The sequence below is a fragment of the Streptomyces sp. NPDC088794 genome (assembly GCF_044750545.1).
In the GTDB taxonomy this organism is placed as follows: Bacteria; Actinomycetota; Actinomycetes; order Streptomycetales; family Streptomycetaceae; genus Streptomyces.
This window is the reverse complement of the sequence record NZ_JBIVKB010000032.1, coordinates 1-41,539: the sequence shown is the minus strand read 5'-3', so window position 1 is coordinate 41,539 and position 41,539 is coordinate 1. Positions and strand designations below refer to the sequence as shown.

45 protein-coding genes, 2 tRNA genes and 5 pseudogenes are annotated in these 41,539 nt (G+C 68.3%); 41 read left to right on the top strand and 11 right to left on the bottom strand.

Annotated features, from left to right (window positions below; all coding sequences use genetic code 11):
• Window positions 1–803 precede the first annotated feature (803 nt).
• The 26 genes and pseudogenes from ACIP6U_RS47595 to ACIP6U_RS47470 all read left to right on the top strand — a co-directional run bounded on the left by ACIP6U_RS47595 (window position 804) and on the right by ACIP6U_RS47470 (window position 15,498).
• A complete protein-coding gene (locus tag ACIP6U_RS47595; protein WP_401729666.1) occupies window positions 804–1,172 on the top strand; it encodes a hypothetical protein in 369 nt (122 codons plus the stop codon).
• 85 nt (window positions 1,173–1,257) lie between these two features.
• Window positions 1,258–1,629: a hypothetical protein gene (locus ACIP6U_RS47590; protein ID WP_401729665.1), complete on the top strand. Its 372-nt coding sequence runs from the start codon at window positions 1,258–1,260 to the stop codon at window positions 1,627–1,629.
• A 120-nt stretch (window positions 1,630–1,749) separates the two neighbouring features.
• Window positions 1,750–2,217 (top strand): hypothetical protein, encoded by a 468-nt coding sequence (locus ACIP6U_RS47585; protein WP_401729663.1) that lies wholly within the window; start codon window positions 1,750–1,752, stop codon window positions 2,215–2,217.
• Between the two features lie 378 nt (window positions 2,218–2,595).
• The gene (locus ACIP6U_RS47580; protein ID WP_401729660.1) at window positions 2,596–3,801 is read left to right on the top strand and encodes a DUF932 domain-containing protein; all 1,206 of its coding nucleotides are present in this window, start codon (window positions 2,596–2,598) and stop codon (window positions 3,799–3,801) included.
• A gap of 272 nt (window positions 3,802–4,073) precedes the next feature.
• Window positions 4,074–4,559 (top strand): hypothetical protein, encoded by a 486-nt coding sequence (locus ACIP6U_RS47575; RefSeq protein ID WP_401729659.1) that lies wholly within the window; start codon window positions 4,074–4,076, stop codon window positions 4,557–4,559.
• Window positions 4,552–5,016 (top strand): hypothetical protein, encoded by a 465-nt coding sequence (locus tag ACIP6U_RS47570; protein ID WP_401729658.1) that lies wholly within the window; start codon window positions 4,552–4,554, stop codon window positions 5,014–5,016. The genes ACIP6U_RS47575 and ACIP6U_RS47570 overlap by 8 nt, the downstream gene beginning before the upstream one ends.
• A gap of 159 nt (window positions 5,017–5,175) precedes the next feature.
• Window positions 5,176–5,469, top strand: coding sequence for a hypothetical protein (locus tag ACIP6U_RS47565; protein ID WP_401729657.1), 294 nt, complete (start codon window positions 5,176–5,178; stop codon window positions 5,467–5,469).
• Entirely contained in the window at window positions 5,466–5,666 is a 201-nt protein-coding gene (locus tag ACIP6U_RS47560; RefSeq protein WP_401729656.1) for a hypothetical protein, read from the top strand. The genes ACIP6U_RS47565 and ACIP6U_RS47560 overlap by 4 nt, the downstream gene beginning before the upstream one ends.
• Before the next feature lie 10 nt (window positions 5,667–5,676).
• A complete protein-coding gene (locus ACIP6U_RS47555) occupies window positions 5,677–6,300 on the top strand; it encodes a hypothetical protein (protein ID WP_401729654.1) in 624 nt (207 codons plus the stop codon).
• Between the two features lie 217 nt (window positions 6,301–6,517).
• A tRNA-Ile gene (locus tag ACIP6U_RS47550) sits at window positions 6,518–6,591 on the top strand.
• Between the two features lie 32 nt (window positions 6,592–6,623).
• A complete protein-coding gene (locus ACIP6U_RS47545) occupies window positions 6,624–7,055 on the top strand; it encodes a hypothetical protein (RefSeq protein ID WP_401729653.1) in 432 nt (143 codons plus the stop codon).
• A 36-nt stretch (window positions 7,056–7,091) separates the two neighbouring features.
• Window positions 7,092–7,160 (top strand) — tRNA-OTHER (locus ACIP6U_RS47540).
• Window positions 7,161–7,332: 172 nt separating this feature from the next.
• Window positions 7,333–8,202: a hypothetical protein gene (locus tag ACIP6U_RS47535; protein ID WP_401729668.1), complete on the top strand. Its 870-nt coding sequence runs from the start codon at window positions 7,333–7,335 to the stop codon at window positions 8,200–8,202.
• Window positions 8,203–8,245: 43 nt separating this feature from the next.
• Entirely contained in the window at window positions 8,246–8,545 is a 300-nt protein-coding gene (locus ACIP6U_RS47530) for a hypothetical protein (protein WP_401729651.1), read from the top strand.
• A 206-nt stretch (window positions 8,546–8,751) separates the two neighbouring features.
• A complete protein-coding gene (locus ACIP6U_RS47525; protein WP_401729650.1) occupies window positions 8,752–9,096 on the top strand; it encodes a hypothetical protein in 345 nt (114 codons plus the stop codon).
• Between the two features lie 65 nt (window positions 9,097–9,161).
• Window positions 9,162–9,296: a hypothetical protein gene (locus ACIP6U_RS47520; RefSeq protein ID WP_401729649.1), complete on the top strand. Its 135-nt coding sequence runs from the start codon at window positions 9,162–9,164 to the stop codon at window positions 9,294–9,296.
• A gap of 357 nt (window positions 9,297–9,653) precedes the next feature.
• Window positions 9,654–11,126, top strand: coding sequence for a ParB/RepB/Spo0J family partition protein (locus tag ACIP6U_RS47515; protein WP_401729648.1), 1,473 nt, complete (start codon window positions 9,654–9,656; stop codon window positions 11,124–11,126).
• A gap of 81 nt (window positions 11,127–11,207) precedes the next feature.
• A complete protein-coding gene (locus ACIP6U_RS47510) occupies window positions 11,208–11,600 on the top strand; it encodes a hypothetical protein (protein WP_401729647.1) in 393 nt (130 codons plus the stop codon).
• 100 nt (window positions 11,601–11,700) lie between these two features.
• Window positions 11,701–12,036, top strand: a complete 336-nt coding sequence (locus ACIP6U_RS47505) for a hypothetical protein (protein WP_401729645.1) — start codon at window positions 11,701–11,703, stop codon at window positions 12,034–12,036.
• Between the two features lie 121 nt (window positions 12,037–12,157).
• Window positions 12,158–12,703 (top strand): hypothetical protein, encoded by a 546-nt coding sequence (locus tag ACIP6U_RS47500; protein ID WP_401729644.1) that lies wholly within the window; start codon window positions 12,158–12,160, stop codon window positions 12,701–12,703.
• On the top strand, window positions 12,637–13,254 hold the full coding sequence (locus ACIP6U_RS47495) for a cell envelope biogenesis protein OmpA (protein ID WP_401729642.1): 618 nt from the start codon (window positions 12,637–12,639) through the stop codon (window positions 13,252–13,254). Before ACIP6U_RS47500 ends, ACIP6U_RS47495 begins: the two co-directional genes overlap by 67 nt.
• A gap of 30 nt (window positions 13,255–13,284) precedes the next feature.
• On the top strand, window positions 13,285–14,091 hold the full coding sequence (locus tag ACIP6U_RS47490) for a hypothetical protein (RefSeq protein ID WP_401729641.1): 807 nt from the start codon (window positions 13,285–13,287) through the stop codon (window positions 14,089–14,091).
• A 44-nt stretch (window positions 14,092–14,135) separates the two neighbouring features.
• Window positions 14,136–14,651, top strand: a complete 516-nt coding sequence (locus ACIP6U_RS47485) for a single-stranded DNA-binding protein (protein ID WP_401729640.1) — start codon at window positions 14,136–14,138, stop codon at window positions 14,649–14,651.
• Window positions 14,652–14,729: 78 nt separating this feature from the next.
• Window positions 14,730–14,924 (top strand): hypothetical protein, encoded by a 195-nt coding sequence (locus ACIP6U_RS47480; protein WP_401729638.1) that lies wholly within the window; start codon window positions 14,730–14,732, stop codon window positions 14,922–14,924.
• 9 nt (window positions 14,925–14,933) lie between these two features.
• Window positions 14,934–15,143 (top strand): annotated as a pseudogene (locus tag ACIP6U_RS47475) (DNA-protecting protein DprA); the annotation flags it as partial.
• A gap of 1 nt (window position 15,144) precedes the next feature.
• A complete protein-coding gene (locus ACIP6U_RS47470) occupies window positions 15,145–15,498 on the top strand; it encodes a hypothetical protein (protein ID WP_401729636.1) in 354 nt (117 codons plus the stop codon).
• A 121-nt stretch (window positions 15,499–15,619) separates the two neighbouring features.
• On the opposite strand, the gene ACIP6U_RS47465 is transcribed toward ACIP6U_RS47470, so the two are convergent.
• Both ACIP6U_RS47465 and ACIP6U_RS47460 read right to left on the bottom strand, forming a co-directional pair.
• Window positions 15,620–15,859, bottom strand: coding sequence for a hypothetical protein (locus tag ACIP6U_RS47465; protein ID WP_401729635.1), 240 nt, complete (start codon window positions 15,857–15,859; stop codon window positions 15,620–15,622).
• Between the two features lie 73 nt (window positions 15,860–15,932).
• Window positions 15,933–16,580: a hypothetical protein gene (locus ACIP6U_RS47460; protein ID WP_401729633.1), complete on the bottom strand. Its 648-nt coding sequence runs from the start codon at window positions 16,578–16,580 to the stop codon at window positions 15,933–15,935.
• Window positions 16,581–17,457: 877 nt separating this feature from the next.
• On the opposite strand from ACIP6U_RS47460, the gene ACIP6U_RS47455 reads away from it, so the two are divergent.
• The 4 genes and pseudogenes from ACIP6U_RS47455 to ACIP6U_RS47440 all read left to right on the top strand — a co-directional run.
• Entirely contained in the window at window positions 17,458–17,796 is a 339-nt protein-coding gene (locus ACIP6U_RS47455; protein ID WP_401729630.1) for a hypothetical protein, read from the top strand.
• A 133-nt stretch (window positions 17,797–17,929) separates the two neighbouring features.
• Window positions 17,930–18,646 carry a hypothetical protein gene (locus tag ACIP6U_RS47450; protein ID WP_401729628.1) on the top strand — a complete coding sequence of 239 codons (717 nt, stop codon included), beginning with the start codon at window positions 17,930–17,932 and terminating at the stop codon, window positions 18,644–18,646.
• Between the two features lie 258 nt (window positions 18,647–18,904).
• A complete protein-coding gene (locus tag ACIP6U_RS47445; RefSeq protein ID WP_401729626.1) occupies window positions 18,905–19,819 on the top strand; it encodes a replication-relaxation family protein in 915 nt (304 codons plus the stop codon).
• Window positions 19,820–19,873: 54 nt separating this feature from the next.
• Window positions 19,874–20,103, top strand: a pseudogene (locus tag ACIP6U_RS47440) (ATP-binding protein); the annotation flags it as partial.
• On the opposite strand, the gene ACIP6U_RS47435 reads toward ACIP6U_RS47440, so the two are convergent.
• Window positions 20,052–20,618: a hypothetical protein gene (locus ACIP6U_RS47435; protein ID WP_401729624.1), complete on the bottom strand. Its 567-nt coding sequence runs from the start codon at window positions 20,616–20,618 to the stop codon at window positions 20,052–20,054. The pseudogene ACIP6U_RS47440 and the gene ACIP6U_RS47435 sit on opposite strands and share 52 nt — an antisense overlap.
• A 496-nt stretch (window positions 20,619–21,114) precedes the next feature.
• On the opposite strand from ACIP6U_RS47435, the gene ACIP6U_RS47430 reads away from it, so the two are divergent.
• The 3 genes from ACIP6U_RS47430 to ACIP6U_RS47420 are packed head-to-tail and all read left to right on the top strand — an operon-like array spanning window position 21,115 to window position 22,595.
• Window positions 21,115–21,339 (top strand): hypothetical protein, encoded by a 225-nt coding sequence (locus ACIP6U_RS47430; protein WP_401729622.1) that lies wholly within the window; start codon window positions 21,115–21,117, stop codon window positions 21,337–21,339.
• A complete protein-coding gene (locus ACIP6U_RS47425) occupies window positions 21,332–21,898 on the top strand; it encodes an RNA polymerase sigma factor (protein WP_401729620.1) in 567 nt (188 codons plus the stop codon). Before ACIP6U_RS47430 ends, ACIP6U_RS47425 begins: the two co-directional genes overlap by 8 nt.
• Entirely contained in the window at window positions 21,891–22,595 is a 705-nt protein-coding gene (locus tag ACIP6U_RS47420; RefSeq protein ID WP_401729618.1) for a hypothetical protein, read from the top strand. Before ACIP6U_RS47425 ends, ACIP6U_RS47420 begins: the two co-directional genes overlap by 8 nt.
• Window positions 22,596–22,953: 358 nt before the next feature.
• On the opposite strand, the gene ACIP6U_RS47415 is transcribed toward ACIP6U_RS47420, so the two are convergent.
• Window positions 22,954–23,331, bottom strand: coding sequence for a hypothetical protein (locus ACIP6U_RS47415; RefSeq protein ID WP_401729616.1), 378 nt, complete (start codon window positions 23,329–23,331; stop codon window positions 22,954–22,956).
• Here ACIP6U_RS47415 and ACIP6U_RS47410 point away from each other — a divergent pair.
• Window positions 23,327–23,404 (top strand): annotated as a pseudogene (locus ACIP6U_RS47410) (HAD family hydrolase); the annotation flags it as partial. The gene ACIP6U_RS47415 and the pseudogene ACIP6U_RS47410 overlap by 5 nt on opposite strands.
• Window positions 23,405–23,473: 69 nt before the next feature.
• On the opposite strand, the gene ACIP6U_RS47405 reads toward ACIP6U_RS47410, so the two are convergent.
• Window positions 23,474–25,762 (bottom strand): DUF262 domain-containing protein, encoded by a 2,289-nt coding sequence (locus ACIP6U_RS47405; protein WP_401729614.1) that lies wholly within the window; start codon window positions 25,760–25,762, stop codon window positions 23,474–23,476.
• Between the two features lie 590 nt (window positions 25,763–26,352).
• Window positions 26,353–26,631: a hypothetical protein gene (locus ACIP6U_RS47400; protein ID WP_401729612.1), complete on the bottom strand. Its 279-nt coding sequence runs from the start codon at window positions 26,629–26,631 to the stop codon at window positions 26,353–26,355.
• A 120-nt stretch (window positions 26,632–26,751) separates the two neighbouring features.
• Here ACIP6U_RS47400 and ACIP6U_RS47395 point away from each other — a divergent pair.
• The 4 genes and pseudogenes from ACIP6U_RS47395 to ACIP6U_RS47380 form a co-directional block, all read left to right on the top strand.
• Window positions 26,752–27,102: pseudogene (locus ACIP6U_RS47395) on the top strand (DinB family protein); the annotation flags it as partial.
• A gap of 269 nt (window positions 27,103–27,371) precedes the next feature.
• A complete protein-coding gene (locus ACIP6U_RS47390; protein ID WP_401729610.1) occupies window positions 27,372–27,740 on the top strand; it encodes a VOC family protein in 369 nt (122 codons plus the stop codon).
• A gap of 3 nt (window positions 27,741–27,743) precedes the next feature.
• Window positions 27,744–28,694 (top strand): DNA-3-methyladenine glycosylase family protein, encoded by a 951-nt coding sequence (locus ACIP6U_RS47385; RefSeq protein ID WP_401729608.1) that lies wholly within the window; start codon window positions 27,744–27,746, stop codon window positions 28,692–28,694.
• A gap of 65 nt (window positions 28,695–28,759) precedes the next feature.
• Window positions 28,760–29,011, top strand: a pseudogene (locus ACIP6U_RS47380) (DUF664 domain-containing protein); the annotation flags it as partial.
• Window positions 29,012–29,063: 52 nt separating this feature from the next.
• On the opposite strand, the gene istB reads toward ACIP6U_RS47380, so the two are convergent.
• The 4 genes from istB to ACIP6U_RS47360 form a co-directional block, all read right to left on the bottom strand.
• The gene (gene istB, locus ACIP6U_RS47375; protein ID WP_401729606.1) at window positions 29,064–29,852 is read right to left on the bottom strand and encodes an IS21-like element helper ATPase IstB; all 789 of its coding nucleotides are present in this window, start codon (window positions 29,850–29,852) and stop codon (window positions 29,064–29,066) included.
• On the bottom strand, window positions 29,849–31,504 hold the full coding sequence (gene istA / locus ACIP6U_RS47370; protein ID WP_401729604.1) for an IS21 family transposase: 1,656 nt from the start codon (window positions 31,502–31,504) through the stop codon (window positions 29,849–29,851). Before istA ends, istB begins: the two co-directional genes overlap by 4 nt.
• Window positions 31,505–31,633: 129 nt before the next feature.
• Window positions 31,634–32,323, bottom strand: coding sequence for a hypothetical protein (locus ACIP6U_RS47365; RefSeq protein ID WP_401729602.1), 690 nt, complete (start codon window positions 32,321–32,323; stop codon window positions 31,634–31,636).
• A gap of 181 nt (window positions 32,324–32,504) precedes the next feature.
• Entirely contained in the window at window positions 32,505–33,071 is a 567-nt protein-coding gene (locus ACIP6U_RS47360; protein ID WP_401729600.1) for an SPASM domain-containing protein, read from the bottom strand.
• A gap of 119 nt (window positions 33,072–33,190) precedes the next feature.
• Here ACIP6U_RS47360 and ACIP6U_RS47355 point away from each other — a divergent pair, with 119 nt between their 5' ends.
• Window positions 33,191–35,212: a hypothetical protein gene (locus tag ACIP6U_RS47355; protein WP_401729597.1), complete on the top strand. Its 2,022-nt coding sequence runs from the start codon at window positions 33,191–33,193 to the stop codon at window positions 35,210–35,212.
• A gap of 342 nt (window positions 35,213–35,554) precedes the next feature.
• Here ACIP6U_RS47355 and ACIP6U_RS47350 read toward each other — a convergent pair whose 3' ends face one another.
• Window positions 35,555–37,912 carry a hypothetical protein gene (locus ACIP6U_RS47350; protein WP_401729595.1) on the bottom strand — a complete coding sequence of 786 codons (2,358 nt, stop codon included), beginning with the start codon at window positions 37,910–37,912 and terminating at the stop codon, window positions 35,555–35,557.
• Window positions 37,913–38,594: 682 nt separating this feature from the next.
• Here ACIP6U_RS47350 and ACIP6U_RS47345 point away from each other — a divergent pair.
• Complete coding sequence (locus ACIP6U_RS47345) at window positions 38,595–38,909, top strand: hypothetical protein (RefSeq protein WP_401729593.1); 315 nt, start codon at window positions 38,595–38,597, stop codon at window positions 38,907–38,909.
• Window positions 38,910–38,945: 36 nt separating this feature from the next.
• A complete protein-coding gene (locus ACIP6U_RS47340) occupies window positions 38,946–41,063 on the top strand; it encodes a tetratricopeptide repeat protein (protein WP_401729591.1) in 2,118 nt (705 codons plus the stop codon).
• Window positions 41,064–41,539: the final 476 nt, after the last annotated feature.

The window sequence follows — 41,539 nt, the reverse complement described above, 5'->3', positions numbered from 1 at the left end:
CCGCTTCGCTCTGCCTCCGGCAGCCGAATACTCGCGAAGCTCGTTTCGCGCGTCCCCGCGCGGATTGCCCGCCTCCGGCGGGGAGTTGCGAATTGGCCTCCGGCCAATTCACAACTTGCGTTCCTCCGGAACGAAAAGCGGATGTAGGCATTTGCGTTCCTCCGGAACGTGAAAGGATGGTTAATTAGCGTGCCTCCGGCACGCAAAGAGGTCAATTTTGTTTATGGACTGACGGTGGCTCAGTTGAGAGTGCGTCATATTCGTTTCCCTGGGTGGTAGTTGAGGGAACCTCCGGTTCCTTTAGAAAGCGAAGATATTTGACTGTATTCCGTGAAATAAGTAAAGCACGGAATACCAGGATAATGGAATAGGTGCTCCTCCGGGGTGCCTGCCTCCGGCGGCTCGGCACGCAGGGACCGCTCATAGTCCGGACGCACCAGCGTCCGAGCGCGGAGGTTCCCGCCGACGCGCAACCAGAAACCCCCGCCCCGATCCCCGCGCCGCCGTGCCAGCCCACCGCCCAACCCCACCCTTCTCTCATCACTTGGGCAGGGAGCAGCGGCAGCAGAGGGGATGTCAGCGACCCGACCACACGCTACGACCTTCGCGACCAGGCAGGGCCGCCCAGAGCGCGCAGGCAGCTCCGCAACACTCAACGCAACGTCTACCGCAACACCTTGACGCAACATCCAGCGCAACCCGCAGTGCAACAGGGGTTCCGCTCAACCGCTTCACACACTATTATTTGAACTCCTGGGGGAGGCGACCCCCAGGAACCGCAAGGGACCAACGAAGGGGAAGACGTGGAAATTCAGATATCTGACGGAATAGTCCGCCGGGTGCGCGGCAGTGACGCGCCGATGAACGGCCTGGCAATTCAGGCTCGAACGGTCGCAAACTTCCTGCCCCTGGTCTGCCAAAGGGCGGGCGCGAGCATCGTGCACAACTCCGATGCGAATTACACGGGAATTCGTTTTGAGACCAAGGTGGGTCCCGTGGTGCTGGAAATGCCGACGGGTGACCGTCCGTACAGGCTGGTTCATGAGCTGTCGGAGCCGGACGAGTACGGGCGTACCGAAGTGGAGATGCGGCGTTTCCCGCAGATCTACAAGCCTCGCGGAGTCGCGCACATCACCGCTGAATTCCTCAGTTCTCGCGGGTTTCTGAAGTAGTCCGTCGGCCCCTGGGGGAATGGCCGAGGCTTTCGCCTTTTCCCCGGGGACGCACATCCGTGATCGGAAAAGAGGGGACCTGATCATGAAGCTCATTTCGTGTGCGACCGGCGAGGAAATCCAGACAGGCCGCAAGCTGCATGTGCAATCGGGTGCAGCCGCCGGACAGACATGGAAGTTCGAGAGGATTGCCCTGGACGCCAGCGGAGAGCACCACGTGCACGCGTCGCGCCCTGGTGGGAAGTTGGGCCGAATCCACCGTGGGTTCCACCCGAGCGTTTTCGGGTGTGAGATCTCGGTAGACATCACGTGGCGCAAGAGCGTTGGGCACGTGGCGTACCGGACGTGGTCGCAGGTCGCTGGTTACGTGCTGGCCGGGATCTTCGCGCTCGGCCCCTTGGCGCTCTATGAGCACTTCCACTGGTCGGAATGGATTGTGGAGTTCCTCGGCCTGTAAGTGCGCTGGTCGGGGGTGGGTTCACACACTCCCAATACACACTATTATTGGCGTTGTTCGGGAGGGCTGGTGGCTCCGGCCCTCCCGACTCGCAGAAGCCAACAGCGAAGGGGATCGCAAGTGACAGAGCAGGAGATCCGGCGGATGCTGCCGGAGGTACAGAGGTTCGTCGAAAGCATGGCAGCGGCTACCGATGCCGAGTACGAAGCTACGGAGGTGGCGAGGAACAAGTACACGGAGCGATACGGCGACAGCGAGGAGGCCCTCCGTCAGTCCCGCGCCTACTCCGGGGACGTGCTCAAGGCCTCTGCTAGGTGCCGCAGGGCGTACGCGGACGCGTGGGACAGCCTCAAGTCGTCGAGCGACCCTTTCGTGAAGTGGATCGCCGACCACTGCGGTTCGTACCGCAGTGAGGCCCGGGTAGTTCTGACCGCGCTTCCCTCCACCGTGGAGGACCTTGACAGGTTGGCGGAGGCGGAGGGCTGGTGTGAGGTCTGGGACGACCTCAGGGAGCAAGCCGTGGACGCGGGGGTCATGCCCGGAGCCGAGGGCGCCACCGAGGCAGGGAACCTTCCCGCGCTCGCGTAGCGACGCTGAGACGCCGCGCCCTGTCTCAGGTCGACAGGGCGCGGCACTGCGGCCGCGTTCAGTGCTCGCCGAACCGCTGCTGAGGCTTTCGGGCGTGCCGGCGGATGGAGTGCGCGGAGACGCTCGACAGCGGCCGGCCAAAGACGGGTGGGTTGGGCGTGCAGCAGCCGGAAGGCCAGTGTCCTGCGGATCCGTGACGCTCACCGCCCCCTTTCGTCTCGGAGTGAACGGAGTAGACGCCCCGAGGGCAGCCCAGGCATCAAGGTGAAGTGGCAGGTCAGAGGGGGGTTTACCTCCCCTCGATAAACACTATTATTGAAGTTGTTCGGGGGTGGTGGCACCACCCCCGACCCGCAGAAACCAACGCGAAGGGGAATCGTGAGTATCACCGACGTCAACACCGCGTTCGCCGCCGAGAAGGCCGCACAGATCGAGTCCGTCGGCGCGCCGGAGCGCGCGCTCCAAGCCCGGATCGACCGGGGCGAGGTCCGCATGATCGGCACCGACACCTACGAGGTCCTCACGGGCTGGGACCAGGGCGAGACGTTCACCGTCTCCCGCAACACCGAGGGACAGATTCAGCAGATCCTCGCGAACCACGGACTCGACGAGCAGGCGGACGGCACCGCCGCCCTGTACGCGTCCTCCCCCGCCTGGCACGGCCTCGGCCAGATCATCCCCGGCGGCACCACGGACATCGACGAGGTACTCCGTCTGTCCGGACTCGATTTCGAGGTCACCACCGTGCCCGCGCTGTACGAGTGGCAGGGCGAGACGCGCGAGCACGCCGACCAGCGGCACACCGTGCGCGCCGACACCGGCGCCGCTCTCGGCGCCGTCGGCTCCCGGTACACGCCGATTCAGAACCGGGCAGGGTTCGTGTTCCTCCAGGAACTGGTGAGCCGCTATGACGTGGTGTGGGAGTCCGCCGGACTCCTGCGCGGCGGGAAGCGCGTGTTCGTCTCCATCCGTCTCCCGGAAACGGTCACCGTGGACGCCGAGGGCATCAACGACATCGTGGTGCCGTACATCGCCGTCATGAACGACCATTCGGGCAACGGCCAGTTCCAGTGCGTTGTCACCCCGTGGCGTCCCGTCTGCGCCAACACCGAGCGGTTCGCCGTCCGCGACGCGGTCACCCGCTGGGCCGTCCGGCACACCGCAGGGGCCACCAGCCAGATCAAGGAAGTCCGCCGCACCCTGGGACTCTCCTCGCACTACTTCGAGCAGTTCGCCGCCGAGGAAACCGCACTGGTCCGCACGGACATCGCCATTGCCGACTTTCACCAGGTGATCGCGGATCTGTGGCCGCTGGAAGAGGACTCCTCCAAGCGCAAGCAGACCAACCACTCCGCCCGGCTGGACGCCCTCGACGAGGTGTTCGCCACCGAGACCGCACGCGTCGGACGGACCGCCTACGCGGCCGAGCGCGCCATCACGGGCTACCTCGACCACCTCACCCCCCGCCGCCCGCCGCAGTCCATGACCGAGGAAATCGCACGCGCCACGGCCGTACTCGAAGGCGCCGACGACGAGATCAAGAGCAAGGCACACCGGCGCCTGCTCCAGCTCCGCACCCGCTGAGCCGCATCACCGGCGCACTCAGCTGACAGACCCCCGTGCGGGTCGGGTACCTCCCCCGAGCCCGGCCCGCACGGGCCCAACCGTCCCCAGAGCGCGGAGCGCGCGTCCCAGCCCCGTAGAGAGCGCGGAGCGCGCCCGCCCCGGCCCCTGCCGCGTAGCGGCAGCGCAACGCGGCTGCGGAGCAGACCGCGCGCCACAAGACACCCGTTGTGCTCAGGGGCACAGTGCGGCCGACCTCCGGCGCCCACCGCCCCGCCTCGCAAGGAGTCCTCATGTCTGCACGCCAAGAGCTCACCTACCCCGGAGACGACGCCGTCACGGCTGCCATGAGCCGTACTCTGAGCGCCCTTACGGCCGTGGTCCAGGCACTCGGAGACGGCGAGCACACGCTGAATCTCGTAGCCCAGCGGACCGACAGCACGTTCGTCACGGGCCGAACCGATCTCTCGATCGGCATGGACCCGGTCCGTCTGGCCGTCCTGGACGAAGACGAGTTCTGCGCCCTGCGCATGCTGCTGGTGTTCGCCCTGGAGGGCAGCACGATGCGCAGCGCCGTCCTGGTCGCCACCACCGCCGCGGAACCCGCCCCCCGCGCGTGCGGCTGGTGCGTACAGGACGGGTGGCTCCACCCCATGGACACGGCCGCGCTCCAGAAGGCCGTCATTCCGTGCCCCGACGTCTCCGCTGTCAGGCGTGAGGTCTACCCCGCCCCCGTCCTTCAGTTCCCTCACTCCGACGATGAGGCCTCGCATGTCTGAGCCGAACCTTCCACAACCCGACAACGCCGCCAGCGCGTCCGCCATGGGCCGCGCCCTGCACGCACTGACCACGTTGCTGCCGACCCTCGGCGAGGGGAGCCACCGGCTCAGCATCTCGGCCGAGCGCACGGACGGCATCGAGCTGAGCGCCGAGCTGCACGTGTCCGTCGAGCCGGGCGCGTGGCGCGTGGATCATTCGCCCGAGGAGTACATGCGGTTCTTCGTGCTGCTCACGTTCTCTCTGGAGGGCACCACCGTGCGTGAGGCCGCCCTGATCGCCATGACCGCCGACGCGGGCACGCACGTGTGCGGGTGGGACGTGGAGGACGGGTGGCTTCACCCCATCGCCCCCGCCGAACTCCAGAAGGTCGCCGAGTCCTTCCCGGCCGACGACGCATCGCCCTACGTGATCGGGCACGCCCGCGCACTGCCGCTGCCTTACGGGATCAAGAAGTAGTCCCCAGACGCCGCCCACGCCCTTCCCCCGTCGAGACGTGGACGGCCGCCCGGCCAGCACGCCACTGGCCGACCGCCCTGACGCCCGCACCTCCCCTTCGCCGGGCGTCGGGGCGGCATACCTCCAGCTCACCCGGTCGACCCCGAGGAGTCTCAGTCCATGACCAGCCCGAGCCTGACCATCGAGACGCCCGCCGGCACGGTGAACGCCACCGCCGGCCCCCGCGATGCCGACGCCGTCGTGTTCGAACTGGGCGGGGCGATGCGCGGTCACGTGCACGTCACCGGAACCACCGACCCCCACCACTGGGACCAGTTCACCGCCGTCCGCGCCTGCCTCGGCCCAGTGAACGCCTTCAAGGCCACCGCCCCCGACGGGGCTCTCCCGCGGCTCGCCCGCAGCCGCACCGGCTACCACGGCATGGCGAACCACATCCGAGAGCTCCCCGCATGAGCGGCCAGCTGCGCCCCTGGCGCCCGGAGGACTTCGACAACCGGTGCGAGACCTGCGGCGCACCCGCAGGCCAGCTGTGCCGCCCGTGGTGCGACACCGGATACACCGCCGAGGACGCCCGCCACGACGCCGAGTCACGCGACCGGGGCGCGAGAAGCCCCAGGTCCAGCACCCCAACCAATCATCCGAAGGAGTGAAATAGCCGCCATGACACACGAGTTGACCACGCAGGAGCAGTTCGACGCGTTCGCCGCCGAGGTGGCGCGGGAGCTGGGCACGCACTGCCGCACGGCCGAACTCAGCGACTACGCGCGCGGCCTGGGACGACTCATCGTCGACGGCGACGGCCGCACCCTGCGCCTGTGCCAGCCCGACGACCGCCGCCCCGACCGCCTGAAGATCTACGCCGCACTGCCGGACGAGGCCAAGATGATCGCTCCGTCGATCGGGGTCACAACCCGCAGCGCCCACCACGTGGCCCGCGAGATCACCCGGCGGCTGCTTCCGCTGCACGCCGAGGCCGCGCAGCAGGCCGCCGAACTCTCAGCCCGGCAGGAGGCGGAGGAGAACGGCCGCCGCGCCGTCACGGAAGCCGTGGCCGGCGCACTTCCCGGGGCCCGGATCGTGGAGGAGCACCGGCGCACCCGGATCGTCTGGACGCACGACACCAGACCACCCGGCGAGCACGGCCCCGTCCAGGTCGACAGCGTCACCGTGCTCGTCGGCCCTTCCGGTGAGGGGGTGCGGGCCGAAGCGTCCGGGCGCCCCAGCTCCGTGGTCTCCATGCTGTCCGCGTTCGCCCAGGCGGCAGGGGAACCCGCCCAGGAGTAAGAAGCGCAGGTCAGGGGCGGGTTCCCTCTCCACGTAAAGACACTATTATTAGATATCAAGAGCGGTTGGCGCCCCGGTTCCCGCCCGGCCTCCGCAGGCACTCCCCCGGCAGACCTGGCAGTCGAGACGGCTCCCCCAGCCCGGTCCCCCAGAGCAGGGCCGCGCCCCGCCCCGCCCGGCCAGGCCGAGGGGCGCAGCCCCGATATCCGAATACCGAGGTGCTGTAGCTCAGTTGGTAGAGCGCGGATCTTATAAGTCCTGAGGTCGCGGGTTCGAGTCCCGCCAGCACTACTCCAACGCCGTTCCCCATGACTGGAGTTGTGATGACCGACACCGAGGTAACCCCCAAGCCCGAGACGCCCGCCGCCGTGGCGTCTGCCGTCCTGAGCGCCATCGAGGCGCAGCCCAACGTCTTCAACATGGACAACTGGGCGTATCTGCCCGAGGCCCTCCGACTGTCCCCCGAGGAGGCTCCGGCGTGCGGTTCCCAACTGTGCGCGGCCGGATGGACGGCGCACCTCACCGGCTGGACGCTCGTATCCCTGCCCAGCAAGGAGCAGACAGAGGTCACCGGCACGGACGACGACGGCGACGAGTACGAGACGCTCGCCAGCGTCTACGCGGAGCGAGGCGAGGAGCGCCGCCTGATCTGTGACGTTGCCGCCAAGGCTCTCGGCCTGAGGCCCAGCGAGACGTTCTGGTACGTCGACGCGCCCACCGCCTTGAAGCGGCTGCGCGAGATCGCCGGACGCTGACCCACCGCCACCCGGCCGCCGCACCGGCGGCCCCAAGCCTGCGTAGCTCAGCGGTAGAGCGGCCCCACTTGCGGGTGGTCAGGGGTTCAAATCCCCTCGCAGGCACGCACGCACCGCACCAACGCACATCGCACCCACCTGACCGCCCACGGGAGCACACGACGGCCGACACCGTCAGCTCACCCACGAGAAAGGCGCGCACGTGACGCACGCATCCCAGTCCCCCGAACGCCTGTCGCACGCGGCGGGCAACACGCCGCACACCGACCGCCACACCATGCGGCGCACCCTGCGCCGCGAAGTCGCCGGCACCATCGGCCTGCTCACCGACGAGCACGACTTCCGCGCCATGCGGCACTACCGCACCTTCGCCTTCGCCGACTTCGAGACCTACCTGGAAGCGTTCGGAGACCTTCTCAGCGGCCGCGCCTCCCAGGGCATACGAACCGCAGTTGCCCTCTTCGACCCGCAGGAGTACGCCGACTTCTGTACCGACACCGGCCTCGACCCCGACAGCCCGTCCAGCCGCGCCCGCTTCACCGCCGAATTCGCCGCCACGGGCCCGGCCATCCCGTACGACGGCCAGCCCCTGGCCGACCTGATCCCGACCCTGGTCGACGAAGCCGTCCGGCAAGCCACCTGGGAGTACGCCTCAGCGCTCCTGGCCCGGCTCGGAGCCTGCGCCTCCTGCGGCGAGGACATCGGCCGGACGGCCTTCGCATGGGCATCGGACCTGCTGGCCCGCATCCTCGACGCGGCCCGGCCGGGCAGGCTGCACCTCGCCTGCAGCGTCTCGGCTGCACAGGAAACCCTGGTCGCCGTCCTCCACGCGGATACGGACCTGGACGGCGCGTGCCAGCTCGACGAGGCCGAGGCCCTCGAATTAACCACCGTCCTGGCCCTCGGCCTGGCGACCGGGAGTCCCGGCGGGCTGGTCGTGCGGAGCTCCACCCCGAGCTCCCCAGACCAGGTCTACGGCTGGCGGCTGCGCACGGGCGCGTTCGAACCCCTCACCGAAGGCGAGGTCTTCGACGCCTACTGCACCGGCACCGATCCCGGCGACCTCGTCTCGCCGGAATCGGGCCTCGACTACATCGCGCCGCCGGACCTCGGACCGGACAGCACAGCATCGACCCACCCGCACTGACCACCCCGGTCACTCTCCGACCACGAACGCAACTGGAGTTGCGATGACCGACACCGTCACCATCCCGGCCGATGCCGCCCGCGCCTTCACCGACGCCTGGTGCGGCGACACCCTCACGGGCGACATCGCCGTCACGCTCGGATGCATCGAAGCCGACGCTCTCGCCGGCCTGCTCCGCGCCCTCGGCGACGAGCAGGCCGCCGACAGGTGGATCGACGCCCACGCCCAGGGCGACGAGCCCACCGACCGCCACTTCCAGGGGCCCATACCTGCGGACGTCTCGCTCACCGCCGACGGGATGCGCTGGAACCCCGCCCTGGCCGACGCCGAAACCCACCAGTAGGCGGACCCAAGCAGGTTGCCGCCCCCGGTCAGCCAGCTCAGGCCTGCCCGTCCTTCCCCACCCATCCGGTACCTCGTTTGCACAGGTCAGAGGCGGGTTCACACATCCCCAACTTACACTATTATTAGTGTTTGAAAGGGCGTCGCCCTGGCCGCACACCGGGGTGAAAGCCCCGCCCCTCCCCCCTTCCAGCCCCAGGAGTTGGCATGTTTCGAATGCTCCACCGCGCCCTGCGGTCGGCACGCCTGCGCGTTCCCGCCCGCCGTCTCGCGAGCGGGATCGCGGAACTGCCGCCCACCGCGCGCGAAGCCCTGGGCACAGAGGTCACGGCCGGGGAGGCCATCGCCTACAACCGCGCCCGCGTCGTCACCGCGACCGCCCTCGCCCTCTACCGCGACGAATACAAGCTGCCGATATCCGACGACGTCCTGGACGACGCAGTGCGCGCCCTCGACTTCCCTTACTCGGCCCCGAGTTGGGAGACCCGCGCGTCCATCCGCGCCGCCCTAGCCGTCCTGGAAGCCGACTTCACCATCATCGTCATCCGCTGACCAGTCGCCCGCCCTGGCCATGGACCGCCCCTCCAGGGCGGCCCGTACGGAAGAAGGCCCGGTGCTTGGACTTCGCGGACCCGATACCGATCGAAGCACTCCAGAAACTCGCGATCCTTGACCCGCCCGCGCACGAGGACGTCCTGCGCGTCCACCTGCCGACCTCCCGCGTCACCCGCGTCACCCGCGTATCGCCCTGACCGCCCGTGCCTGCGGGCGCCCCGGCGCAGGGGCGCCCGCAGGCAGGCGCACCGCACCTTTCCGACCGTCCGTCCTGGACGCCGGCGAGCGGGGCCCCGAGCGCTGCCGCCGTCGACGGCCGCAGCATCCAGACTTCGACGCCGGGATCCGGGCCGCCCACACACGCCCGACACCCCCGCGCCACCTGAACGCCGCGTCTTACGGAGCACCGCAGAAGCCTCCTCGCGATCACGTTTTCGCAGGTCAGAGGGTATCTAGCCACCACAACAGAAGACACTATTATTAAATATGAAGCGAGGGGGCACCGCCCCCCGACCGCCCCAGTTCGCCGAACAGGCAAGGAGAAGGAGAGCCCTATGGTCACCGCCGTCTCGACCCCGGCCACCGAACCCGCCCCGTACGACGAGGAGAACGCTCCGCAGATCGTCCTGCTCGACCCGGCGCTCGTGGTGCGTGACGCGTGCAACGCCCGCGAGGAGGACACCGAACCGGACGAGGACCTGATCAACTCCGTCAAGGAGATCGGTGTCGAGGAAACCATCAGTGTCCGCCCCCGGGCCGATGGCACCTACGGCGCTTTCAAAGGCTGGAGGCGTGCGCAGGCGCAGCAGATCGCCAACGACAGCGCCGAGGGGGACGGCCGCCCGGTGCGCAGGATCAAGGCGCACGTACGGGATGACCTCGTCGGCCGGGACGGCTGGACCAGGTTCCTGTCCCTGGTCGAGAACAAGTACCGCGAGGGGATGACCGCGCGCGACATCCTGAAGTCTCAGGAACTGTCCCTGATCGGCATGAACGAGGTCGAGCGCCGTCGGGCCGCCAAGGCTCTGGGCGTCGGCCGCAACGCCGTCAAGCAGGCCAAGGCGGCCCAGAAGCTCGACGACGCCACCCTCCGCCGGGCAACGGCCGGAGGCATGGACCTGGAACAGACCGCCCAGCTCTCCGAGGTCGAGAACGTGCCCGGCGCGGAACGCCGTCTGCTGCGAGCGCTAGAGCGCGACCACGAGGAGGGCAACGGCGGGCGCGGCCACTGGGACCAGGAGATGGCGCTGCTCAAGGCCGAGCAGGCCGACACCGACGCCCGGACCAAGGCCGAGGAGGACCTCAAGGCGGCGGACATTCCGCTGCTTCGGCGGCCGCACTACAGCGAGAAGGACCACTCCAAGCCGCTGACCGAACTCACCACCGGCCTCGGTAATCCGCTCACCGAGGACAACCACAAAGGCTGCCCCGGCCACAGCGCACGGCTCGATGACGAGCACCAGCCCGTGTGGCACTGCGCCGACCCGGCCGCGCACGGCCACAAGGTCCGTCCCCAGCCGAAGAAGCCCAGGACGCAGGACGACGAGCGCAGGGCGGAGGAGCGCCGCACGGTCATCGCCTGCAACCGGGCCTGGAAGGCGGCTGCCGGTCCCCGTCAGGACTTCGTCGCCCGGCTCGTGCGGCAGAAGACCCTTCCGGACGCGGCCCGCGTCTTCGCGCAGGAGATCGTGCTCACCCTTCCCTGGTTCTACAGCTCCTGGACCGACAAGCACGACTCCGAGACCGTCGCCCGTTTCCTGGGCGTCAAGGAGCCCCAGAACGCGGACCTGACGGAGACGGCGGTGCAGCTGCCCAAGGCGCGCGTCGTCAACGCGCTGTTCGCACATGTCGCCGCTGCCTGCGAGTACGACATCCGCGATCCCAAGACGTGGTCGCACCTCAACGAGCAGCGGGCCCGCTACCTGCTGCTGCTCGAAGCGCTCGGCCAGGACGACAAGGGCAGCTACCAGCTGTCCGAGGTCGAGGCACAGGCGGTCGCCCGCCACCGTCCCAACCCCGCCGCCTGACCCCGACGCCCCCGAATCCCCGGCCGGGCACGGACGTGCCCGGCCGGTTCCCCACCCCGCACCGCAGAGAGGCGAACCAGCATGAGCGTCACCATGGACGAAGTCCTCGACTTCATCGGCCAACTGCCGGACGCAATCAAGGTCTCGAAGGTCCAGGAAGCATCCGCACGGCGGCTCCGCGCGATCGACAAGGAGGCGTCCGCGGGACTCGTGGCCGGACGCCGGGCCCGCATCAACAACTCACTGCGCCCGGCCCTGCTGCGCGGTCTCACCGGCACCGTCCAGGAGCGCAACCGCACCGGTTCCCGCGCGGTCTTCCTGCTGGACGAGGAGTCCACCCGCACCCTGCGCCGTGACCCGCGCAACGGCGAGCCGGGCAGGCCCAAGTACCGCATCCCCGAGGACATGACGCGCTTCCGGATTCCGGGCAGCGGTATCCCGGTCTCCTGCCTGGACGAGATCGAGGACGACTGACCGGTCCTGACGGCGCCGCCCCGGCGACGGAGCGGCGCCCGCACCCCGCCGATCAACCGGCCGGGCCTCTCCTCGCCCGGCCTGCACATGAAAGGCCGTCATGACCGACCAGCAGCAGGCTCCTTCACCCGACCCGGACGGCGAGGCTCCCGACCGCCCCCTGACCCTCGCTGTGCTGCGCCACCTGGTCCGCAAGGAGTGGAAGGACTTGCCCGGAGACATGCTTGTCGTCCTGTCCCGGGACGCCGGGGGCAACTTCTTCTCGCCGTTCTCCACCTACAGCGTCTCCCGGTACGCGCCGATCCACAGCGACCTCGTCGGCGACATCTTCCCGTTGCCGGAGGAGCTCACGGCAGACCAGTCCCTGCGCGAGCTGTACCCGGACGGCATCCCCGACACCGCTCTCCCCGCGCTGGTGCTCTACCCGCTCGGCTGAACGACCGCCTGCGGGCGGGGCCACCTCGACCGGCCGCCCCGCCCGCAGACCACCAACTCCCCCTTCCCGCCCACGGCTTGTCTCCTGGCCGCGGTCCTCACGAAAGCGACGTGCCACAGCCATGCCCGCCCCGCTGCAAGCCCCCCGGGAAGGACCGCAGGCCCCGGTACCGGTCATCAGCGACAGGACCGACGCCGATCCGGTCGGCCTGCGGCCGAACCCGGTCCCCCAGCTGCACCGTCCCTCGCACTTGTTCAGCGCCGAGGAGTACCAGCGTGCTCCGCTCGTGCTCCTGGACGACCTCGGCTTCACCGGCTTCGCACTCCGGCACATGCCACGCCGGCCGGGACTGATCGTCGTCCTGGTCGACCCCGACAACAGCACCATCTACCCCCGGGCCGCCGCCATCGGCGCCGAGGCCGTCATCCGGGCCGGCGACAGCACCTGGCTGCACCTTCACCTGCACGACGCCACCGGCTGCCGCTACGCCCACTGGGAAACGCTCCTGGCCGGCGGCCCCGCCGACCCTCCCAGCCAGCATCTGACGCCTCGCACGAACGAGCCCCCACGCGCACTCCAGCGCCCCGAGAGAGCTGACCCATGCATCCGATACCCCAACGCTGCGCCCATCGGCCGCTGGCAGGCGGGCTGGTGGTGCCGTACGTGACCCTGATCCACGACGGCCGCGCGGCCTTCGGTGTCCTCGACGCCGACAAGGCCATCACCGCCTTCCGGCGACGGCTGTGCCAGATCTGCCAACACCCGCTGGACGAGCGGTGCTTCCTGCTCGTCCGACCGGCCGACGTCCTCAGGGGCTGCGCCCCGGAACCGGCACTGCACCCCGAGTGCCTGTCGTACACCTCCGCGCACTGCCCGATGCTGAACGGCACCGCCACGCACTACCGCCGCAGCCCGATCCTCACCCGTCACCCCGCCGGACTCCCCTGCACCGATCCCTCCTGCTACTGCCCGCCCCACACCCCGGACGACGGTCAGGCCGCCCGTGCCGGGAGCCCCGCCGACCGGTACGAGGCCTGGATGATCCGCACATCGAACTACCGGCTGGTCACACTGCCCGACCAGCCGACCATGCCCTTCGGTATCAGCCTCGACGCGCCCGTCCTGCGTAAACGCGTACTGCGCACCGCGACCCTCACCCCCGAACAGCAACACCTCATGGACCTGTGGCACGCCCTCATGAATGGGTCCGGGTCCTGACCGCCCCGTACCGCACGAAAGGAAACCACCGTGATCACACCGGACCCGGCCACCCCCTCGGGCGAGGCCATCATCGACCTGGCCGGTCTGCTGGACGGCCTCCAGGAGCGCACCGGCGAATGGCCGGGCACCGACACCGTCACCATCGTCGGAAGGTGGCTGAACCGGTTCAGCTTCGCCATCCACGAAGACCTCACCACCCAGGCAGCCGGCCGGGCGTGGGTGCTGCGCCAGCAGGACCGGCACAGCGATGAGGTGACGCTGTGGTCCGACGAAGGCTCCGCTTTGGCCGCGCTGGCCCGGCACGTGCGCAGTTCCTGGGACAACGTGGCCGGCGACGAAGGCATCCCCTACCTCCCGCCCGCCGACGACCGGACGGCCGTGGACCTCTACTACGGGCCCAAGGAGGACCGCGGGGACGAGGAGTACACGCTCTGCGCCTCCGACATCCTCCGCTGCGTGCGCGCCTCCGGCAGCCTCAGCCTCTCCGATGCCGAGGACTGCGCGGAGGCGAACAGCTCGGCGGTCTTCCACCCGATGGAGGGCCCCGACGACGAAGGACTTCCGTGCACCGAGATCGCGGGCATCCTCGTGTTCGTCTACCTCGACGCCGACCGGGAGGCCGTGCGGGTCTCCGTTCATCTGGACACCACCGACGAGCAGTTGGTCCGGGCCGACGGCACAGTCCCGATGGTGGTGGAGATCGGGGACGCCACAGTGTTCGACAACCTCACCCCGCCGCCGGCCCCGGCGCAGCCGACAAGGTGGAAGGCACTCGTCCGGCGGCTCGCCCGTCGTACCGCACGCTCCGGCGGAAAGTACCGACAGGGGGATTAACTCCCACCCATGAAACACTATTATTTCATATAAGAGGTGTTCGCATGGCCCCGTCCGTCACGCACGTGTCCGGCACCGTCACCGGCGACGTGGAAGTCCGCTTCAGCGAATCCGGCGTCGCCGTCTGCCGGTTCCTCCTCACCGAGACCCCCACCCAGTGGGACGCCGCCGCGCAGAAGTGGCGCAACGGAACTCCGATCCGCTACGTCTGCACCGCCTGGCGGGACCTGGCCCGCAACGCCACCGAGTCACTCGTCGACGGGGTCGACGTCCTGGTCAAGGGGCGCATCACCGAGATCAGAGACAGCTCCATCTACCTCAGCGTCGACGGCATCGGCATCAGCCTGCGCAGTCGCATCGCCTACACGGAGACCAGCCTGCCCACCCCCGCAGCTCCCGTTACCCCGCCCCCGACTCCGCCGCCCGCAACGGCACCCGGCGCGGCCGCCAGACGGCCGGGCAGCCCGCCCGCCTGGTGGGAGGAGAACAGGAACTCCGGCTGGACCTCGTCCGACACCGCTCCCGCCGCCGACCGCCCTCCCCTTCGCGTCGGCCGCTGAGCCCTTTCCCCTTCGCAAGTCCCGCGCGGCACCGGTTCGCCTGCCGGTGCCGCGCCCAGCCCGAGAGGCCATGCCGTCATGCCCGTACACGCCCTGTCCGAACGAGCCGCACGCGCCGCGCTCGCCGCCCACTTCTCCCCCGGCGAACTCGCCACCGACCTTGGCCAGGACACCGCCGCCGAGGTGTGGTCCCGGCGCGTCCGCCTCGACGGCAGCGGGAACCTGGCCCACTACCGACCGCAGGAGGAACTCGCCCAGGCACAGCTGTCCTGACAGTTCGTCATCCCCTCCGACACGGACCTGGCGCCCTCCTGCCCGCTGGGTCTGTGGGTCCGCGGCCGCGAGCGACTGCCGCAGTTTGCCGGGAGCGCTGTTGCCGTGACCGGCAACCGAGCCCCCACCGACCTTGCTGTCACCCGCGCGCAGACCTTCGCCACCGCTCTCGCCGAGGCCGGTCGCACTGTCACCGCCACGCTCGCCTACGACATCGGCCGTGTCGCGCACCAAGCCGCCATGGAGACAGGCCGGGCGACCCTCGCCGTGCTGCCTGACCGTGCCCACCCGCGCGCACGCCCCACTGCTGAGCTCCGTCCTCGCCAACGGCGGCGCGGCCGTCAGCCTCTGCCGGCCCGGAACCGTGGCCAGCGGCGCGAGGCTCAGGGCCAGCGCCGTCCTGCTGGCCGCGCTCGCCCGTGCGGTGATCCTCGCCGAGGCCCTGGATCACGTCGAGGCGATGCAGACGGCCGGGGCCGCCATCAGCCTTCACCGGCCCTGCTCGCCGCGCCCGCCACCGACAATGCCCGCTCCAGCGGCAACGCCCGCCTCATCGACGGGCGGCTCGCCGTGAGCAGTGCGGACCCTGCGCTCGCGCTCGCCCTGACGGATGCCCGCGCAGCCCACGCCGGCGACGTTCAAGCTACCGGATGACGTGAGGTGGGCACCCTTGTGCACTTTGGGACAGATGCAGCTCAGGTGAGACCGGGGTCGACGCGGAAGGCACTCGCAATCAATGCGTACTGTGAAGCAATCTTGAGCTGACGGTCGCTGCTGATCGCGGAGTCGCCCGCCTCGGCTCGAACGAGGAAGTCGCGCGCCCGCTGCAGGCAGTAGGAGCGGACCTCCTCGTCGCTGGCACTGCCCAGGTCGAACCCCTCGGGCGCAGGCGGCTCGGTGTACGCGGGCTGATTCCAGGGGCGGTCTTTGGCCATGGAGTCATCCTTGCACCGCGCATGGTTCAAGCCCCACCGTCACGGGGAACACCGGGGCGTTCGAGCGGGCCGGCTACTTCACCTTGCCCGTGAAGATCGCGGCTTCCGAATCCATGTCGGGGCTTACCTCGATCTGGATCTCCGACGCACCCTTCGGCATCTCGCATCCCCACGGCACGTTGATCGAGCGACCTGCCAGCAGCTTCGTGTCCGGGCCACCGTCGAGTCCCTCGTCAAAGATCGACTCGGACGACTGGCCGTCCTCCCCGTACGAGCAGGAGACCGTGAGCAGCGACGTGTCGATCGTGGTCTCGCTTCCGTTCTTCACCTTGACCGTGAACTTCACGTACGGCGTGTTCTCCGGCGCGGCGTAGGCGCTCGACACCCCACGCGAGAAGTTCGACAGGGTGACCTCGACCCCGGTCTCGTACTCGGCGGTGTCGTTCAGGCCGAAGATCTGCGGTCCTGTGTCCGCCGGCTCGGGGTCCGGCTCCTCCGCGGCGGCGGTGACGACGTCCTCGTCCGGGGTGTCCGACGAGGAGGAGGCTGCGGCCGGCTTGCCGCCGTCGTCTCTGGACTGCACGACCACGACGCCCGTGCCGATGACCGCGACGATGACCGCGGCGGCGGCTCCAATGATGACGAGGTTGGTGCGGGACTTCTTCGGCTCCGGCGGGGGCGGCGGGAAGGTGGGCATGGGTGGCGGTGTCGGGTTTGTCATGGTCCCCCCTGGACATGCTTCGATGAATGCGAAGTGTGCGACTTGTAAAGATGGCGTGTGGTTGCCTCGAACCGGCGGGATTCACCCAATCGTGATGAACTCCACCGATCGGCTGGTGGCGCGTCAGACCAGCAGCCACCCCGGGTCGGGAAGCACAGGCCGAAGGCGAGTACGGCGAGGCGCCCCCAGCAGCCGTGCGCGGCCCGCCAGCCGGTGAGATCGGCGCGGCGGTCGCGAGCGATCCACGCCTGCGTGCGCGTGGTGAGGTGGCGGGCTAGCGAGGTGGACCCGGTGGCGAGGCACGCGGCGTTGAGGGTGCCGAGCAGTTGCCCGCTCGTCAGCCCGGCGCCGGAGCTGGTGCCAGTGGCGGCGGTTCCGACCCGTTCCCCGGTGCCATTGGCGGCGGTGCCGGATCGGGAGTGGGCGCAGCCGAGGATGCCGCCGGAGCAGGCTGCGCTGAAGCCCTTGCCGAACGCGGCGAGTTGCTTGAGCTCGTGGCTCCCGGTCCACCAGGGATAGAGGTTCGCGGCCAGGACGAGGAGGGCGGCGAGGAGGCCGCCGAGGATAAAAAATCGTGATGCCGGTCATCGGGTGACTTCGGCGAGCAGGGCGAAGGGATCCCACCAGCTCAGGACGCCGAGGCCTCCAAGCGCGACGTACTGCTCGCTCTCGGCAGGCGGCCGCCCGACCCAGGCGTCGTTGCCCGGACGACGGCCCGGAGTTCACCGCCCTGGAGGAGCAGGTGCGGGCGGCGCTGCAGGAGGCTCCCCGCAAGAAACCCGAACCGGCCCGCGGCAGCGGCCGCTTCGTGCGCGACGGCTGCAGCTGACCACCACACCGCCCCTCACCCGCCTTGCCGGAGGGATACTCGATGGCGATGACGACCACCCAGCGCATCCTCGACCTCGCCGCGGCGGCACCGGCTCGCCACGGCGAGGACCTTGTGCTGCTCCTGAGCGAGGTGAACGAGCTGTACCAGCAGGGTCTGCAGGACCTGCGCCGGGATGTGGCAGCGCGCTTCGACAGGCTGTCCAACGCGGAGCTGATGATCGCCGCAGACACCGCCGGCATGCCCTGTGACGCGTTCCAGGACCGCGACGAAGTGATCCTCCTACTGGCCCTGGTCGAGTGGGAGCTGACGCCGGCCGCCATGGCGTACACGGAGATGGCCGAGGCCGCCGCGCGCCGCGGCATCTGCTTGCTCCGCGAGGAGTAGACCGCGAGCCGTGTGCGCGGCCGCCGGGAAAAGACCTTGAGTTGCGAGCTGGACCTCCCACCTGACTCCTGCCATTATTTGCTTTATGGGCCGGGCTGTCCGGCTCACAGCTGACAGGACGGACGGTTCTGCCATGACCTCGCGCCGTGAGCCTCGCCTGGCCGACGCTGCCGAGATCGCGGCCGAGCAGGGTCTGACAGCCGCGCGCATCACCAGCCTCTACAAGGAGCGGTCGGTGAACGCGGCCGGCGTACCCTTCCCCGAGGTCGCCGACATGCGCGGCCGCGCCCGCCTGTGGAACCACGCGGAAGTCTCCAAATGGTTCGCCCACCGCACGCCGGCAAGGCTCCACGAACACACACCGCCCTCCCGCGACCCGGAGGACCTGCTGAACGCCGCGGACGCCTCACGGTTCCTCGGCTACAAGAACCCCAACCAGGTCACCACCTTCGTACGCGACCACCCGGGCTACTTCCCCGACCCCGACGTCGTCGAAGAACTGGGCACGGCCGAGAACCCCTACCGCCGGCAGCAGTGGAAGGTGCAGACCCTGCTTGACTGGATGGCCACCCGGCCCGGCCGCGGAAGACGACCCACAACCAAAACGGCGCCGCCCCTGCCCGACGTGCCCGTCGACGGCGATCCCGACGAACTCCTGGGAGCGAGCCAGGCAGCCGCCCTGCTGGGGTACAAGAGCATCGGCTCCTTCTCCAGCAGCCTGTCCCAAGGCAACCTGCCACTGCTGAAAACGACCGACGGAACAGCCCAAAACGCCGGGCGCCAAAACGGGCGCCGCCGGTGGACGCGCCGGCGCATCCTCGAGCAGGCCGCCCAGCGGTCCACGAAGTAGAACCCGTCGGTGCGCGCCCGCGCGCACCGACCCACGAACGCGACAGCCGGCTTTGGGAGTTGGTCCCTTGCGGGCCGGAGGTCGCACGATGGCCGGCATGGCGTGGCTCGCCACCACGCCCCGCAGCAGCACCTGCTGCTGCGGACCGGCCATCATCCAGGTCATGGGCCCCGACCACAGAGCCGTTCTCCGGTTGTGACCTTGGTCGGGGGCTCGTGGTCGGGAGGGTGGTCGGAGGCTGAGAGTTGGCTTCACTTCATGACCCGTCCCGCATCAGGCCTTCCAGCTGTCGAGTTGGCCCCCAGCCCTTCCGAACCGCTGCGCTTGCAGATCCTCACCGCACTCGCCCTGCACCGCATGGCCACGACCGGTCAGTTGCGCCAGATGCTGCGGCCGGACGGTTCCCGCCAGTTGGTCTCCCGCGTCCTGAACAAGCTGCGCTCCACGGGCTTCGTCGGCCTCACTCCCCTGCCGGGCTCGGGCCGCTCACGTACGCACGCCTGGTACCTCACCCCTGAGGGGGCGCGCTTGACCCGTGATCTCCCTGTCCTACGGGGACGTCCGCCGTACCCCATCACCTCGACCACCGCGGCGTCACTGAAAACGCCGCACACGCTCACCGTCGTACGTTCCCATCTGCCCTTTGCGGCCGACGCCCGCCGGCTGGGTCACGAGCACGGCCCCTGGGACTGGACCCCCGAAGTTGCTCACCCCATTGGTGAGGGAGAGCGGCTCGTGGCGGATGCCGTCATGCACTACACCGTCATCGACGGTGACCACCGCAGGAAGCTACGCGCATTCCTGGAAGTCGACCGCACCACCATGAGCAGCGAGCGCCTGGCCGTGAAGCTGATCGAGTACGCCCGCCTTTTCCACTACGAAGCCCAGCCCATCGGCCGCCGCAAGCTTCCTTCGACGGGGCCGGTCTGGCTTCGCTGGTACCCAGTCTTCCCCCGCGTGCTCTTCATCCTGACCGGCGCCTCCCGCACCCGGCTCAACCACCGGATGAGCGACCTGCAGGCAATGGTCGCCCAACACCCCTTGGTCGCGGCCCTGGCACGCGAAGTCCCGCTCGGCGCGGCCATGCTGGAAGACATCGAGGAACACGGCCCGTCTCAGGACGTATGGAGACCTCTCAGCGGCGGCACCGGCCGCCCCTGGACCGACCTGTAACGGCTCTTCACCACCTCGGTCCTCGACCACGGCCCTGCACCTCAAACGGCACCCTCCAACGAATCGTTTGAAGGTTGGACGAAAACCTTCACCGACCCCAGGCTTTGCGCGGCTATCGTCGACCGGCTCACGTCCGGCGGCAACTCATCGAGACCGGCACCGAGTCATACCGCCTCGCTCACACCAAGGCCCAACAGCAGCTCAAGAGGGGCCTGAAGCAGATCCGCCAGCGTCAACCGTTCGGCGCCGCGAACGTGTTCACCGCAGTCCGGAAGGTTCCCTGACCGGGCTGAGCGGGGTTGATCAGCACCACGAAGTCCGGCAGGGCTCCCGGAACAGGCCGTCCGTCCTTATCCTGGCTGCCGGCCTCAGCCTGCCAGTCGATCAAGTGGACGACTACGGCACAATGGCCCTCGGGAACAGGATGCTCGAGCACGCTATCCGAGACGTCCGCACTGACGTTTTCGATGCCACCCACGAGTGCGCGACCGCGGGAGACGAAAAGGTAAGGCTGAGAAGCGATCAGTTGATGGGCCGTCTCCCGCCCGGTCAACATGGCCGGCCCGGCCGCAGTGCCCGCACGGAGCAGAACACCGAACGCGCCGTCTCCGCCGACGTTGAGAGGAACAAGAGAACCCGCCCGGATATGGCCGACGATGTCCTCGTCCTCCAGGAGCTCGTCCTCCCAGGTGTCGTAATCGACGACGTCCTCGAACCGCTGCGGATCCCACAGGACGAGCATTCCGGCGTCCGTGGCCACCGTCGCCGAAACCTCCCGCAAGGGCTGCTGGGCAGTCACTCGCTCCTCCGGTCATCTCGCTCGCTGCATTCGAATCGACTGATTTTCCCAGCAAAGCGCCACGACGTACCTGGCGGGGCCGCGTCCGGCCAACAACCCGGCCACTTCAGACCGCCACTACCTCCGGATACGGGCGCCCGCCTGGGCCGCTTGTGACCGCCCGGACGCTGGTGAAGTCCCGCACAAGGCGCTCGTGAACGTATTGAGGCGCCCTCCGGACAGGCCGCTGACGGCACGATGACGGCCTGCGCCACGTGCGCTGGTGCCCGAGTGCTACGTGCCCCAGAAGAAGGGATCCCTGAGGTCGCCCTCCTTCACGTCCGGTCACGGGCGAAGGGCAAGCCCTTTGGCGGGGACGAACGATGTCCGCTCGACATCAGCGGCAGGACTATCTCTGAGGCGTACGTCACTGATGGCGAGGTCACAAAAGGCGGGGGTGCATGCACTACATAGTGTCGGCAGGTGAACGGGTCACCGCCGAGGGAGGCGGACAGCGATGGATCCGGTGCTCGGGGGAGGGCTGCTGATGCTGAGTGGCTGGTTGTATCGGTTGCTGCACGCATGGGTGGCCAGCCGTACCGAACTACGCAGGACCGAGATGCAGCAGCAAGGTCTGAACGAGCGCGTGCGGCTCCTGCCGCCCGGCAGCCGTCTTCTGGAACGGCCCGACAGCGTTGAGGTTGTGACGGGACCACAGCCAGCGGAGCTCCGCCGTGGCTGAGTCGGCCTCGCCCGTGGCGAGGAAGACGGTACAGCCACCTACACACACCGACGGGGCATCACCCGCGTTAACGACCAGCAGTCTTGAGGACCTCTACCGCGTCGAGATGCCACAGCTGACACGGTTCCTGATCCGTGTCGGCGCCACCCCCTACGAAGCTGCCGATGCCGCCCACGAGGCGTTCACCCTAGCCATCGAGAAATGGGACAGCATCCGGGAACCGCGGGCGTGGCTGCGCAAGGTCGCACACCGCTGCTATCTGCGTCAGACAGGCCAACGAGACACCCCGTACGACCCGTTACCCGATCGCCCAGGTGGGACCTGCCCCATCGCCCACGTGACCCTCAAAGAGGGAAATCAGCGGGTCTTGAACATGCTGGCCCAGCTTCCGCCGCTCCAGCGGCACGTCATGGCGTGGGCCCAGGACGGCTTCACCGACCGGGAGATCGCCCAAGCGCTTGATATGCGGGAAGCCGCCGTAAGGAAGAACCGGAACCGCGCCCGGTTTCGACTGCAGCAGACTCTCGTCGTTGAGGAGACAGGGGGCCGCCATGAGTGAACACACCATGCCCCGGGAGACAACGGTCCCCGAGGCTGACACCGTCCCGGGAGAGGACCGCCCCACGGCCGCCGATACACATCTGGATCAGCTCCTTGCGGCCGCCGACGAAGAACTGTCCCAGTGCCTAGACAACGCCCTCGATATCACGGGTGGTCTTCAGCAACTCGCTTCCCTCCCTGCCTGCCCCAAACCGCCGCGGCCAGCAGCCGGCCTGGACGAGGATGCCTTGCACCATTCGAACCTGCACGTCACGGGGCGGCCAGGCGAACGCACCCACATCGACGACAACCAGCAGCTACAGGACGTCCTCGATCTCCTGCTGCACACTAGCGACCAGTTCCACGACCTTGTGAACTTGACGGACGACGGCCCATCTTCTCTGGAGACCGCACGATCCAAGCTGACCCACGCTCAGCTGGTCATCTCGCGGCTCGTCACCACGGCACAAGGCAGGACGCTCACGAGGACGCAGAACACCGCGGCGTTCAACGACATCCACAACTGCGTCAACACGGCTTGGAGCACCCTCGCCCAGACACTGCAAAGCCCCGCAGCAGACCCCCACGCCGTACTCCTCGACGACGCCCTCGACACTCTCGACAGCGCCACGAAACGCCTCACCCAAGCACACCGCATCCTCGATCATCTCCTCGACCAGATCGGAGAAAACCTCGACCAGCCACTCCCCGCCTGAGCCGCTCCCGCCGAGATGATCAGCGTGCCGCCCGACCCACGGTCGGTCAGGTGTAGCGCCAGCGTCTGGTGGATGCCGCGCTGCAGGACGCCTCACCTGCTCGCGCCCGCATCTGCCGTTCCGGCTGGCACGCTTCCTCGACTGGGCCAGCGCCAACAGGCTGATGCGATACAGCGGCCCCACTTACCCGTTCCGCCATCGTGAACTGCAGCAGTGGCTGGCCGCCCGCCTCTCCCCCATCACCCGGCAAACAACCGCCTCGCGCCCCCACCCCCCGCCAAGCCCATGATGAACCCGATCCCCGCCACCAACCCGGCCCAGGGACTGCTGGCACAGGCCGCCACGATGAACGGGCACGTCAGGCGTCTGCCGCTTCCTTGCCGGCAGGACCGGCCGCCAGGGCGTCTGCCAACATACGGCGGATGAGCGCTGTCTGTGTGAGCGTCAGACGGGACGACACCGTCCGACGGTGATCGCGCAGCGATGCGTTCGCAGCGATGAGGAGCACGAAGGTGTCCGGGTCCGGCAGCGACAGCTTCATTCCCGGCACGGGGGAGCCGATGCGAGGCATGGTCAACGCCGATGGCGGGGCATAGGTCGCGTTGAACTGTTCCACCATCCCCGCGACGTGGGAGCGGATGTCCTTCGTCATCTCATGCAACGCGGCTTCCACCGGCGTTGCGTCGTGTGCAGGCTTGTCCTCGATCAGCGGGGTGAAGACGAAGGCGGAGTCCATCATCGCCAAGCTGGAAGGCGCCGATCCGGCGCGCGCCGCGTTCCTGGCCGTCTGGCACGACTCGCAGGAGACTCATGGGATCAATGCCGCGATGGTCGCGGACGGCAGTCGTGGGACGGCGTGCTACCGGATCTGCTACGGGTCACAGGGCGCCGGCCGCCGCCGCGCGGTCGCGCAGGGCTCGGAGGCTGATGCGCACGCCGTTGTCGTCTACGACGTGCCATTCGTTCATGCCCTGGCAGGTCTTGGTACCGCGGGCGACAGCGCCGGCTTCGTCGGCCCGCCCGTAGGGGGTGCCGCCGGTTGCGGTGAGGATGATGCCCCCGTTTTCGTCGATGGTGGCCCAGTGGTCGGTCAAACGGTAGGTGAGCACGATTCGTGTGCCGGCCTCAAGGACCTGCGCATCGATCATTTTGGCGACATCCGTGCGGCGCCGGCCTGCCGTTGGCCTACGCCGGGGAGCGGTCTGAGGGGTGCGCGCAGCCGGCTCGCCGTGGTCGTTGTGCACCGGGGGCAGGCTGACGGGCAGGCCCAGGCGCCGGGGGTTCCAGATGTACTCGAACAGGCTCAGGTACAGCTCCTGGCGGGTCTGGATGACCGTGGCCATGCTCTCTCGGGGCCCGAACGACCTGAGGGTCTTGTCGAGCTGGTGTGTCTTGATGAGATCGCGCAGGAGGGGGTTACGGCGGTCGTAGCCGGGAGCGATGATGCCCAGCAGGACGTTGCTGCGGGCGTAGAGGGCAGCTTTGTCGTGGAGCGGCAGGTCGTTGATGCTGGAGTTCTCGCGGCCCATCAGCAGGCCCAGGCCGCCCAGTTGGTTGCGCAGACTGCGAAAGACGACAGCGTCGGGAATCTCTTGCTTCACCCGGTGGTGGTGCTTGGCCCACAGGTGCTCGATGTGGAATTGGTCCCGGTCGAGGTAGGCGAGCACATCGTGGGGACGGCTGCACGCTTCCTCGACATAGGCGGTGGCGCGCGCCAGCAGGTAGCGGATCTGGTGGGAGTTGTTGCCCCGCAGCCCCAGGGTGACCGCGTCCCGGATCGAGCCTGCGTCGTGCAGCACCAGGTCTGCCAGGGCGGAGGCGACCTCGGGCACGGTGCGGCAGCCGCGCAGGAGCGGCACGAGGGTCGTATGGACCAGCGTGTCGGCGTCGGCCGACTGGACAGGCAGGTCCTGCAGGACCCGCAGGGCATACCAGCGGTCCAGGTAGTCGGCGACGAGGCGGCCTTTGTCCTTGGCGTGGGAGGGCTGGTCGCCGGGGCGGATGGCGGCGAGGACGGCGACGGCCTGGACGCCGAGGCCGTTGCGTTCGTTGAAAAGGACCGCTTCCAGGCGGTCGCCGTCTCTTTTGAGTGCACGGCCGGCTGCAAGGAAGGGCCGGTACAGCCTGGCCGACTTCAGCAGGTCCTGGACGAACCGCAGGAAGTTGTCGGGGTGTTCGGCAACCAGGCCCAGGTGGGCGGAGTTCTGGCGTACCCACACGTTGAGGTTGGTGGCGATCTGCCGGCGGTCGTCGCCGAAGCCCTCGCGTGCGCAGTGGGCCAGGAGGTAGGCCTTGATGAAGCGGGAGGCCGCCGAGGGGTCCTCCCGATCGGTGGTCAGTTCCCGCAGCATCTCCTGCCACTGGGAATTGAGCTGGTCCTCGCCCGATCCGACATGGGACAGCAAGTGGCTCTTGAGGAGGTCGACGGCGGTGAGGCGGGCGCCGCGGTCGTTCATCGTCTCGAACATGCGGTAGCCGTGATCGGCGCTGGCCGCCCGGATCCCGACCAGCACCACACGGTCCAGCAGCCACTCGGTGAACAGGTGGAGCTTCTCCGCGTCGAGTTCCTCCATGAGCTGGGATTCGATCTGCTGGCTGCGCGCCCACAGATTGCGGCGGGAAAGCGAGTCACCGGCGCCTGTCTCGTACTTGCGGCCCTCGCTGACCGCCCGCAAGACCGGGTCGTGATCGGTGATGCCCACCGAGAACCGATCGCCGTCGATCGTGATCACACGGTTCAGCCGGTCGACCACCCGGGGATAGCCGGCCTCCTGCGCTGAGAGCCGCAGCTGCAGAAACAGCAGATGCAGCGTGACGAACCGCTGCTGCCCGTCGACGAGGTAACGCTGCTTCTCCGATGGCTCGTAGTAGACGAAGGGCCCCAGAAAATACTGCGGAGCGGTCTGCGGACGGCGCAGAAAAGCCGCATTCCTCGACCAGGATCCGAACGCCTCGCACAAGTCCCGCAGCAGGATGCGAACCTCGTCCTCACCCCACGTGTAGTCACGCTGGTAGTAGTCGATCTCATAGGTCACATCACGGAACAGTTCCTTCAGGCTGAAACCCTGGGACCTGATCTCGTCTGGACCCATGCCACCACCCCCACCCGCCCGGCATCCCTCCCCCATGCTCCCAAGCACAACCGCCCCGGTACAGACGGCGTACACACCTGCACATGAAAGAAGGCCGCACGACACCCCCCCAACCCTCTACTCCGTCTGCGCGATCCGAGGCAGCCCCGCTCCGGCACACACGTGCTTAGCCGGAGCCCAGCCGCGTGGAGGCGCGTTGTAGAGCGTCTGACCGCCCGTTGCCCCCTCCCCTCGGGCAGCCCACAGCATCAGGAGGAACAGGCGACGCGCCCGGCACAAGGAAGAGCGAAGTACGGCCTGCGCTGGGCTAGGACCAGAAAAGCGGGGGTCAGTCAAAGCGCTGCGCTACGACTGAAGTGGACACCCGGACCCGGACATCTGCGTCAACCGGCCCGCGCGAGGGGCTGGTTGCGATGAGGTGTCCTTGCCCGGCACCGCAGGTACTGATGTGTTGGCCCCTCCCCCCAGACTGGCGGCTACCGGGAGTGGGCATCACCGTGGCAGCCGTCAGCGCCTCAGAGCTCCCTCCCGGCGCCGATGCAGCCAGGTTTCCGCACCCTCAACCCGGTGCCGTTCAGTCAGTGGGTCACGTCCGCTGGAGTGGAGCCCCCTCCTGCCCGGCTGCCGTGGCCAGGCGTGGCGGGGGCTCCTCTACCGGCGGCCGGTCAGTCGACTGTTACGGTCCACGACCCCCGGGAGAGGGTGAGCGTGCCGTCCGGGTCGATCAGTACGTGCGCCCCGTAGACCGGCAAGCCGCCCTCGCGGTTGAGGCGGTGGCGGATGCGTTCGAGTTCATCCCACAGACGACGCGGGCCGCCCTGGTGCACCGTGGGCGAGTCCAGGAACCCCTCTGCGCTCGCGCGGGCCCACGATCCCTCACGGTGCAGCATCCATACGGTGCGCGTGTCGCCGGCGGTGGCGGTGCGGTGGTCTGGCTGTGTCACTTTCAACGGGAGTCATTTCGAGGTGACTTGGGGAGTCGTTTCGCAGCTGCGGGCAAGATCAATGTCAGTGACTTTTGATGTCACTCCCGGCTGTCAGTGCCGGGTGGGAGACTGCCCGGCATGATCGAACCGAACCCGAAAGCGGACCTTCTCCGGTACTTGCAAGAGGCGCGTGACGCCCTGGTGTGGAAGCTCGATGGCCTATCGGAGTACGACATCCGCCGTCCGCTGACTCCCACGGGCACGAACCTGCTGGGACTGGTCAAGCATGTCGCCAGCGTGGAGCTGGGGTATTTCGGCGACACGTTCGGGCGGCCGTTCTTCGACGGGGAGCCGCCGGCCTGGTGGCATACCGAGGAGTCAGAGCTCAACTCGGATATGTGGGCCACTGCAGATGAATCACGGGAAGAGATCGTTGGGCTGTATCGCCAAGCGTGGGAGCACTCCAACAGCACGATCGCGACGCTGCCTGACAGCGGCCACCTGGATTTCCCCACGTACGGCCAGTTGGCTGGGTGACGTTCTGTAGTGGTGGCGCGAGGGAGCCCGGACCGAGAGGCGAGTGCAAGGCTCGGCGACCTCTGCGTCGGGCCCCCTTGAGTGTCGCCGGTCGGGGGGCGCCCTTGCCGGGCCTTCCGGGCCTGGAGTCTTGGGCCGAATGCGCGGGTGCGATCGCGGGCGATCCGGGGTGCCCATATTTTGCTCCCCGGGGGGGGTCCCAGAGATTCGAGGAGGACAGCATGACCGCCACCGTCGACGGCCCCGACTTCATCGCTCTCCAGGTCCGTGACCTGGAAGCCGCCGCTCTGTTCTGCGAGAAGCACCTCGGCCTGCGCCGCCTGCCCGTCGGCCCGCCCGGAGCCGTCGTGTTCGACACCAAGCCCTGCCAGATCGCCGTGCGCGAGCCGCTTCCCGGAACCGACCTGGACACCGGACGCCCCGGCCTCGGTGTCGCGATCTGGCTGACCACCACGGATGCCGCTGCCCTGCACGCACAGCTCACCGCGGCCGATGTCGAGGTCCTCACCCCCGTCATGGACAACCCGTTCGGACAGATGTTCACCTTCGTTGGCCCCGAGGGCTACGTCCTGACCGCCTACCAGGCCTGACCCATGTCCGCCGTCTCCCTCACCCCCAAGGGCCCCTACTCACTGACCGCGTCCACCCGGTTCCTGGAGGGCTTCACCCCAGCCGCCTACAACGACGCATCCGACGGGATCCTGCGCCTGGCCTTCCCCGCCGACGACCACCACACCGTCATTGGCTGCGCCTTGCGCTCGAACGAGGCGGCGGATCATCATCCGCCCACCGTCCACGCCGACATCACCCTCCACCCTGCACCCGGCCACCAAGCTCCCACCAACCAGGCCGCACGGGCGCAGATCGCCCGCATCCTCTCCCTGGACGTCGACGGCACCGACTTCCCCGCTGTCGGCCAGCGCGACCCCGTTGTCGCCGCCCTCCAGGCCCAGTACCCGGGCCTGCGCCCCGTCCTGTTCCACAGCCCCTACGAAGCCGCCGCGTGGACCATCATCGGCAACCGCATCCGCATGACCCAGGCCGCCGCCATCAAAGCCCGGATCGCCCACGACCACGGTAAAGCCGTCAACGTCGCCGGCCGACAGCTCCACGCTTTCCCCACGCCGGGCGTCCTGCGCACCCTCGACCACATCCCGGGCCTTACCGACGTCAAGGTCGAACGCCTCCACGCCATCGCCCAGGCGGCCCTCGACGGCCACCTCGATGCCGCAACCCTCCGCGCCCACGACACCCAACAGGCCCTGCACGACCTCCAGCAGCTCCCCGGCATCGGCCCCTTCTCCGCCGAACTCATCCTCGTCCGCGGCGTCGGACACCCCGATGTCTTCCCCGCCAACGAAGCCCGCCTGCACCAGGCAATCACCACCCAGTACCAGCTCGACCCGGTCACCGCCGCCGCCCCCCAGAAACTCGCCCGAATCGCCGACGTCTGGCGTCCCTACCGCAGCTGGATCGCCCTCCTCCTACGCACCCAAGCGGAACACGACCCGACAAGGCCTACTCACAGCAATCACCGTAAGTGACATTCGCGGCCACCTGACTCCCCATCATCTGGCCGCCTGCGGGGAATCCCACATGGCCACCGACACTGCCGCTTGACGCGGTCGGTCACGTCCCGTGGTGGCCGGAGGAACGCCGAGAGGTGACGCTGCACCACATCGTGGTGCGCGTGATCTCCGATACTCAGCGGCATGCTGGTCACGCCGATATCGTGCGAGAGCTCATCGACGGATCCGTCGGATGTCTGCAAGGCAAGGACAACTTACCGCCAGGGGATCAGGCGTGGTGGGAGGACTACCGGAGCCGACTGGAGCGCGTGGCGCGGGAAGTCGACGGCTGATCTCGCCATGCTGCCGACCCCGTTGGCTCCGGGGTCGGCCATGCGGTGCCGTTCAGCCGGCTGCGGTCTGCCCGGCCAGGGCTTTGGTGTGGGCGAGGCGGTAGGACTCGGTGCCGGTCTGGATGATGGCGCCGTTGAAGGTCAGGCGGTCGACGATGGCCGCGCAGAGCCGTGGGTCGGTGAAGGTCTTCGTCCAGCCACTGAAACTCTCGTTCGAAGCGATGGCGACGCTGTTCTTTTCCTCACGCTCCGTTAGAACCTGAAACAGCAGTTCAGCACCCCTGCGGTCAAGTTCCATATAGCCGAGTTCATCAATGCATAAAAGATCGACACGGCCGTAGCGGGCGATCGTCTTCGACAGCATCTTCTCGTCGGCGGCCTCGACCAGTTCGTTGACGAGCTTGGTGGCCAGCACGTAGCGGACGCGGAAGCCGTGCATCGCCGCCTCGGTGCCCAGGGCGATCAGGAGGTGGGACTTGCCGGTGCCGGAGTCTCCGATCAGGCAGAGCGGCTCGCCCTTCTTGACCCATTCGCAGGTGGCAAGGGTGTTGACGGTGGCCGGGTCGATGCTGGGGTTGGCCTCGAAGTCGAATGCCCGCAGGCTCTTGTCCCTGGGGAAGGAGGCGGCCTTGATCCGGCGTTCGGAGCGTCGGCGGGCCCGGTCGTCGCACTCGGTCATCAGCAGTTCGGCGAGGAAGGCCCGGTATGACATCTGGTCGCGGGCGGCGCCTTCGGCGAGGTCGGCGAACTGCTGGCGGATCGACGGCAGCCTGAGCATGCGGCATGCCTGGTCGATCGAGGCGGTGGCGGCTTCTTCGGTCAGTCCGCGCTTGCGTGTCATGATCCCTCTTTCTCGTCGGCCGTGCGGCCGTGCCGTTGCAGGAGCTGGTCGTAGTGGGCCACCGACGGCAGCGGCCGGTTGTCGGGCGGGAGATGGGACAGCTTCCAGTCGGACAGGAAGGTGACCGTGCCGCTGGTCTCCTCCTGCGGCTGGACGGGGCGGGCCGGGGTGGGCTTCACGGGCTCGGTGAAGGTCTCGCCCTCGGCGGATTTGCGGGCCTCCAGTGCGACCGCGTCCGCGGTCAGGGCGCCGGCCCGGTGGGCGGCGGCGAGTCCGGCGACGACGTGTTCGTGTTCCATGTGGCGGCCCAGCAGCAGCACCTCGATCAGGGCCCGGGTGCCGGCCGCCTCGCCGTGGGCGGCGCGGGCTGCGGTCCACCAGGCTTCGTGGACGGGGGTGAACTTCCCTGCGGCTTTGGCCTGTTCGAGGGCGGTCGCTCCAGGGAATGCGCCTGGCTTGCGCAGGAGTGCTTCCAGGTAGTGGTCCAGGACCAGGCGGGATTCGCCCCTGCCGCTGAGCCGTTCGTGGTGGGCAACCACGGCGCGGCCGTCGTAGACGACCAAGTCGTTGGCGTGCAGCAGCACCCGCAGCTGGCGGCCGATGAAGCGGACCGGCACCGAGCAGGAGTTGCAGCGGACGGTGACCTGGCCGAAGCGGTTGACCCGCGGAGTGAACCAGCGTCCGGTCTCGAACACCTCGCGGGGCAGTGGCCGCAGCAGCGGCTGTTCCTGGGCGAAGTGCTCCCCGATGGTGCGGGTCTTCGACCGCAGACGTCGGCCTTCGTCCTCCACGTCCCACTGGTCGACCATGGCGTTCAGCTCGGTCAGCGAGGCGACCTCGGGGACGGGGACGAAGTGGTTGCGGCGGTAGTAGCCGATCTGGCCCTCGACGCCGCCCTTCTCGTGGGCGCCCTCGATGCCGGGACGGCAGTAGAAGGCATCGACGCCCCAGTGCGAGCGGAACGCCGTCCAGCGGTCGTTCTCCACCCTGGCCCTGGACAGGCCCAGGACCCGTTCGACCGCGGCTCGCAGGTTGTCGTAGCGGATCCGGCCGCGGGGTATGCCGCCCAGCGCCCGGAACGCGTGCACGTGGCCTTCGAAGAACGCCTCCTGGCCACAGGAGGCGAACACACGGTGCACCGCCTTGCCGGAGTAGGACAGCCTCATCGAGAACAGATAGACCTTGGTCAACTTGCCCGCGAGCATGACGTGCACGTCGCCGAAGTCGACCTCGGCCTCCGCCCCCGGCAGATGCGTTTGCGGTACGAACATCGTGTCCGGGCCCACCCCGGCCTGCCTGCGTATCTCCTTGCGGCGGTCCTTCACATAGACCCGAACCATGGAATACGAGATGGCGTCGGCCCCATGGCCCTCGACCAGGCGGTCATAGATCCGCTGGGCGGTGTGCCGCTGCTTCGGCGGAGCATCCAGGTCAGCCAGCAGCATTCCGTCGATCAACGGCTTGTACGGGTCGAGCCGGGACTCCTTGCGCCGCTGCCTCTTCCGCGGCTCGGGCCACTGGCCGTCCAGGGCGCGCCGGACCGTCCTCCAAGTCACATTGTGCGTGCGCTGAAGCGCCCGCAGCGACAAGCCCAACCGGTGATCGCGGCGGATCCCCGCGTACAACTCGACCTTCGACTGCGAGTTACCCATGAGGCCCCCCAGCGGCAAAAGCACACCTCACGCTCCCACCGCAAGCCCTCACGTGGCGTCAAAACAAACTGACATCGCGAACTCGGTCAGAAGGTGACTCCCACAGTCACATCGAAACGGCTCCGGTAGTCACCTACATAGCCAGTGGTCGATGCCGGGCACGGCGAGGGCGAGCATCGACATCACCTCCCACGAGTCCGGTACGTACAGCAGCGGGTACCGGCTGGTGGTGACGTCCTCTCCCTCGGCGTCCTTGGCTTTCTCCCACAGTTCGTCCGTGTGCCGGTCGTAGTCGTCGCCGTGCCGAGTGCGCATGAACCCGGCCGGGTCGGGGGCGATACGGCCAGTGGCGCCCCCGTCCTCGGTCTTGTCGGCGGTGACGATCAGCCCCGTCCCGGCAAGGGTGGTCACCAGCCGTCCGCCGGGCCGCAACGCGGTCAGCCACGATACGGGGACGGGCCGCACAGACACGGTGGACACGATCCGGTCGTACTCCCCCGGCAGGGAGCCGGTGATGTCGACGACGGCCGTACGCGGGTGCAGCCCGATGGAGTCGAGCCGCCCGCGGGCCGTCGTGACCAGGTAGGGGTCGATGTCCACGCTCGTCACCCGTTCGTCGCCCAGGCGCCGGCACAACAGGGCGGTGCCGTAGCCGGTGCCGGTCGTCACCAGTACCCGGGAGTCGTCATCGATCATCGCGTGCCGGTACATGGTCACCACCAGGCCCGGCAGGGTGGACGACGACGTGGGGCTGCCGCTCCCGGCGGTGGCGCCGAGCTCGGCCCGGTCGGCGTGCACCGGGCCGATACGGGTCACCATGCCCCGGGGTCGGCCGGGCCGTCGTGCAACTCCCACGCCTGAGCGCCGTGCTCCCACCAGCGGGGCACGAACACATGCCGTGGCGTGAGGGCAAGCGGCCCGTACCAGCGTGATTCGGGCCTGACCACGTCCGACGCCAGGCGCCGCGCGTGCGTCTGCCAATCCATAGCGGTGCCTCCGTCTAGTCGTAGGAGGGTTCACAGGCCGGAGTCTCGGCCGGGGAACAGTCCTCGCCGTCCTGATCAGGGTTGCAGGCCGTGACCATGCCGGGCGAGGGCATGCACGAATCCTCGTCCGGTGTGCAGCCGGCGCGGTTCCGGCGCGGGATGCTCGCAGCGATCTGCACCCACCGCTGGCCGCCCAGCACAGCAGCGAGCCCGGCCGCCTTCACGTTCCCGGCGGGCAGGAACCGGCCCAGCACGCACGGAGCGACCGTGCCGTCCGGCAGGATCGCCGCCTTCCCGTCCGCGCACCCTCCGCACAGCTGTGCCGTGGACGGGATCGCCGCCGTGCGCGCCGCGTTGCCCACCTCGCGCACCCGGTCGATGTGGACCCGGTCCACCCCAAGAGCCCGCATCTCGGCGCGCGCCTGCTCGACACGCTGTCCCTCGCGCAGGTGGATGATGCCGACCTTCAGGCGGATGCCGCGCTCGAGGGCCATGGCGATGTTGGCCCGGGTCCAGACGTGGCTTCCGATGCGGCCGGTGATCTCGTCGTGTTCGTCCGCGTCGTCGGAGTCGACAGCCACACGTCTGAAGACGGACAGCGACCTGCGCCGTGAGCAACGCCAGTGTCCGGTTGGCTGACGCCAGCTCACGAAGGAGATCGAACCGCGCCACTGATCCGGTTCGGCAGTAGGGTGCAGCAGTGCGCCATACCGAGCCCATGCTCCTGCATGCCTTCGACACATCACAGTTGACTGAGGCTCAATGCGGCTTGCTGGGACGGGTATTGCAAGCCCTTGATCCCAAGGCACTGGCAGGGGAACACGCCTCAGCCTCGAACAGTGCCCTGCTGGCACTGACCAGGGCACGTGCCGGTCTCGCGGGCAACGCTGCGGACGGCCAGCCGCAACCCGACCTGCTGCAGCGCGTGATCCAGTCGGCTCTAGCCTGTCTGAGACAGGCCGAGGGGGCATTCCAGCACGGCGGCGGGCACACCCTGTTCCAGCAGGCTGAGACGCTGCTGACGGCTGCCGATGCAGACCTGACCACTCGTCTTCTGGCCAACCGGCGCCCTTTTCCGCCTCTGCCCTCGGCCGGACAGCTGGCGGCAGGGCTCGACGCTCTTTTCCCTTCCCTGGTCACGGCAGTACAGGACTGGGTCGTGCGGCTGTGGGCGCAACCGCCGGCCGATCCCATGCTGCAGGACACGATGTATGGCGAACTGGCAGTGCTGCTCGCCCTGCAGGGACGTGACGAGGAACGTCTGGCCATCGACCTGCGGTCGTTGCTCACACGAGGCTCCGTGCGTGTCCAGCAGATCATGGACGTGCTCTGGCCGGCTCCCCAGCGACGAGTCCTCACGCTCCTTGTCCAGGGAGCCAGGAAGCTGATGAACTTGGAAGATCTGCTTCCAGGCAGTCGCCAATGGGGGTTTGTCGACCATCAGCCCGTCGGGGACAGCGGCGCACCGCAGACGGTGACGGACTTCGCACACTGGGTGGGACCGCTACGCAGCCACGCGCTGATCGTCCAGTTCCCTGTCACCGCAGCCGACATCCTCAGCGCCGTCGTCCTGGGGCGCCGCGAGCTCAGCCAGGCCCTCGACCAGTACGCGGCAGGAGAGCGTCTGGTCGAGTTGCGCATCGCGGAGCCCTGGATGATCCGCACCGCGAACGGCAAGTCCCAACGGGGAACTTCCACCACACCGACGGCCAAGCAGGTCCACCCGCTCACGAAGCATCAGCCACATGAGCTGCTGCCCGCCATGCGCGCGGTGAGCCTCGCGCGCCGCGTCGACGCCCCGATGACAAGCGCCGCTCTGTGCTGGAGCGCCCTGGAGTCCACGGGACTCAAACCCAAACAGGCGGGCCTTCTAGCGAAGGCCTGCGCGCTGCAGACTCTCCGCCAGCAGATCATCTCCCTGCATCCCCTGCTGGTCATGGGCGCCCGGGCGCGCCTCAGCCAGCATCAGATCAAAGTCGAGGCGGCCCGTGGGCAACTGAAACTGCATGAGCACGCCGTCCGCGACAGCAGTGAGTCCGTATCTCCGTCGGCCCTGGCTGCTGCTGAAAAACATCGGCAACTGGCCACGCAGGCCGCAGCGGTACTAGCCCGGGAGGAGGCTGCCCGCCTGGCAGCCAAGGAGAACGTGAAGGCCTGGGAAGACGCCCTGCGCCAGCATGTCCCCACTCCGCCACAGCAGGAGGCCTACCTCCTCGACATCGGCTGTTGGCTGCAGATACTGACACCACCCCGCGCCAACGACTCTGCCCAGCTGCGCGCGGCCCGGGACGCTGTCGATTCACTCAGTGCGTTCACCGGCGGTCACAGTGCTACGCGGCTGAATCTGTGGCGAATGCGCCTGGCCGATCCCTCCGCGTTCGCTCAGTACGTGCAGCATCAGCAGGAGGTCTACGAAGCGACCCTCCACTGGCTCTACGTCACACGGAACCTGGCATTCCACCGCGGACAGTTCGCCGGTCCCGCAGACGTGACGTCCGCTCATGCCGGCCGAGCCCTGGTCGACATGACCCTGGAGTTCCTCGGCAACTGGCGCGTGCTGGAACACGCCGCCGGCGGTGCCCCCCTCCCGGCAACCGACGTCTACGAAGCATTGGCAACCCGATACGACAAGCTGATTAGCCAGCTCACCGCATCAGGGGCAACCAGCCACCGGCTACGCGTCGATCACATCACCGGCCCCGACGAAACCTGGTGGATCTGAACACGGCAGCGATGCAGCGAGGTCCAAGCGCCGCACTTGCGATACGAGGAGCGGCTGCCGCAAACGGGCTGGCCCATCAGGGCTCCCCCGACAGAGCCCCGTTGGTCCACGCCACCACCACAGCGTTGGGCCACGGTGTCCCTGATCGCGGGCACAACGGTGAGTCCCGTATCTCGACCGGAGGAACGCCGTCGGCAGTGGTCTGCGCAGCCTCGGCCTTCTGTGCCTTTCACTCCCCCGGCCGGCAAGCACGGCTCGTATCCCCTGAACAGTTCCGATTCGGGCGTGAACCTGACGGCAGTCCTGCTTCACCGTGGAGTTGGGATGACCTTGATTGATACTTCAGCTGCGGACCGGGCTGAGAAACTCAATGGCTGGCGTGGAGGAACCCACGGCGGTGATCAGATAGATGTCCGGGGCGTACTTGCCTGCCGTACGCAGACCGTGCAGTTCGCGTCTGGCCACCGTTATGGTGGCGGTGTTCCATGCCGGAGCAGCGGTGGCGAGGATGAGCCGGTTGGCAGCGATTGCCTTACAGCCATCGATGAGTTTGCACAGCTCCTTCTTGATGTCACGGTGACCGTCGCCCAGGGCGGAGGTCTTCTTCGCTTCGCCCAGCCAGATCTCGTCGGCGTTGGCCAGGGCGAAGTCGATCTCAACGAACGGCTTGCCGTCGCGCAGGACCTCGAACTCCGCTCCCACCAAAGGGTGCGTGCCTCTTGCTTGTTGGCGCAGGTAGCGTGTGGCCAGGAGGGGTACATCAGCGTTGTTGTCGATGAGTTCGGCAACGGCGGGGTGCAGTTCGTAGAGCCACTCAGGTTCGTCGGTATCGGTCTTCCAACGTGCTTGGACGAGTTCGTTGTCGGCGCCGCATCGGCGGCAGCGGTAGCGCTGTGCAACTTCCTCCAGTGGATAGAACTCGAAGGCTGGGCACTCCTGACAGCTCAGGGCCAGCCCTCTGCGCAGGACCCCTTGCGCGGTCCACACGTCGACCTGGTCACGCCGCTGCGATGCGCCCCATTCCGACACTGCGGGTGTGGCAGCCAGTGCGCGGAAGGACATCACTACCGAGGTCTTCAAGGCCCACCAGGCGTCCTCGGGCTGGCTTGGGTCCTGCTGCCCGGGCAGGAACGTCTTCAGCAGGTCCCAGCCCGGGCCGTGGGCAAGATCCTCGAGAGCCGTGCGGGAGCCGAGAAGGCGTTGAGCCACCGCAGTCCGTTTGCCCGCGGGGCTGGACTGCACAGGGCATGGTGCGGCTGCCATCGCCAGGACGGCCGACAGGCTCGGCCATCGCAACCGCGGTGAGGCCAAAGTGCCCGCCAGAGAGGCGCCTTTGGGTACGAAGTCGAAGCGGTGCGAGGAGTAGGTGATACCCCCGTCCGCGGCCCGCACGAAGGTCTCCCAGAAGTTGCTGCGCCTCGCGTACAACGCGTCGCCGGTCAGGACACGGTGCGGCGGCAGTGGGTGATCTGTAGCCATCAGCAGGACCTGCCACTTGTCCCGGGCGGCATCCAGCCCCGGCGGGATCTCTGCGGGAAGACCCAAAGCGGCCTCCAGCGAGCCGTCCGCAAGGACCGTAGCTGGCAGCGAACGCGGGAGATCCCATGCCTGGTCGTGGACGTAGAGACTCTGTCCACTGGTACGCAGCCCGTTCACCGGCACGCATTCGAATGCCTTGTCGTCCACTTCCCTACCGTCGACGAAAGCACGCGGCCTTCGGTCCCACATCGTGCGCATCCGTGCCTTGACGTCCTCCAAGGACATCGAAGCACTGGTGACCCGGACCAGGCCTGTCCCTCTCCAGCGCGGGAAACGACCGGTGATCGTCATCGCGTTCGGGTCCGGCCACGGCAGCCACATGCACGGGCCGTGGACCCGACTGGCCAACTGCGCCAACGCGAAATCCTCCGGCCTGTCCCCCAGCACCACAACAGGCTCAGCCTGAAAGCGGTCACGCTCCAGTCTCGTGCACCTGGCCGCCCCCGGGTCAAGCATGGCGAGCGTGTCCTGCGGCGACGAGGGATACAGCCAGTCCAGCACGGCGGTGTCAGCCCGCTCGGCGACACCCGCTTGCCAGCCTGCCTCATCCGGGACGCGGGAATCGGTGGCCTCCGCTTCGAGGTCCACGCCTACACGCGCCGAGTAGGCCAAGGCGCTCGGCGACGACACAAGCGAGAGCGGCACTCCCAGGACCGGCCGGGTGGCTACATCAGTCAACGCGCTCAGCCCCACCTTCGTGGGGTCGTCGAACAGATGCGTCTCCTGCGTCGTCTCCCGGACGGCGTTAACGCCCAAACGTTCTCGCAGACTGGCTGCAGCCTGTTCCGCGTCCGGCACCACGCCGTGGTTCCACGGCTCCGCGCGCACAAACGCTTCGGCTTGGCGTCTGGCTTCACCTTCCACATCGCCAACCACACGGTCCACTGCACCCGGACGGATCGCATCGACGGTGGCGCCGGACGGCGCATACGCAAGCACATGGTCGGGCTGCATCCGTCGCATCACATCTGCCAGAACAGGATGATCAACCACCGAGGCAGGAACGACCGCCCCGGCGCAGCCGCCCCAGACCTGGCTCAGCGCGCCCAGACCCGCCGCTGCCCAGCGCACCCACTCCGCCTCGACGGACGGCACTACCACCAATAGTCGCGGCGGCCGCGCGAACGCCCGCAACGCCACGAACCGAAACTCGTCAGCCACTCCCCCACCCTGACAAACGGGCCGCTCCCAGGCAGCCGAAATACCCCACGCGCCTACACCCTCCCCACATCCCGCCCTCCGCACTCCCAACACCAACGCTGGCTCGACCACTACTACCGGCAGCCCCCAAAACCTGAACAACCAACACTCATAGTGAGCACATCTCAGAAATCCGCAGGCCGCGACATCAGGCGACGCAGCCCGCCCATGCTGCTAGTGAGTAACTTGCAATGCATTCCGCTCCCGAAGTGAGCAACGCACAGGCAACCCTCGAAAGACTGCTCTCACTTTCAGGACGCCGCGACAACGGGCGGGTGGAACTGGACGACCATGCCGGTGATGAGACCGGTGGCACATAAAGATCATCCGTACTCCAGGAAACGGCACGCCAGCATGAGTGGTGCCGTACGGAAGCGCAGCGATGCTCGACGGTCCCGCACGGGCTGTCGTGGGCCGGGGATCTTGAGTGACAGGACGTCACCATGCGCTGGCCGTTCCGGTCCCGGGCCGCCGTCGTGCCGTGAGGACATCCAGTTGGTCGGGGCACACGGGAACTGCCGTGATCGCATGAACCGTCCCTACTTCGTGCGTGCCGGTTGGCTGGTGCTGGACAGCGGCGACGCTGTGAGAGGAGAGACAGAGCATGTCGGGTGGGCGGAGAGCCGCGGTGACGGTTGCTGCCGTGTTGGTGATCGTTTCGACCCCGGTTTTCTGGCTGTTCGACGGGCCGGATACGGGGCAGTTGGTGGGGGCCTCGGTGCAGGCCGCCACGGGTGTGGGCGCTTTGGTGTGGGCCTGGATCCAGCCAGCCGTCGAGGCACGGGACAGCGCCGTGCGCACGGGGCGGGCCGAGGCGAGCGGGGGCGGGAGGGCCCATACCGGCATTCGCCGCCGTGGTGCCGGCGGCAGCGGAGCGGCTCGTGTTGAGCAGAGCGGGGAAGCGGTCGCCCGCGGGCAGGGAAGCAATGCCGGCACCGGCATCGACTACACCGGCTAAGGCTGCCGTGGCCGCGGGTGGACGGCGGGAGGGCCGATGAAACGGTTTTGGAAGGGGCGTTCGTCGGCTGCCCGGGAGGGCACGAGCACAGCAGTGCCGTCTGTCAGTGTCAGTGAGAGCGGTGATGCCACTGCCGTGGATGGTGGCGATGCGCTGAGCGGCTACCGGAGTTCGGGGCGTCAGGCCTCGGCGGGTGGCGGGGCCGTGCGGGTGGAACGGTCGGGTGACGCGGTCGCCTTGGGCGCCCATGCGGTGGCCATCAGCGGCCATGTCAGCCAGGTGCTGCTGGCCGCTCCGCCACCGAGCAGGCCGTTGGACTGGCCGATCCGGTTGGGTTCGGTGCCGGTGCTGGCGTCCGCGTTCCAGTCGCGGTCTGCCGTGCGGGATCGGATCGATCGTGCCAGGGACGGCCATGCCACGGTGGTACTGGCCCAGGTTCTGTCCGGCGGCGGGGGCGTGGGCAAGACCCAACTCGCCGCCGCCTACACCCATCAGGCATTGGTGGACGGCGTCGACCTGGTGGTGTGGGTCGACGCCAGTGACATCGAGCAGGTCATCGCCCGCTATGCGCACGCCGCACACGCTGTGGAGGCGGCTTCCGATCGTCTCCTCGGCAAGAGTGCCGAGTCCGACGCCGGACTGTTCCTTCAGTGGCTGGCGACCACCCGGCGCTCATGGCTGATCGTTCTCGACGACCTCACCGACCCGGAAGCGATGCAGGGGTGGTGGCCGCCATCCTCCGTGTTCGGGTGCGGCCGCGTCGTGGCAACGACCCGCCGCCATGACGCAATGCTGTCCGGCGGCGGCCGGGCCGTGGTGGACATCGACACCTACAGCGCCGAGGAAGCCGAGGCCTATCTGCACGAGCGGCTCAGCTCGGCCCATGCGAATCATCTCCTGGACGCACAGGCCGCCGTACTGACCGAGACGTTGGGCTTCCTGCCGCTGGCGCTGTCGCACGCCGCCGCCTTCATGGTCAACGAGGACGTTGCATGTGCGGAGTATCTGCACCGCTTCAACGACAGTGCCGCGCGCCTGGACGATCTGTTGCCGCGCGCGGCGGACACCGAGGGATACGGACGGCAGGTGGCCGCGGCTCTCCTGCTCTCGTTGGATGTCGCGCAGGCAAGCGAGCCCGTCGGCCTGGCCGTTCCGGTCATGCGTCTGGCCGCGGTCCTGGACCCGGCCGGCCATCCCCGTTCCCTGTGGGACAGCGACGCGGCCATCCGCTACCTCAGCACCCAGCGCACCACGCCCACGGACGGTGCTCCCACGGCAATCGGTCCCGCCCAGGCCCGGGCAGCACTGCGGCTCCTGCACCGCTATAGCCTGCTCACCGATCACGCGCAGGCCGGCTCCCGGGCCGTGCGGCTGCATGCCCTGACGGCACGCGCCGTGCGCGAGTGCACCCCTGATGCCGCAGTACCAGAGGTGGTGAAGACCGCTGCTGATGCGTTGACGGAACTGTGCGACGAGGTCCCTTGGAGTGATCATGAGACGAGGGCCGCGCTGCTGACCAATATCGACAGCCTCGACGGATGCTCAGGGGATCTGCTGTGGCAGGTCGACGGCCACTACATCCTGCGCTGGGCCGGGCGCAACATGAAAGGTGCGGCGGTCCCCTACTGGCGGCGGCTAGCGGGCACCAGCGAACGGAAGTTGGGCCGGGCTCATCCCTCGACGCTCATTGCCCGACGTGAGCTCGCCCTGGTCTGCATCTACGGTCCTCTTCGCAAGGAGGCTTTCGCCGTGCTGCAAGAGGACTTCCCCTACCAGGACAACCGGCTGGTTCTTGAAGGGTCACGGCGCGCTGCAGGTAGCCCAGAGGCTGTGAGTGCCGTTGGGTTGCTGAAGGACACCGTCAGCGTTCGTCAACGGCTGTTGGGCTGGGCGCACCCGGCGGCCCTCACAGGCCAGACCAACCTCGCCCTCCTGCACTGGTCTCAAGGCGACAGATCGGCCGCCATCAGCGTGCTGGAGCGTTCCCTCGCCGGCTACCGGGCGACCTTCGGCCTCCACCATCCGTACACAATCTCGGTGAACAACCGGCTACGCAGCTGGCGAGAGCAACACAAGCGGCGCTGGTGGAGACCCACACGTGGCCCGTCCGCGCCGATCGGGTCGGCGGGGGCTGGCGGCGACGTGACGCGGTGAGAAGGCTCGGGCCGTGATCACGGCTGGGTGCGGCTTTTGCGCGGCGGGTGGCACACCGGGCAGCGTTTGCCGGTGCCGCCGCGGCGGGATCGCTGATCGGGCGTGCGTCCCAGCGTCCCGGACAGCCAGGCTTCGAACAGGCCCACCGGCACATTTTGGCGGAGCTCGGCCTCAGCTCCTTCGCGGTCAGGTTCGGCTCGCCGATCACTTCGACAAGCTCGCCAACGGTGGCAGGGTGCACATCCTGCAGGGATTTGCCGGGCTTGGGGCACACTCTGACGGCAACGGTGCGTCGGCGAGCGCATCGCGGGCATCCGCTCGACTGGCCCGTGCGGCGGTTCAGCGAGGCGGGGTACTCAAATCGGCACTGCGGTTCGGGACGGTTGCGTCCTGAGAAGTGGTGTACGGGTTCGACCTGATCCGGGGGTTTGCTCCGGCATCCGGATCGTGCCCGCATAGATGAACGGCCACCGGCT

Bases quoted from the DNA above. Each gene is read 5' to 3' on its own strand.
- ACIP6U_RS47590 (WP_401729665.1), top strand. From the start codon at position 1,258: ATGAAGCTCATTTCGTGTGCGACCGGCGAGGAAATCCAGACAGGCCGC.
- ACIP6U_RS47575 (WP_401729659.1), top strand. From the start codon at position 4,074: ATGTCTGCACGCCAAGAGCTCACCTACCCCGGAGACGACGCCGTCACG.
- ACIP6U_RS47570 (WP_401729658.1), top strand. From the start codon at position 4,552: ATGTCTGAGCCGAACCTTCCACAACCCGACAACGCCGCCAGCGCGTCC.
- ACIP6U_RS47565 (WP_401729657.1), top strand. From the start codon at position 5,176: ATGACCAGCCCGAGCCTGACCATCGAGACGCCCGCCGGCACGGTGAAC.
- ACIP6U_RS47560 (WP_401729656.1), top strand. From the start codon at position 5,466: ATGAGCGGCCAGCTGCGCCCCTGGCGCCCGGAGGACTTCGACAACCGG.
- ACIP6U_RS47555 (WP_401729654.1), top strand. From the start codon at position 5,677: ATGACACACGAGTTGACCACGCAGGAGCAGTTCGACGCGTTCGCCGCC.
- ACIP6U_RS47545 (WP_401729653.1), top strand. From the start codon at position 6,624: ATGACCGACACCGAGGTAACCCCCAAGCCCGAGACGCCCGCCGCCGTG.
- ACIP6U_RS47535 (WP_401729668.1), top strand. From the start codon at position 7,333: ATGCGGCGCACCCTGCGCCGCGAAGTCGCCGGCACCATCGGCCTGCTC.
- ACIP6U_RS47530 (WP_401729651.1), top strand. From the start codon at position 8,246: ATGACCGACACCGTCACCATCCCGGCCGATGCCGCCCGCGCCTTCACC.
- ACIP6U_RS47525 (WP_401729650.1), top strand. From the start codon at position 8,752: ATGTTTCGAATGCTCCACCGCGCCCTGCGGTCGGCACGCCTGCGCGTT.
- ACIP6U_RS47515 (WP_401729648.1), top strand. From the start codon at position 9,654: ATGGTCACCGCCGTCTCGACCCCGGCCACCGAACCCGCCCCGTACGAC.
- ACIP6U_RS47510 (WP_401729647.1), top strand. From the start codon at position 11,208: ATGAGCGTCACCATGGACGAAGTCCTCGACTTCATCGGCCAACTGCCG.
- ACIP6U_RS47505 (WP_401729645.1), top strand. From the start codon at position 11,701: ATGACCGACCAGCAGCAGGCTCCTTCACCCGACCCGGACGGCGAGGCT.
- ACIP6U_RS47500 (WP_401729644.1), top strand. From the start codon at position 12,158: ATGCCCGCCCCGCTGCAAGCCCCCCGGGAAGGACCGCAGGCCCCGGTA.
- ACIP6U_RS47495 (WP_401729642.1), top strand. From the start codon at position 12,637: ATGCATCCGATACCCCAACGCTGCGCCCATCGGCCGCTGGCAGGCGGG.
- ACIP6U_RS47485 (WP_401729640.1), top strand. From the start codon at position 14,136: ATGGCCCCGTCCGTCACGCACGTGTCCGGCACCGTCACCGGCGACGTG.
- ACIP6U_RS47480 (WP_401729638.1), top strand. From the start codon at position 14,730: ATGCCCGTACACGCCCTGTCCGAACGAGCCGCACGCGCCGCGCTCGCC.
- ACIP6U_RS47465 (WP_401729635.1), bottom strand. From the start codon at position 15,859: ATGGCCAAAGACCGCCCCTGGAATCAGCCCGCGTACACCGAGCCGCCT.
- ACIP6U_RS47460 (WP_401729633.1), bottom strand. From the start codon at position 16,580: ATGACAAACCCGACACCGCCACCCATGCCCACCTTCCCGCCGCCCCCG.
- ACIP6U_RS47455 (WP_401729630.1), top strand. From the start codon at position 17,458: ATGACGACCACCCAGCGCATCCTCGACCTCGCCGCGGCGGCACCGGCT.
- ACIP6U_RS47450 (WP_401729628.1), top strand. From the start codon at position 17,930: ATGACCTCGCGCCGTGAGCCTCGCCTGGCCGACGCTGCCGAGATCGCG.
- ACIP6U_RS47445 (WP_401729626.1), top strand. From the start codon at position 18,905: ATGACCCGTCCCGCATCAGGCCTTCCAGCTGTCGAGTTGGCCCCCAGC.
- ACIP6U_RS47430 (WP_401729622.1), top strand. From the start codon at position 21,115: ATGGATCCGGTGCTCGGGGGAGGGCTGCTGATGCTGAGTGGCTGGTTG.
- ACIP6U_RS47420 (WP_401729618.1), top strand. From the start codon at position 21,891: ATGAGTGAACACACCATGCCCCGGGAGACAACGGTCCCCGAGGCTGAC.
- ACIP6U_RS47415 (WP_401729616.1), bottom strand. From the start codon at position 23,331: ATGGACTCCGCCTTCGTCTTCACCCCGCTGATCGAGGACAAGCCTGCA.
- ACIP6U_RS47390 (WP_401729610.1), top strand. From the start codon at position 27,372: ATGACCGCCACCGTCGACGGCCCCGACTTCATCGCTCTCCAGGTCCGT.
- ACIP6U_RS47385 (WP_401729608.1), top strand. From the start codon at position 27,744: ATGTCCGCCGTCTCCCTCACCCCCAAGGGCCCCTACTCACTGACCGCG.
- istB (WP_401729606.1), bottom strand. From the start codon at position 29,852: ATGACACGCAAGCGCGGACTGACCGAAGAAGCCGCCACCGCCTCGATC.
- istA (WP_401729604.1), bottom strand. From the start codon at position 31,504: ATGGGTAACTCGCAGTCGAAGGTCGAGTTGTACGCGGGGATCCGCCGC.
- ACIP6U_RS47365 (WP_401729602.1), bottom strand. From the start codon at position 32,323: ATGGTGACCCGTATCGGCCCGGTGCACGCCGACCGGGCCGAGCTCGGC.
- ACIP6U_RS47340 (WP_401729591.1), top strand. From the start codon at position 38,946: ATGAAACGGTTTTGGAAGGGGCGTTCGTCGGCTGCCCGGGAGGGCACG.